At 61.7% G+C, this 56,239-nt stretch carries 65 protein-coding genes (2 of these 65 only partly in view); 17 read left to right on the top strand and 48 right to left on the bottom strand.

What is annotated here, in order from left to right; all coding sequences use genetic code 11:
• Positions 1–1,133 carry the 5' portion of an NAD(P)H-hydrate dehydratase gene (locus tag RA302_RS09545; RefSeq protein WP_172933408.1) on the bottom strand. 301 nt of this gene lie to the left of the window's left edge, so 1,133 of the gene's 1,434 nt are visible here — the first part of the coding sequence; it begins with the start codon at positions 1,131–1,133; its stop codon lies beyond the left edge, outside the window.
• A 38-nt stretch (positions 1,134–1,171) separates the two neighbouring features.
• Here RA302_RS09545 and RA302_RS09540 point away from each other — a divergent pair, with 38 nt between their 5' ends.
• Positions 1,172–1,543 (top strand): cupredoxin family copper-binding protein, encoded by a 372-nt coding sequence (locus tag RA302_RS09540; RefSeq protein ID WP_019747573.1) that lies wholly within the window; start codon positions 1,172–1,174, stop codon positions 1,541–1,543.
• A gap of 54 nt (positions 1,544–1,597) precedes the next feature.
• On the opposite strand, the gene glmS is transcribed toward RA302_RS09540, so the two are convergent.
• Entirely contained in the window at positions 1,598–3,460 is a 1,863-nt protein-coding gene (glmS, locus tag RA302_RS09535) for a glutamine--fructose-6-phosphate transaminase (isomerizing) (RefSeq protein WP_172933407.1), read from the bottom strand.
• 121 nt (positions 3,461–3,581) lie between these two features.
• On the opposite strand from glmS, the gene RA302_RS09530 reads away from it, so the two are divergent.
• The gene (locus tag RA302_RS09530) at positions 3,582–4,421 is read left to right on the top strand and encodes a dienelactone hydrolase family protein (protein ID WP_020969056.1); all 840 of its coding nucleotides are present in this window, start codon (positions 3,582–3,584) and stop codon (positions 4,419–4,421) included.
• Between the two features lie 6 nt (positions 4,422–4,427).
• Positions 4,428–4,649, top strand: coding sequence for a hypothetical protein (locus tag RA302_RS09525; RefSeq protein ID WP_021343574.1), 222 nt, complete (start codon positions 4,428–4,430; stop codon positions 4,647–4,649).
• 46 nt (positions 4,650–4,695) lie between these two features.
• Here the strand turns inward: RA302_RS09525 and RA302_RS09520 are convergent, their stop codons facing one another.
• From RA302_RS09520 to eccCa, 9 genes are all read right to left on the bottom strand, one after another.
• The gene (locus tag RA302_RS09520) at positions 4,696–5,664 is read right to left on the bottom strand and encodes a hypothetical protein (RefSeq protein ID WP_338480331.1); all 969 of its coding nucleotides are present in this window, start codon (positions 5,662–5,664) and stop codon (positions 4,696–4,698) included.
• A gap of 176 nt (positions 5,665–5,840) precedes the next feature.
• Positions 5,841–6,146 carry a hypothetical protein gene (locus RA302_RS09515; protein WP_084326043.1) on the bottom strand — a complete coding sequence of 102 codons (306 nt, stop codon included), beginning with the start codon at positions 6,144–6,146 and terminating at the stop codon, positions 5,841–5,843.
• Positions 6,147–6,256: 110 nt separating this feature from the next.
• Positions 6,257–7,594 carry a phosphoglucosamine mutase gene (gene glmM / locus RA302_RS09510; protein ID WP_338480328.1) on the bottom strand — a complete coding sequence of 446 codons (1,338 nt, stop codon included), beginning with the start codon at positions 7,592–7,594 and terminating at the stop codon, positions 6,257–6,259.
• Between the two features lie 154 nt (positions 7,595–7,748).
• Positions 7,749–8,261: a 30S ribosomal protein S9 gene (rpsI, locus tag RA302_RS09505; protein ID WP_019747567.1), complete on the bottom strand. Its 513-nt coding sequence runs from the start codon at positions 8,259–8,261 to the stop codon at positions 7,749–7,751.
• Positions 8,258–8,701, bottom strand: a complete 444-nt coding sequence (gene rplM, locus RA302_RS09500; protein WP_019747566.1) for a 50S ribosomal protein L13 — start codon at positions 8,699–8,701, stop codon at positions 8,258–8,260. Before rplM ends, rpsI begins: the two co-directional genes overlap by 4 nt.
• Before the next feature lie 289 nt (positions 8,702–8,990).
• The gene (locus RA302_RS09495; RefSeq protein ID WP_003940975.1) at positions 8,991–9,284 is read right to left on the bottom strand and encodes a WXG100 family type VII secretion target; all 294 of its coding nucleotides are present in this window, start codon (positions 9,282–9,284) and stop codon (positions 8,991–8,993) included.
• Between the two features lie 87 nt (positions 9,285–9,371).
• Complete coding sequence (locus tag RA302_RS09490; protein WP_003940986.1) at positions 9,372–9,677, bottom strand: WXG100 family type VII secretion target; 306 nt, start codon at positions 9,675–9,677, stop codon at positions 9,372–9,374.
• A 182-nt stretch (positions 9,678–9,859) separates the two neighbouring features.
• Complete coding sequence (locus RA302_RS09485; RefSeq protein ID WP_338480325.1) at positions 9,860–11,362, bottom strand: type VII secretion-associated protein; 1,503 nt, start codon at positions 11,360–11,362, stop codon at positions 9,860–9,862.
• Positions 11,359–15,378: a type VII secretion protein EccCa gene (eccCa, locus tag RA302_RS09480; protein WP_338481165.1), complete on the bottom strand. Its 4,020-nt coding sequence runs from the start codon at positions 15,376–15,378 to the stop codon at positions 11,359–11,361. The genes RA302_RS09485 and eccCa overlap by 4 nt, the downstream gene beginning before the upstream one ends.
• Positions 15,379–15,602: 224 nt before the next feature.
• Here eccCa and eccD point away from each other — a divergent pair, with 224 nt between their 5' ends.
• Together eccD and mycP are read left to right on the top strand one after the other, a co-directional pair.
• The gene (eccD, locus tag RA302_RS09475) at positions 15,603–17,069 is read left to right on the top strand and encodes a type VII secretion integral membrane protein EccD (protein WP_338480324.1); all 1,467 of its coding nucleotides are present in this window, start codon (positions 15,603–15,605) and stop codon (positions 17,067–17,069) included.
• A gap of 14 nt (positions 17,070–17,083) precedes the next feature.
• Positions 17,084–18,508, top strand: a complete 1,425-nt coding sequence (gene mycP, locus RA302_RS09470; protein ID WP_338480323.1) for a type VII secretion-associated serine protease mycosin — start codon at positions 17,084–17,086, stop codon at positions 18,506–18,508.
• A 14-nt stretch (positions 18,509–18,522) separates the two neighbouring features.
• Here the strand turns inward: mycP and eccB are convergent, their stop codons facing one another.
• Positions 18,523–19,989, bottom strand: coding sequence for a type VII secretion protein EccB (gene eccB / locus RA302_RS09465; protein ID WP_338480321.1), 1,467 nt, complete (start codon positions 19,987–19,989; stop codon positions 18,523–18,525).
• A gap of 97 nt (positions 19,990–20,086) precedes the next feature.
• Between eccB and eccE the strand changes: the two genes are divergently transcribed.
• Entirely contained in the window at positions 20,087–21,727 is a 1,641-nt protein-coding gene (gene eccE, locus RA302_RS09460) for a type VII secretion protein EccE (RefSeq protein ID WP_338480320.1), read from the top strand.
• 16 nt (positions 21,728–21,743) lie between these two features.
• Here the strand turns inward: eccE and RA302_RS09455 are convergent, their stop codons facing one another.
• Together RA302_RS09455 and RA302_RS09450 are read right to left on the bottom strand one after the other, a co-directional pair.
• Positions 21,744–22,301: an NAD(P)H-dependent oxidoreductase gene (locus RA302_RS09455; RefSeq protein WP_338480319.1), complete on the bottom strand. Its 558-nt coding sequence runs from the start codon at positions 22,299–22,301 to the stop codon at positions 21,744–21,746.
• Positions 22,302–22,323: 22 nt separating this feature from the next.
• Positions 22,324–22,902, bottom strand: coding sequence for a TetR/AcrR family transcriptional regulator (locus tag RA302_RS09450; RefSeq protein ID WP_021343562.1), 579 nt, complete (start codon positions 22,900–22,902; stop codon positions 22,324–22,326).
• A gap of 57 nt (positions 22,903–22,959) precedes the next feature.
• Between RA302_RS09450 and RA302_RS09445 the strand changes: the two genes are divergently transcribed.
• A complete protein-coding gene (locus RA302_RS09445) occupies positions 22,960–24,102 on the top strand; it encodes an acyl-CoA dehydrogenase family protein (RefSeq protein ID WP_020906899.1) in 1,143 nt (380 codons plus the stop codon).
• 57 nt (positions 24,103–24,159) lie between these two features.
• On the opposite strand, the gene truA is transcribed toward RA302_RS09445, so the two are convergent.
• The 32 genes from truA to rpsJ all read right to left on the bottom strand — a co-directional run bounded on the left by truA (position 24,160) and on the right by rpsJ (position 42,337).
• Positions 24,160–25,044 (bottom strand): tRNA pseudouridine(38-40) synthase TruA, encoded by an 885-nt coding sequence (truA, locus tag RA302_RS09440; RefSeq protein WP_020969044.1) that lies wholly within the window; start codon positions 25,042–25,044, stop codon positions 24,160–24,162.
• Positions 25,045–25,050: 6 nt separating this feature from the next.
• Positions 25,051–25,608: a 50S ribosomal protein L17 gene (gene rplQ, locus RA302_RS09435; protein ID WP_020906897.1), complete on the bottom strand. Its 558-nt coding sequence runs from the start codon at positions 25,606–25,608 to the stop codon at positions 25,051–25,053.
• A 29-nt stretch (positions 25,609–25,637) separates the two neighbouring features.
• On the bottom strand, positions 25,638–26,699 hold the full coding sequence (locus RA302_RS09430) for a DNA-directed RNA polymerase subunit alpha (protein WP_003941016.1): 1,062 nt from the start codon (positions 26,697–26,699) through the stop codon (positions 25,638–25,640).
• Between the two features lie 120 nt (positions 26,700–26,819).
• The gene (gene rpsD / locus RA302_RS09425) at positions 26,820–27,425 is read right to left on the bottom strand and encodes a 30S ribosomal protein S4 (protein ID WP_003940769.1); all 606 of its coding nucleotides are present in this window, start codon (positions 27,423–27,425) and stop codon (positions 26,820–26,822) included.
• 22 nt (positions 27,426–27,447) lie between these two features.
• Positions 27,448–27,861, bottom strand: a complete 414-nt coding sequence (gene rpsK, locus RA302_RS09420) for a 30S ribosomal protein S11 (protein ID WP_003940683.1) — start codon at positions 27,859–27,861, stop codon at positions 27,448–27,450.
• Complete coding sequence (gene rpsM / locus RA302_RS09415) at positions 27,861–28,235, bottom strand: 30S ribosomal protein S13 (RefSeq protein ID WP_003940834.1); 375 nt, start codon at positions 28,233–28,235, stop codon at positions 27,861–27,863. Before rpsM ends, rpsK begins: the two co-directional genes overlap by 1 nt.
• Before the next feature lie 250 nt (positions 28,236–28,485).
• Positions 28,486–28,599, bottom strand: a complete 114-nt coding sequence (gene rpmJ / locus RA302_RS09410; protein ID WP_003938068.1) for a 50S ribosomal protein L36 — start codon at positions 28,597–28,599, stop codon at positions 28,486–28,488.
• Positions 28,600–28,689: 90 nt separating this feature from the next.
• Complete coding sequence (gene infA, locus RA302_RS09405) at positions 28,690–28,911, bottom strand: translation initiation factor IF-1 (protein ID WP_003418601.1); 222 nt, start codon at positions 28,909–28,911, stop codon at positions 28,690–28,692.
• A 313-nt stretch (positions 28,912–29,224) separates the two neighbouring features.
• Entirely contained in the window at positions 29,225–30,022 is a 798-nt protein-coding gene (map, locus tag RA302_RS09400; RefSeq protein WP_003940806.1) for a type I methionyl aminopeptidase, read from the bottom strand.
• Positions 30,022–30,567, bottom strand: a complete 546-nt coding sequence (locus tag RA302_RS09395; protein ID WP_003940868.1) for an adenylate kinase — start codon at positions 30,565–30,567, stop codon at positions 30,022–30,024. Before RA302_RS09395 ends, map begins: the two co-directional genes overlap by 1 nt.
• Entirely contained in the window at positions 30,564–31,883 is a 1,320-nt protein-coding gene (gene secY, locus RA302_RS09390; RefSeq protein WP_020906895.1) for a preprotein translocase subunit SecY, read from the bottom strand. Before secY ends, RA302_RS09395 begins: the two co-directional genes overlap by 4 nt.
• A 257-nt stretch (positions 31,884–32,140) precedes the next feature.
• Entirely contained in the window at positions 32,141–32,584 is a 444-nt protein-coding gene (rplO, locus tag RA302_RS09385; protein WP_019747555.1) for a 50S ribosomal protein L15, read from the bottom strand.
• A 2-nt stretch (positions 32,585–32,586) separates the two neighbouring features.
• Complete coding sequence (rpmD, locus tag RA302_RS09380; protein ID WP_003940751.1) at positions 32,587–32,766, bottom strand: 50S ribosomal protein L30; 180 nt, start codon at positions 32,764–32,766, stop codon at positions 32,587–32,589.
• Entirely contained in the window at positions 32,766–33,437 is a 672-nt protein-coding gene (rpsE, locus tag RA302_RS09375) for a 30S ribosomal protein S5 (protein ID WP_003940718.1), read from the bottom strand. The genes rpmD and rpsE overlap by 1 nt, the downstream gene beginning before the upstream one ends.
• Positions 33,438–33,468: 31 nt before the next feature.
• The gene (gene rplR / locus RA302_RS09370; protein ID WP_003940996.1) at positions 33,469–33,876 is read right to left on the bottom strand and encodes a 50S ribosomal protein L18; all 408 of its coding nucleotides are present in this window, start codon (positions 33,874–33,876) and stop codon (positions 33,469–33,471) included.
• A 1-nt stretch (position 33,877) separates the two neighbouring features.
• Entirely contained in the window at positions 33,878–34,417 is a 540-nt protein-coding gene (rplF, locus tag RA302_RS09365; protein ID WP_003940970.1) for a 50S ribosomal protein L6, read from the bottom strand.
• A gap of 14 nt (positions 34,418–34,431) precedes the next feature.
• Positions 34,432–34,830, bottom strand: coding sequence for a 30S ribosomal protein S8 (gene rpsH, locus RA302_RS09360; RefSeq protein WP_003940873.1), 399 nt, complete (start codon positions 34,828–34,830; stop codon positions 34,432–34,434).
• A 452-nt stretch (positions 34,831–35,282) separates the two neighbouring features.
• Positions 35,283–35,468 carry a type Z 30S ribosomal protein S14 gene (locus tag RA302_RS09355; protein WP_003940698.1) on the bottom strand — a complete coding sequence of 62 codons (186 nt, stop codon included), beginning with the start codon at positions 35,466–35,468 and terminating at the stop codon, positions 35,283–35,285.
• Between the two features lie 4 nt (positions 35,469–35,472).
• Positions 35,473–36,039 (bottom strand): 50S ribosomal protein L5, encoded by a 567-nt coding sequence (rplE, locus tag RA302_RS09350; protein WP_003940924.1) that lies wholly within the window; start codon positions 36,037–36,039, stop codon positions 35,473–35,475.
• Between the two features lies 1 nt (position 36,040).
• A complete protein-coding gene (gene rplX / locus RA302_RS09345) occupies positions 36,041–36,358 on the bottom strand; it encodes a 50S ribosomal protein L24 (RefSeq protein WP_003941019.1) in 318 nt (105 codons plus the stop codon).
• Complete coding sequence (rplN, locus tag RA302_RS09340; protein ID WP_003940951.1) at positions 36,358–36,726, bottom strand: 50S ribosomal protein L14; 369 nt, start codon at positions 36,724–36,726, stop codon at positions 36,358–36,360. Before rplN ends, rplX begins: the two co-directional genes overlap by 1 nt.
• Positions 36,727–37,072: 346 nt before the next feature.
• Positions 37,073–37,354, bottom strand: coding sequence for a 30S ribosomal protein S17 (gene rpsQ / locus RA302_RS09335; RefSeq protein ID WP_003941020.1), 282 nt, complete (start codon positions 37,352–37,354; stop codon positions 37,073–37,075).
• Positions 37,351–37,587 (bottom strand): 50S ribosomal protein L29, encoded by a 237-nt coding sequence (gene rpmC / locus RA302_RS09330; protein ID WP_003940734.1) that lies wholly within the window; start codon positions 37,585–37,587, stop codon positions 37,351–37,353. The genes rpsQ and rpmC overlap by 4 nt, the downstream gene beginning before the upstream one ends.
• Positions 37,587–38,003, bottom strand: coding sequence for a 50S ribosomal protein L16 (rplP, locus tag RA302_RS09325; RefSeq protein ID WP_003940899.1), 417 nt, complete (start codon positions 38,001–38,003; stop codon positions 37,587–37,589). The genes rpmC and rplP overlap by 1 nt, the downstream gene beginning before the upstream one ends.
• A gap of 3 nt (positions 38,004–38,006) precedes the next feature.
• Positions 38,007–38,813 carry a 30S ribosomal protein S3 gene (gene rpsC, locus RA302_RS09320; protein ID WP_003941003.1) on the bottom strand — a complete coding sequence of 269 codons (807 nt, stop codon included), beginning with the start codon at positions 38,811–38,813 and terminating at the stop codon, positions 38,007–38,009.
• Positions 38,813–39,217, bottom strand: a complete 405-nt coding sequence (rplV, locus tag RA302_RS09315; RefSeq protein WP_003940717.1) for a 50S ribosomal protein L22 — start codon at positions 39,215–39,217, stop codon at positions 38,813–38,815. The genes rpsC and rplV overlap by 1 nt, the downstream gene beginning before the upstream one ends.
• Positions 39,214–39,495 carry a 30S ribosomal protein S19 gene (gene rpsS, locus RA302_RS09310; RefSeq protein WP_003940820.1) on the bottom strand — a complete coding sequence of 94 codons (282 nt, stop codon included), beginning with the start codon at positions 39,493–39,495 and terminating at the stop codon, positions 39,214–39,216. The genes rplV and rpsS overlap by 4 nt, the downstream gene beginning before the upstream one ends.
• A 13-nt stretch (positions 39,496–39,508) precedes the next feature.
• The gene (gene rplB, locus RA302_RS09305; protein ID WP_003940895.1) at positions 39,509–40,345 is read right to left on the bottom strand and encodes a 50S ribosomal protein L2; all 837 of its coding nucleotides are present in this window, start codon (positions 40,343–40,345) and stop codon (positions 39,509–39,511) included.
• Positions 40,346–40,384: 39 nt separating this feature from the next.
• A complete protein-coding gene (gene rplW / locus RA302_RS09300; RefSeq protein WP_003940990.1) occupies positions 40,385–40,690 on the bottom strand; it encodes a 50S ribosomal protein L23 in 306 nt (101 codons plus the stop codon).
• Positions 40,687–41,361: a 50S ribosomal protein L4 gene (gene rplD, locus RA302_RS09295; RefSeq protein WP_003940723.1), complete on the bottom strand. Its 675-nt coding sequence runs from the start codon at positions 41,359–41,361 to the stop codon at positions 40,687–40,689. Before rplD ends, rplW begins: the two co-directional genes overlap by 4 nt.
• Positions 41,358–42,014, bottom strand: coding sequence for a 50S ribosomal protein L3 (gene rplC, locus RA302_RS09290; protein WP_003940826.1), 657 nt, complete (start codon positions 42,012–42,014; stop codon positions 41,358–41,360). Before rplC ends, rplD begins: the two co-directional genes overlap by 4 nt.
• A gap of 17 nt (positions 42,015–42,031) precedes the next feature.
• Complete coding sequence (gene rpsJ, locus RA302_RS09285) at positions 42,032–42,337, bottom strand: 30S ribosomal protein S10 (protein WP_003938093.1); 306 nt, start codon at positions 42,335–42,337, stop codon at positions 42,032–42,034.
• A 575-nt stretch (positions 42,338–42,912) separates the two neighbouring features.
• Here rpsJ and RA302_RS09280 point away from each other — a divergent pair.
• The 5 genes from RA302_RS09280 to RA302_RS09260 all read left to right on the top strand — a co-directional run bounded on the left by RA302_RS09280 (position 42,913) and on the right by RA302_RS09260 (position 47,951).
• The gene (locus RA302_RS09280; protein WP_003940943.1) at positions 42,913–43,389 is read left to right on the top strand and encodes a hotdog fold domain-containing protein; all 477 of its coding nucleotides are present in this window, start codon (positions 42,913–42,915) and stop codon (positions 43,387–43,389) included.
• Between the two features lie 85 nt (positions 43,390–43,474).
• Positions 43,475–43,999, top strand: coding sequence for a chorismate mutase family protein (locus RA302_RS09275; RefSeq protein WP_019747551.1), 525 nt, complete (start codon positions 43,475–43,477; stop codon positions 43,997–43,999).
• Positions 43,996–46,080: an aminodeoxychorismate synthase component I gene (gene pabB, locus RA302_RS09270; RefSeq protein WP_338480300.1), complete on the top strand. Its 2,085-nt coding sequence runs from the start codon at positions 43,996–43,998 to the stop codon at positions 46,078–46,080. Before RA302_RS09275 ends, pabB begins: the two co-directional genes overlap by 4 nt.
• A gap of 8 nt (positions 46,081–46,088) precedes the next feature.
• A complete protein-coding gene (locus RA302_RS09265) occupies positions 46,089–46,967 on the top strand; it encodes a prephenate dehydrogenase dimerization domain-containing protein (RefSeq protein WP_338480299.1) in 879 nt (292 codons plus the stop codon).
• 6 nt (positions 46,968–46,973) lie between these two features.
• On the top strand, positions 46,974–47,951 hold the full coding sequence (locus RA302_RS09260; protein ID WP_020969038.1) for a diiron oxygenase: 978 nt from the start codon (positions 46,974–46,976) through the stop codon (positions 47,949–47,951).
• Between the two features lie 120 nt (positions 47,952–48,071).
• On the opposite strand, the gene RA302_RS09255 is transcribed toward RA302_RS09260, so the two are convergent.
• Complete coding sequence (locus tag RA302_RS09255; protein WP_020969037.1) at positions 48,072–48,929, bottom strand: glycosyltransferase family 2 protein; 858 nt, start codon at positions 48,927–48,929, stop codon at positions 48,072–48,074.
• Positions 48,930–49,333: 404 nt separating this feature from the next.
• Between RA302_RS09255 and RA302_RS09250 the strand changes: the two genes are divergently transcribed.
• The 5 genes from RA302_RS09250 to RA302_RS09230 all read left to right on the top strand — a co-directional run bounded on the left by RA302_RS09250 (position 49,334) and on the right by RA302_RS09230 (position 54,217).
• Positions 49,334–50,305, top strand: coding sequence for a daunorubicin resistance protein DrrA family ABC transporter ATP-binding protein (locus RA302_RS09250; RefSeq protein WP_020969036.1), 972 nt, complete (start codon positions 49,334–49,336; stop codon positions 50,303–50,305).
• Positions 50,302–51,165, top strand: a complete 864-nt coding sequence (locus RA302_RS09245) for an ABC transporter permease (RefSeq protein ID WP_020969035.1) — start codon at positions 50,302–50,304, stop codon at positions 51,163–51,165. The genes RA302_RS09250 and RA302_RS09245 overlap by 4 nt, the downstream gene beginning before the upstream one ends.
• On the top strand, positions 51,162–52,019 hold the full coding sequence (locus RA302_RS09240; RefSeq protein WP_020969034.1) for an ABC transporter permease: 858 nt from the start codon (positions 51,162–51,164) through the stop codon (positions 52,017–52,019). Before RA302_RS09245 ends, RA302_RS09240 begins: the two co-directional genes overlap by 4 nt.
• 194 nt (positions 52,020–52,213) lie before the next feature.
• The gene (locus RA302_RS09235; protein ID WP_020969033.1) at positions 52,214–53,227 is read left to right on the top strand and encodes an alpha/beta hydrolase family protein; all 1,014 of its coding nucleotides are present in this window, start codon (positions 52,214–52,216) and stop codon (positions 53,225–53,227) included.
• A gap of 66 nt (positions 53,228–53,293) precedes the next feature.
• The gene (locus RA302_RS09230) at positions 53,294–54,217 is read left to right on the top strand and encodes an alpha/beta fold hydrolase (RefSeq protein WP_020969032.1); all 924 of its coding nucleotides are present in this window, start codon (positions 53,294–53,296) and stop codon (positions 54,215–54,217) included.
• 157 nt (positions 54,218–54,374) lie between these two features.
• On the opposite strand, the gene RA302_RS09225 is transcribed toward RA302_RS09230, so the two are convergent.
• Positions 54,375–56,239, bottom strand: the end of a protein-coding gene (locus RA302_RS09225; protein ID WP_338480292.1) for a non-ribosomal peptide synthase/polyketide synthase. The gene runs 19,876 nt beyond the window's last position; the window shows 1,865 of its 21,741 coding nt (coding positions 19,877–21,741); the start codon falls outside the window, past its right edge — the gene reads right to left on this strand; it ends in the stop codon at positions 54,375–54,377.

Raw genomic sequence — 56,239 nt, 5'->3', positions numbered from 1 at the left:
TTCAGCAGAATCGTGACTCCGAGGCGTTCGGCGAGAGCACGCGTGGCCGCGATTCTGTCGTCGCCGAGTGGTGTGAATCGTGCGAACTCGCCGGCGTGGGGCGTCAGAAGAGTCGGCGCGGTCCGGGCTGCGACAAGTTCGGGACGCTGAGCGAGGAGGGTAAGGCCGTCCGCATCGACAACAACGGGTACATCGGTAGCCAGTACCGACGCCAGAAGCCGCGCGGCGTCGTCGTCGGTACCCATACCGGGTCCGACCACCCAGGCCTGAACCCGCCCGGCGGCTTGGAACGTCTCACTCGCAATCACCTCCGGGAACCGGGCGAGCACCTCGGCGGCGCCGTGCCCGGCATAGCGGACCAGGCCGGAGGTCGCGGTCACCGCGGCGCCGGTGCAGAGCACGCCCGCGCCGGGATACTGCTCACTTCCCGCAACGATGCCCACCACACCCTGCGAGTACTTGTCGTCCTCCGGGACTGGAACCGGCCACAGCGCACCGACCTCGGCCGGATCGAGCGAACCGAACGCCGGTTCGCCGACGCTCAATCCGATATCCACGAGTTCGACACGACCACACAGCGGAGCCGCGAGTACGTGCACCGGCTTGAGCGCACCGAATGTGACCGTCACATCAGCGGTCACCGACGGGCCGTCCACTGCGCCGGTGTTCGCGTCGACGCCGCTCGGAAGATCGACCGCCACGATCGGTGCCTCCACCTGGCCGACGAGCTCGGCTGCGTCAGGCCTCAGACCGCCGTGCCCGGAAATCCCGACGATGCCGTCGATCACCAGATCCGGCGACCCGACTTCGGCAGCGACTCGGCCACCGGCCTTCAGGAGAGCGTCGAGGCCCGACCGATGAGCGCGCGCCGGATCGAGCAACACGGCCCGAACACTCACACCTCGTTTGCGGAGCAACGCACCCGCCCACAGGGCATCACCGCCGTTGTCGCCGGTACCGACCAGAAGCGTCACCGACCGATGCGCGACCGATCCTGTACGGGAACGTAATTCGTCCGCGACGACTCGCGCGAGACCGTACGCCGCTCGACGCATCAGCACCCCGTCGGGCAGCTTGTCGAGCAACGGCGCCTCCGCTTCTCGCACCTGATCGACTGTGTAGTACCCACGCATGTCGGAACCCTTCAGTTGCCGTCGCTACCCTCGAAACCATGAAATCACGTCTTCGCCCGGCAATCGCGGGACTCGTCCTCGCTCTCGGTCTGGTCGGGTGCAGTTCCGGCACCGACTCCACACCATCTGCGGCCGAAACGACGGCGAGCGGACCCGTGGTGACCATCTCCGGGATGGCGTACTCCCCCGCTTCCATCACCGTGAACGTCGGCGACACCGTCACGTGGGTATTCGACGACAACGGAATGGCCCACGACGTCAACGGCCTCGGAGACGCCAAGGGCAAACTCCGCAGCCCACTCAAGAAATCGGGAACTTACACCTACACGTTCACCGAACCCGGAACCTACGACTACACCTGTACACCGCATCCCGAGATGCGCGGAACCGTCGTCGTCGAGACGCCGTAACGCACTCGGGCCCCACAGTCTTTCGACTGCGGGGCCCGAATTTCCCTACGAAAACTATTCGACCGTAACCGATTTCGCCAGGTTACGCGGCTTGTCGACGTCGTATCCGCGCGCCGCGGCAACCTCGGCCGCAAAGATCTGCAACGGAACCGTGGACAGCAACGGCTGCAGCAGAGTCGGTGACGGCGGAATCTCGATCAGGTGATCCGCGTGCGCCGCGGCGACGGTATCGCCTTCCTCCGCGATGACGATAGTCGTTGCCCCGCGCGCCTTGATCTCCTGAATGTTGGACACCAACTTCGAGTGCAGGACAGCGCGACCCTGCGGCGACGGCATGACGATGATGACCGGAAGGTCCTCCTCGATCAGCGCGATCGGGCCGTGCTTGAGCTCACCGGCGGCAAAGCCCTCGGCGTGCATGTACGCAAGCTCCTTGAGCTTGAGCGCACCCTCGAGCGCCACCGGGTAGCCGACGTGGCGCCCCAGGAACAGCACGGTCGACGCGTGCGCGAACTGGCGTGCCAACGCGCGCACCGGTTCTGCCGTCTCGAGCACCTTGCTGACCAATGCGGGCATAGCTTCGAGGTCGGCGTACTCGCGCGCAACCTCGTCCGGATACTTGGTGCCGCGAGCCTGCGCCAAAGCCAAACCGACGAGGTAGTTCGCGGTCACCTGCGCCAGGAAGGCCTTGGTCGACGCAACCGCGATTTCCGGTCCTGCCCGCGTGTAGAGAACGGCGTCGGCTTCGCGCGGGATCTGTGCACCGTTGGTGTTGCAGATCGCCAGGACGCGTGCCTTCTGGTCCTTGGCGTGCTTGACCGCTTCGAGTGTGTCCGCCGTCTCCCCCGACTGCGAGATCGCGACAACAAGCGTCGAGCGATCCAGAACCGGGTCGCGGTAACGGAATTCGCTGGCGAGTTCGACCTCGACAGGTAGACGCGTCCAATGCTCGATCGCGTACTTCGCCAACAGTCCGGAGTGGTAGGCACTACCGCAGGCGACGACAAACACCTTGTCGACGTCGCGCAGTTCCTGATCGGACAACCGCTGCTCGTCGAGGACGATCTTCCCGTTCTCGAAGTGGCCGAGGAGCGTGTCGGCGACAGCGGTCGGCTGCTCTTCGATCTCCTTGAGCATGAAGTAGTCGTGACCACCCTTTTCGGCGGCCGCGAGATCCCAGTCGATGCGGAACGGGCGCCCCTCTGCCTCGTTGCCCGCGAAGTCGGAGATCCGATAGCTGTCGGCAGTGATCACCACTGCCTGATCCTGTCCGAGTTCAACCGCATCGCGTGTGTGCTCGATGAACGCAGCGACGTCGGAGCCGAGGAACATCTCGCCCTCACCGACACCGACGACGAGCGGCGTCGAGCGGCGGGCGGCGACAATCGTGTCCGCGTGGTCGGCGTGCGTGAAGACGAGCGTGAACGCACCTTCCAACCGACGAACCACCGACAGCGCACTCTCGATGAAATCACCTGCCGTCGGCCCGTCGGAGTACGCCCGGGCTACCAGGTGAACTGCCACCTCGGAATCCGTGTCGCTCTGAAGCTCGACGCCTGCAGCCTCGAGCTCCGCACGCAGCGGGGCGAAATTCTCGATGATTCCGTTGTGAACGACAGCCAGCTTGCCCGACGCATCACGATGCGGATGCGCATTACGGTCGGTCGGTCGCCCATGCGTCGCCCACCGGGTATGACCCATACCCGACGTACCGACAAAGTGATCCGCGCCGTACTCGCCGAGCTCCGCCTCGAGGTTGGCCAACTTACCGGCCTTACGCTCGATCTCGACCCCACCGGTTCCGTCGAGAATCGCGATTCCCGACGAGTCGTACCCGCGATACTCCATTCGCCGTAAAGCCTCCACCACAACGCCCAGAGCTGGGCGGTGGCCGACGTATCCCACGATTCCGCACATGGTGACTCAGGGTACTTGGACATCGGCGGTGGGCGCATTTTGCGGTTCCACAGACATCCCCCAGCCGGTTGCAGCGTCGGCTCCGCATACACGAGGCGCTCATCGGATAACGTCTTCAACCGTGGCACCGAAACTGAAGACACTGACCCGTGAGCTGTCCAAGCGCGGCCCGCACCGAGTTCTCCGCGGCAACCTCGCCCTGGCCGGACAGCCGGGTGTCGTGTACACGCCGGAAACCGGTTTCAATCTCCCCGCCGTTGCCTTCGCGCACGGGTGGATGGTCGGGTCCCACAAGTACGAGCAGACACTCCAGCACCTCGCTTCCTGGGGAATTGTCGCAGCGGCGCCCGACAGCGAACGCGGTCCGGTCCCGTCCCATCTCGGCTTGGCTGCAGATCTTCGAGCGACGCTCGACATCTGCGTCGGCGTACGACTCGGCCCTGGCCAGATCAGCGTCCACCCCGATCGAGTCGCCTTTGCCGGTCACGGCATGGGCGCGGGCGCGGCGGTACTGGCCGCAGCGCAGCGCGGGGATGTCGGTGCGGTAGCCGCGCTGTTCCCGGCCCCGACAGCACCCAAGGCGGAGAACTACGCGTCGAAGATCACAGCGCCCGGATTGATCCTTGCCGGCCAAGACGACGTCGATTCCTTGACCAGCAATGCGCGCCCGCTGAGCGTGGAGTGGGGCGGCCCCGTCGTCGCACGCACCGTGAACGACGGCCAAGACGCCGGACTGATCGAAGGCCGCCGACTCCTCGGAGCCCTGGGCCTCGGTGGATCCGAGCGCAAGACACAGTCCGCCACACGGTGCCTGCTCACGGGCTTCCTGTTGTTCCATCTGACCGGCGACAAGAAGTACCAGGACTTTGCTGATCCTGATGTCGAGATTCCACACACGGCGCCGTTGCTCCCGGTTGAACCTCACTCCGACGCGCGGGCCAGCCAGCTGTTGCGTAAGTAGGAGTCCGTGCCCGCCCCCGACTCCGGCGGCGAGCACGGCTTCGTCGGCGTCGTCGTCGGCTCTGACGCGGATCGCAGATACGGGCCGGATCTGACCGACCCTTCCGTGTCGTTATCGGCAGACGTCGTTTCGGACGGCGGCTCCTGGCGCGATTCCTCGCTCGCCACTGCCGCTCTGCGCTCACGGAAGTCCTCGAGCGCTCTGCGCTCACGGAAGTCCTCGAGTTGAGAATCGAGAGTTCGACGGATCTCTTCGAAGGGCGCGTGAACGGACTTCACAGCGGACCAGCTCCGGCCAGCTCAGCGCCCGTCTCTCCGTCGGGGCCGGCGATCGACTCGTCCGGGACTGTGACAGGCGGCTCCGGGTCCGGCGCGGGCGAGACTTCGGCGGTGGTTTCAACCGGTATCTCGGGCTGGGGATTATCGGGCTGGGGAATTTCGGGTTGAAGTGTCGCGGGCTGGGACGCTTCTTGCGGGTATGTCTCCTGCATGACCGCCTCCTGACCGGCATCAAAAACTATTCTCGGCCAACCGTTTTCGTCCAACTCCACGGTGACAGACACAGAGTTCCCGTCAGCACCGGCGACATCGAGACTCACCCCACGACCGTCGGGCGCAATCGAGAAGCCCCACGTGTTGCCGCCGATCGAGAAAGAGATCGGCGCAGCCGCGGCAGCGGATTCGATTGTCTCGGCGACTGGCAAGGTCGACGGGAAGGCGTCTGTCACCCATTGAGTCGCGGCATCAAAAGCATCGCCTACCGCGCTCGCACACTGCGCGCACGCCCTGTCGAATTCGTCGCGGGCATCCAGATACGCCGACCGAAAAACAGTGTCCAACCATGGCGCCGCGCCACGACCGCTGGAAGCGACGTGAGCCAGCTGATCGATCTCCCCCGCACCCAGACCGCCGATGGTCGCCCGGTCGAGGCTGGCCACCTTGAAAGCTTTGTCTGCCAAAGCCGTTCGAACAGTCCGCGCAAGTTCGTCGGCTAGCGTGATCAACAGTGGCGCCGAATCCGCATCGGACCGAGCTTCGCGCCGCGCGGCGAAGACCTGATCGACGACCGCATCCACGCCGGAAACATTCCACACTGCGGGAAGATTCTCGGCCAGGACCGTCAGCATCGCGATCTCCGCGACCGAACTATCCACCGCCGCAGCCATGTCCGACATGTCTCGCGTCAGTGCCGCGATATCGATGCCCGCCTCTGCGCGATATGCATCCTCATAGGAGGTAAGCATCCGTTCTTCGAAACCCAACCGAGTGGCCAGGTCGTGAAATCGGCCGAAGAACTGCAGTCCGCTAGCGCCCGCTTCCAGAATTTCGTCGGGATGAGCATGTGAATCACGCAGTGCAAGAATATCTTCGAAAGAACACGGGCCGTTCGGTACTGCCTGGGCTGTAAGGCTGTTCGGTATCACGAGGCCGACCCGCCGGAGTCCCGCACCCGCCGCGCACCCTCACGATCCACCTCAGTGATTGCCTCAGCCGAAGAGGAAAGCCGGCGCGCCAACGTATCGAGAAGATCCGCACGGCCAGTCAAGCGAGAATTCAGGACCGCCAATGCCGACGCCAACGCGGCTCCGTGCTCGGCGTAGTCACGGCCCGAAGCGGCACCGCCCCCTCGCAAATGCTTGATCGGCTCGGCAGAATCGCGCAGACCCTGGGCCACCGACACCGCATGGCGTGCCAATTCATCTGTTCCAGCGCGGTCGACATCCACGAGCGCCCCCAAGTTTCAACGGAACCACTCGCACGTCGAGCGGCCTTTGACTCCTTGGACGCAGCAGGGCGCAATTACGTTCCCTCAAAACGCGAAGGCGCAATGAGGGGCTACACCGAACCGACGATCTCGGCCAACTCGTCAGCCAGCTTCTGCGCGAGCGGAAGTTCGGTGGCCTCGACCATGACGCGGACCAGTTGCTCTGTCCCGGACGGGCGCAGGAGCACTCGACCACCGTCACCGAGAACGCGCTCGGCGTCCGCGACTGCTGCAAGTACCGACGGCGACGCTGCGACTGCCGCCTTGTCCCCGACCTTCACGTTGATCAGCACTTGCGGGAGGGTGGTCATCGTTGCAGCCAGTACCGATGCCGACTTACGCGTACGAGCCATGCGTCCGAGCAGCCTGAGACCGGTGAGAATTCCGTCGCCCGTGGTGCCGAACGCCGGCAACACAACATGGCCTGACTGCTCGCCACCGAGGCTGTATCCGCCCGCGCGCAGTTCCTCCAAGACGTAGCGGTCGCCTACGGCAGCAGTCACGATGTTGATGCCTGCCTCGCGCATCGCGATGTGCAAACCGAGATTGCTCATGACAGTCGCGACGAGAGTGTTCTCGACCAACTCCCCGGCCTCGTTCATCGCGATCGCCAGAACAGCCATGATCGCGTCACCATCGACCACCGCGCCGGTCTCGTCGACGGCCAAGCAGCGGTCGGCGTCGCCGTCGTGCGCGAGGCCTAGGTCCGCCCCGTGATCGACTACCGCTTTCTGAAGATTCTCCAGGTGCGTCGATCCGCAGCCGTCGTTGATGTTGAGGCCGTCGGGATCTGCGCTGATCGCGATGACACGAGCGCCCGCTGCTGCGTAGGCAACCGGTGCGAGCGCGGAAGCAGCGCCGTTGGCGCAGTCGACGACAACGGTAAGTCCAGCGAGCGGCTCGCTCGCCGCGCTCGCCAGATGTGCAAGGTACAGCTGAGCGGCATCGTCGACCGCACGGACTCGGCCTATCCCGGCACCTGTCGGAAGGACCGGCGGTGCAGTGCCGTCGAGTGCGTCCTCGATCCCCACCTCGACAGCGTCATCCAGCTTGTGCCCACCGGCCGCGAAAATCTTGATTCCGTTGTCCGGCATGGGATTATGCGATGCAGAAATCATGACACCGAGACTGGCGTCGAGCTTTGCCGTCAAGTATGCAACTGCCGGAGTCGGGAGGATACCCACGTCGAGCACGTCGACGCCTGCGGAACTCAACCCGGCCGTCACCGCGGCTTGAAGCATCTCACCGCTGGCGCGAGGATCGCGGCCGATCACGGCGGTCGGACGGGCATCCGAGGTGCCGGCTGTCAGTACGCTCGCCGCGGCAACTGCCAATCTCAATGCAAGATCTGCAGTCAGATCCGAATTGGCAAGCCCACGAACACCGTCAGTACCGAACAACCGACCCATAGAACGACTCCTGAATCCTGTGAACCTCGAGAATGAAACTCGAGAATGGAATTTCTCCGAGAAACACAAGAGCGAGCGTCCGGTAACGATGGACGCCCGCTCTTGTGGTGAACAGGTGCCGAAGCAGACCCGTCGGGTCAACCTCGGCAAAGCATCAGCGCTTGGAGTACTGCGATGCCTTACGGGCCTTCTTCAGGCCGTACTTCTTACGCTCGACCGCGCGGGCGTCACGCGTCAGGAAGCCTGCACGCTTGAGGGCCGGACGATCATCAGGGGTTACCTCGATGAGTGCGCGCGCGATAGCCAGACGCAGTGCGCCTGCCTGACCGGACGGGCCGCCACCGTGCAGCAGTGCAATGATGTCGAAAGACTCGGGACGCTCGACGAGCACCAGCGGAGCCTTGATCAGCTGCTGGTGAACCTTGTTGGGGAAGTAATCCTCCAACGTACGGCCGTTGAGCTTGAACTGACCGGTACCGGGAGTCATCCGGACGCGAACGACAGCCTCCTTGCGGCGACCGACGGTCTGGACCGGGCGATCGAGGACGATCGGTGCGAGCGTAGCTGCAGCAACCTCTTCGACGACCTCGACTGCGTCAGCGGCGACAAGCTCTTCCACTGCTTCGATGTTCTCTTCGGACACGTTCTGCTCTTCCGGCGATGTCACTGTGCGACCTGCTTGATCTCGAACGGCACCGGCTGCTGCGCGGTGTGGGGGTGATTCGGGCCCGCGTAGACCTTGAGCTTGCTGCTCATTGCGCGGCCGAGCTTCGTCTTGGGGAGCATGCCGACAATGGCCTTCTCGACGAGACGATCGGGAGTCCTGTCGAGGACCTCACCGACAGTGCGGGACTTCAGGCCACCCGGGAATCCGGAGTGGTGGTAAACGTTCTTGCCCTGCAGCTTGTTGCCGCTGATGGCAACCTTCTCAGCGTTGATGATGACAACGAAGTCACCACCGTCGATGTGCGGCGCGTAGGTGGGCTTGTGCTTGCCACGCAGCAAGTTCGCTGCCTGAACGGCAAGACGGCCGAGCACCACGTCAGTGGCGTCGATGACGTGCCACGAGTGGGTCACATCTCCGGCCTTCGGGGTGTACGTAGACACAGATCTTCCTCGTCTTAATTCATTCCACTGCTGACCATGTGCGTATCGCGTAAACGATCCTCGGCGGCCAGTTGAGACCCGAGAACCGCCGGTCTCCACGCATTTCTGCCGGAGCCCTACGGCACGCCACCGATAGACGATACCGGTCTACCCGCTGCCAGGTCAAAGCGCAGCCATCTCCGCCGACAATGCCCTCGTCCGGAACCAGCAGGTAAGCGATCGACATGCGACTGCCCCGGCAACCTGACGGTACCGGGGCAGTCGGGGTGTCGTCACGACATGAATGTTGTCAGCGACCGAACCCGTTTGCGGCGATCCGGTCAGCTTCCTGCATCTTCTCCGAGCCGCTCGCCGTCGCTCCGGCGATCTGCGCGAGAACCATGTTCAGTTCTTCGGAAGCCTGGGCCCAGCGGCGCTGTGCGTCGTTCCAGGCTTCGGAACCTGCCCCTTCCCAGCCTGCTTGCAGCTTGTCTACGACAACCTTGATGTCGCCCTGCTTGTCGTTGATCGCTTTGGCCTGCTGTTTCATCTGATCGGACAGCATTGCGAGGCCGCCGAAGTCGTACTTGATCCTGTCGGACATAACTGCTCCCGGTTCGGTGTGACTGGAGAGAACTTTGTGAGAACTACTGGCTGAGGACTGCTTGATCGAACGGTGAAGAGCTGACGGTCAGGACATGTTCACCGTCGCGCCGCGAAGCGAGCTGACGTTGTCGTCTTCTGTCGAGTCGAAGGTTCCCGCAGCCTGTTTGATCTGCTCGCAGATGTCGGTCAGAGCAGTGTCCAGCTTCAGGGCCGCGCTGTTGTATCGCTCCATGATTCCTGCGTATTCGACCTGCGCCGCACCGTTCCACGAATTGTGCGAAGCGTCGGCCTCCGACCGAACAGCGTTGACCAGTCCCCTGATGTCACCGAGATGTCCGTCGATGGTCCCCGCCGAATCGATCAATTCAGCGGTAGTTGCGGTAAAGCCCATGTCGTCCCCCTGGATTCGGTGAGTACCGTTCGGTATCGGCGACCACCCACGACGGCTTGTCCGTCGGATGTGCACCGGGGTCGAGCGGAACTCCCTGATGTGCGCTACACATACTTTGACGCGACCTCCGTGCCAACGGTTCCGGCCCGATCGAAGAATGTTTGCAGAACCGACCGATCCGGTCAGGGCGTGAATTCGAGTGACTGCCACATCCGCAGGCAGTCCGCTTCGAGACTGTCCCACTCACCGACCAGATACTGGCAGCCGATACTCACTTGCCGACCGTTGTCGACGTACACGCGCCAACGCACCTCGGAGAAATCGTCCGGAAACTCGACGTACACCACTGCCTGTTTTCCTGCGGCATCGTCGATCACAGAAAACTCTCCGAACCGCAATGGGTCCTCGAACGCCGAAAACTGCTGACGCAAAGCGGCTTCGACGGAATCGAATCCAGCACCTTCCGCAAGACTTTTCTCGATGACCACGATCTTGCGATCAGCGCCGGAACTGGGTATCAAATCGGTGCGCCCGCTCGAGGTCCCTCGTGACAGAAGCTTCCAATCGGAAGGCAGCTCTGCTGCAACGCTCCCCACCTCCACACGCGTGAGTTCCGGCGTGACACCGGACTCGATCGACGGAATCGAAGTCTTCGGCGCAGGCTTTTCCTGCTCTTTCGACGCCTCCACGATCTCGGCTTTGCCTTCCGTCGTAGCTGCAACCGAGTCCGCCAACCGAGAATCGCCTCGATCGCGAGTCGACACCACGACCGTTGCCGCGACAGCAGCGACGACGGCGAGCACCGCAAGCGCCGCCGCGAACCGTCGACGGCCTCCGTGCCACCCGCCGACTCGACGGGGCGAGGAGGCAGTCGAGTCCACGGAAGGAACCGACATCGCGCCATCCGGATCGCCTACCCACCCGGCGCCAAAAGCTGAATTGTCGACGATTCGACCGGAACTGTCCCGCGCAGTTGTCTGGCGAACGAGCGTCCGAGGATCCACCAGAGACGACGCCACCCGACTCTCGTCCAGAATTCGAATGCTCGCATGGCCGTGGGCATTCGTCGACCCACGTTCGAGCGAAGCCGCAACGGCATGGGAGCGCGGCCCGACCAACACCACAGCGTCCCGAACCGACAAGTCCCCGATTCCGGAAAACAACCCCGCAACGTCTGCGATCGCCGAGCTTTGTGCCCCGTCGATTCGGAGTTCACCGTCGACCTCAACGACAACAGAAGCGACCACCATTCCGCCACGCAGTTCGAGGACGACACACCGTGATCGCCAGGCTGTACGAGCCGACCTCGCCGCCGCGACCGACGTCGGAACGAGGACGACGTCGTGCGCCACTCGCCGTGCGGCATCGAGCAATCGCCGCCTGCGTGGGGCACCCCAGTCCGAGGGATGACTGAGATAGAGAATGTCTGCATCGACGATTCCGCACCCGTCCATCGCACTGGAGATCAGCCTGGCCAGCTCCAGGACGGTGGGGACAATCCGACCATCTACGTCGACATAATCGTCGTCGACGTAATCGATCGCATTTTCACCGGTCGTACCGGGACCCGACGCCGGTTCGCGTCTGAGGTCTGCACTGCAACAGAATTCGCGTTGACCCGAGACGACCCAGATATTGGATGCACCCCAATGTAGCGAGACCGACACCAAGGACGGAACGGTCACAGCGGTGGCATCCACGGAACTTGGACAAGTTGGGTTTGCGACCGAGAAACGTAGACCCCACGACCTTCCGGCAATGCCGACGCGCGGACGGTGCCGACGAGATTTCCCTCGTCGCGACTTCCGCTCATGATCAATCCGGCCGGTGCCATGTCGCGAATTCTCGCAATGACCGGCTCGTAGAGTGCTCTGGCCGCGCCACCGGAACGGCGGGCAATCACCAGGTGCAAACCGATGTCCTTGGAATGCGGAATGTACTCGAGCAACGGCGCCACCGGATTACCACTCGGTGTGGCCACCAGGTCGTAGTCGTCGATCAGTACATAAATCTCCGGCCCACTCCACCACGACCTTTCCCGCAATTGCTGCTGTGTTGTTTCGGCGTTCGGCATTCTGGCGGCGACGATCCGAGCCAAGTCGACGATCAACTCACCGAAGGTCGTGGACGACGCCGAGTAACCGCCGAGGTGATTCCCTTCGACCACTCCCAGCAGGGAATGCCGATAGTCACCGATAATCAACTTGGCCTGCGCCGGTGTGTTCGACGCGATGATCCCTTCCACTATTCCGCGCAAAAGAGATGTCTTGCCACACGCGGTGTCGCCGAATATCAAGAGGTGCGGGTGTTCCCGGAAGTCCATGTACACCGGGGAGAGGTCGGTCTCACCGAGCCCGATCGGCACGGTGAGGCACCGACCGTCGGCCGCACTCGGTGAGGGCCACCGGGTCCCGACAGCTTCGAGAAGTTCTGCCCGCGAGTACGAATCCGGAAGCATCCGCACGGTGGGCGCCGGGCGCGAATTCGACATGGCTGCAATATGTTCGACCGTCGACGCCACAGACCCACCGGAATTCTCACTACCTGGCGAACCGCCGATTCGAGGTAGTCCGGTGAGAAGGTGAAGCCCGTCGCGCGTGATGCCACGACCCGGTCGACCTTCCGGCACCAGGCTGGCTTTCTGGCGACCCGCATCCGAATCTCCCGGATCACCCAATCGAAGTTCGATGCGAGTACCCAGTTGGTCCTTGAGTGCCGGCCGGATCTCGGCCCACCTCGACGTCGTGACGATCACGTGCACACCGAAGGACAAACCTTGACCGGCGAGCATGTTGATCTGAGGCTCGAGTGATTCGAAATCCGAACGAACGCTGGGCCAACCATCGACGACGAGGAAGACGTCACCGTACGGGTCATCTCGGAGTCCCGCCGCCACGCCTTCCCCGGCGGGATCAGCTGTTCGCATTCTTCGGAAATCGGCCATGGAGTCGATGCCGAGGTCACGAAACAGCCGCTCCCGTTTCGCGACCACACCGAGCACCTCGGCAACCGTGCGGCGGACGCGGTCGGAATCCAAGCGGTTTGCCACCGATCCGACGTGCGGCAGATCTTTCAATCCGAGGAGCGTTCCACCGCCGAAGTCGAGGCAGTAGAACTGAATCTGTTCCGGCGTGTGCGTCATGCTCAGAGACAAGATCAACGTGCGCAAGGCCGTCGACTTTCCCGACTGCGGGCCGCCGACGATCGCGAGGTTGCCCGTTGATCCGTTCAGATCGGCGACGAGAAGATCGCGGCGCTGATCGAACGGCCTGTCGACTACGCCGAAGGGTGCGCTCAGATTTCCGCGAGGTTGATCACCGGCCGCCCACCGCGGCAACAACTGGTCAAGCGTCGGGGATGCCTCGAGCGGCGGTAACCACACCTCGTGCGCTCGTGGACCGTGAGAGCGCATGCGGTCGACGAGGACTCCCATGAGAGTACGTGCATCGTCACCGATTTCACCCATGTCGATGACATCGGGCTCGACGGGAACGACAACAGCCTCTGGCCCGACCACGGGCGTCGCGGTAAACGGCAGCGGCGCGAGTTCGACGGGGGAATCTACCGAGAATCGAGTGGGCACTATCCGCTCGCCCTCGTACGGGCCTGACACGTATGCACCTTGGAAGCGAACGATCTCCGCAGAATCGGACTTCAGGTATCCCGCACCGGGTGTGCCCGGCAGGTGATAAGCATCGGGAACGCCGAGAACGGAACGGGACTCGTTCGCCGAGAACGTTTTCAAACCGACGCGATACGAAAGATGGCTGTCGAGACCCCGAAGCTTTCCTTCGTCGAGCCGCTGACTGGCCAGCAGCAGGTGAATGTGAAGTGACCTGCCCAATCGCCCGATGGCCACGAACAATTCGGCAAATTCCGGCTGTTGACTGAGCAGTTCGGAAAACTCGTCGACAACGACGAAGAGTGCAGGCAACGGATCGAGTGCAGCGCCGGCCAGCCTCGCCTTCTCGTAATCGGACACGTTTGCGAAGTTTCCTGCCGCACGCAGCAGTTCTTGTCGACGATTCATTTCGCCGGCGAGCGCGTCCTTCATACGATCGACCATCGCCAATTCCTCGGCAAGGTTGGTGATGATCGCAGCAACGTGCGGCGCCTCCTCCAGGCCGAGAAAGGTTGCACCACCTTTGAAGTCGATCAGGACGAGGTTCAGTGCGTTGGGTGAGTGCGTCGCGATCAGGCCGAGTACCAAGGTTCGCAGGAACTCCGACTTACCAGAACCGGTGGCTCCGATACACAGCCCGTGCGGACCCATACCGTTCTCGGCCGACTCCTTCAGATCCAGTTCGACAGGGTTTCCATCTTGTCCGACACCGATCGGCACGCGGAGTCGGTCGCGCCCCTGACGTGGCAGCCAGCCATGCTCAGGATTGAACCTCGCAACATTTCCTATCCCCAACATCTGGCTCCAGGTCCGAAGGGATCGGTCGTCGTCAGTTGCGTCCACGGCGTTCTGCGATGCCGCACGGAACGGTGCGATGCGACGTCCGAACGACTGCGCCAGGCTCGTCGTCGCGGCGTCAGGCGTCGCAAAGTTCTCGACTCCTGCGCTGCTCACCGCGCCGATCTGATCGCTACCGACGACCAGTCGCAAACCACGCGCCGCCGCCAGCCGCGGGCAGAACCCGCACAGGTCGAGGACGGTCACCGAGTCGAGCCCGGATTCGGACAACAGGCCGGTGTCACCTTCGAGCAAGCCACCGTCTACGACCAACACGAGATGCGGAACGCCCGCACTCGCCGGAGTGTTGCGAGCAAATCGAGCACGCATCGAAAGCGTTTCCCCGAGGGAACTTTCGAACTCGAGATACGAACCGAACACCATGCGTGAAGTGCCGGCGCCGTCCTGAGACTCCGGGTGTTGTACGTGTGGGAGCCACTTGACCCACTCCCACTCGGCTTCGGTATCGGGACCGCACACCACTGCAACTTGGACGGTGTCCGGACCGTGAAAAGTGCACAGCTGCATCAACATCGAGCGGACGAGCGCTCGAGCGGAATCCCTCTGCCCCTCAATGGACATCGCAGCAAATCCGCGAAGCGAGACGGCGGTCGGCAGGTCTTTTACAACCGAATGCGCACGGACGAATCGCCGAAGTGAGACAGCAGCGACGGGTTCGAGATCCTCGACCGGCCCCGTCTCCGGAGATACAAGCCTGGTGGCCAATCGCTGTGTACCCAGACCGACCCGAACGTGGCAGTAGTCCGAGTCGGTGATCTGACCTTCCCACATCCGCACAGTCCCGGCCAGTGTCCAAAGCTGCGACGGCTCGGGATTGCTCCACTCGAGAGCAGCACGCTGCGCACCAGACGTCGCAGCAACATCGCTGCGCATCTGATCCAGGTACCGCAGGTAGTCCTTGCGGTCCTCGTTCGCTTCGGACGCTCGTGCCCCACCGCTACGACCGCCCCCGGCGAGCATCCCGAGCATCGACACCATCATCATGACCGGAAACAGCAGAGACATCGGATTGCGCGCCATGCCGGAAGAGAACATCAGCGCCACCATGCCGATCATGGCAACCACCATGATCACCGGAAGTAGTTTGGTCAGTAGGTTTCCCGGCGTGACGCGAGGAATCTCCGGTGGGGCCTGAAGCGTCACCTCGCCGCCCGGTGTACGCGGCGATTCACGGCGCGCTCGACGCGCAAATCTGACAGTGCTCAATTCACCCACCCCCATCGGTGCTGCAGCTGTTGCCGCCACGCGCCTCGTCCGACTACCGCCGGCCCGCCCCCCAAGGCGTAGTCACGCAATTGCAAGAGAGTAGATCACAACACCGACACTCGGGTCGGTGCCACCTGTTGTCTGCGCTGTCGCCGACACAGGCGCACAGTTCATGTCGTATTGTTCGGGTGAACTGGGGTGACGTGACAGGGGAATCGCGTCATGGGAGGGGACAGATCTTGACCAGCACCACTGAAACCAGCGCTGCGCACACCGCAAACGGACGACGCGCGACCCATTCTGCCGAACTGTGCAGGTTGACGGTACTTTCAGCCCATTCGCAGGTGGATCTTGCGGTGCCTCTTCGTGTTCCACTCGCGGTGGTCATTCCGGGCATTGTGGACACAATTGTCAACCACAGCAATTTCAACGAGTTCGACCACAGCGCCGAACAATTCGAGCCCGTCGACTGGACTCTGTCGAAAGTCGGCAGGGCACCGCTGGCACCGACGCTGTCGCTGCACGAGCATGGAATCCGCGATGGGGAATTGCTCGTACTCGAGGCCGCGGACACCGCTGCCCCGCCCCCACTCTTCGACGACATCATGTACACCGTCGCGGCGACGGATGCAGACATCTACCGACGGTGGACTCCGATCACCGCGCGCATTGTCGGCTCGTCCGCCGCCCTCGTCGCTGCGCTCGTCGCGGCCCTCGCCCTGGTCCTCGGCGATGCAGGTCTGATCGGCGCTGTCTGCGGTGGAGTGACGTCTTTGGTGCTCACCGTCGCCGCCGTCGTGGCAGCGCGGGTGTACGGAGACACTGCAAGCTCCATCACGCTCGGATGCACAGCGGTGCCACTGGCGTTCGTCTCCGGCGCACTCTGCGTACCCGGCACTGTTCTTTCTGCTCATCTCCTTCTCGGTTCGGCATTCGCAGCCGCGGTGACTCTGATCTGCCTCCGCTTGTGCGGTGCCGGATTAGCCGTCTTCACCGCACTTCTCGTCGTCCTCCTTGCTGCGGTGGGCACCTTCGCCGTCGCGACGACGCTTCCCGAGGCGCGCACCGCAACCGTCAGCAGCGCGGTGATTGCCGCAGCATTGATCGTTCTCACGTTCACCGCTCGACTGTCGATGCTGTTCGCGCGATTACCACTTCCCCCGGTTCCGGCGCCGAGTAATCCCCTCGACGACGATCGCGACGGACTGCCCGAGCCCGAACTGCCCGGGCTGACCGAGTTGACTGAAAGGGCAGGGCGGGCTCGTAGCTACCTGACCGGACTGATCGTGGCCACGTCAGTGGTCGCGCTCACTGCCGCAGTCGCGCTCGCGTGGTCCTGGCCCGGTCAGGGAATCGTCTGGCCGAACCTTGCTCTCGCATTCGCGACGGCCGTCGTGCTGATGTTTCGCGGGCGCACCTACGCGGGCGCACATCAGGCGGTCCCACTCATCTCGGCAGGCATCTCGGTGGTTCTCGCTCTCCTGGGCGGCATGGCATGGACCCATCGCGACCATGCATTGGTCGTCTTCGCCATCACGATGACTGTTCTCCTCCTGTCACTGATTCTGGGAATCCTCGCCCCCCAGAACACATTCAGCCCCGTGATGCGACGCGCGGCCGAACTGTTGGACCTCGCTGCGATTGCAGCAATCGTTCCGCTGATCTGCTGGGTCAGTGGGCTCTTCGCGCTCATGCGCGGTCTCTGAGCGATCGGATCTCGATGGTGATTCGACGCGCGACGAACATCTGTGCCGCACTCGTGATCGTTGTCTTCACAGTTCTCGCCGGGGCGGATGGCGCATCGAGTGCGGTTCCTTCCCCCATCGATCCTGCAATGCTGCCGGAGGACGGTCCACCCACACCTCCCCAACCCACCGAACAACGAACCCTGTGCGTCCCCGCCGTAGCGGGTGGTGACGGCGCGGATATTCCACGTTCTCAACAGGATCTGGGATTCGATTCGGTGTGGTCGATCACCCGAGGGGCAGGGCAGCGAATTGCTGTCATCGACACCGGCGTCAGCAGACATCCCCGGCTACCGGCCCTCGAAGGCGGCGGTGACTATGTCGGGACCTCCGACGGCACCGACGATTGTGACTCACACGGAACAGTCGTCGCCGGTCTCATCGCCGCCGAGCAGGTCGACGGTTCCGGATTTTCCGGAGCTGCGCCGGACGCACAGATCATCTCGATCAGGCAGTCCAGTGCCGCTTTCTCGGTGGCCGGCCAACGCGAAGACCCTGCCGTAGCCGAGAATTCGTCTGGCTACGGAAACGTCGACACCATGGCATTGGCCGTACGCCACGCTGCTGACTTGGGTGCAAGCGTTATCAACATCTCCGAGGTCGCTTGCAAGCCTGCCGGCGACGGGATCAACGACCAACGACTGGGCGCTGCAATCGAATACGCCACGATCGCGAAGAACGCCGTAGTCGTCGCTGCTGCAGGGAACGTCGGATCCGGAGGTTGCAAGAACCAGAATCCACCGCCGGATCCCCTCGATCCCCAAGCTGATCCATGGAACTCGGTTACGACTATTGCCAGTCCTGCCTGGTACGACGACTATGTCCTCACCGTCGGGTCGGTCGACCCCAATGGCACCGCCAGCTCCTTCAGCCTCGGCGGTCCATGGGTCGACGTTGCGGCGCCCGGCACCGGAATCATCTCACTTCACCCGACGTCGCCTGGTCTGACGAACGGAGTCCACGGTTCCGACGGCGCCGTACAGTCGTTCAACGGGACCAGTTTCGCTGCGCCCTATGTCGCGGCAACCGCCGCGCTGGTCCGGTCGGTTCACCCGGAACTGACTGCACTTCAGGTCATGCAACGTATCGAAGCCACCGCCCACGCTCCGGCGCAGGGTTGGAATCCCTACGTCGGTCACGGCGTCATCGATCCACTCGCCGCGGTAACGGGCGAATTGGCACCGGGGGAACGCGTCAAGGCCAATCATCAGTCGGTAACGATCGATCCCCTACCCACGCCGCCGGCCCCCGACAACCGATCTCGCGACGCGGCACTCGTCGGAGCCGGAACGGTCGGCACCCTAGCCCTACTGACGCTGTTGGCGTCGATGCCCATTCGTCGAGTAATTCGTCGAGTAATTCGTCGGAGACTTCCCGAACGACGGGACGTCGATCTCTGAACCGTCAACGGTGTTCAGTTCACTGGAGCGGCCGGCGTTGAATCGGGGGCGACTCCGTCGTGAGCTATCAGTGCATTGCTCTTCTCGAGCGCCGGACCTGATGCAAGTAGATCGAGTATCTGCCAAGGCGCGCGATCGGGCGTTCGCGTCAATCCGAGCGCGCGAGCGGAGGTTTCGTCCGGTACTCCGTATTTCACACCGGTATCCGCTACGTAGAACACTCCGTCGTGTCTGGTGCTGTTCGTCTCGATTCCAGTCGCTTGAACAAAACCGCCGAAGCCCTGTTCGACGTGGACGCTGTCGAGATTGTCGCCCGATCCGTCCGCCTGCGCCAAGGACACCAACTTGCCACCCTCCGGGGTCGGAACCTGCAATCCAGCGACGAGTTTCAATGTTGCAGAACTACTTTCGCCGCCGTCGACTGCAGGTGAGGGAGCCCATTCCAGACATCCGACAGGTGCGCCATGATCATCGACGATCTCCGGAACCACCTGCGGCAACGAGTCGACGGCCAGTTCCCTCACCGAGGGGATACGACTGATGGCATCAGGGGTGACGCTCGCGATCCCGGTGGCGCCCTGCGAATCCGAGAAGTAGATCAGTTGGGCGAGCGCCGCACCGACCTTCTGGATACCGTTCTCGAGCACCACGTAGTACTGCAGGTCCGCGCCCACCGAAACCTGAACGACGGAGCCGACAGTCTTGTTCTGTAGCGGGAACCGGGGCGCTGATCCCAGTTCGCGGATTCGCAGAGCCTCGATGCGCGGAACTTCGGGGATCGAATTGAGAAATCCGGCACTGATCGGTCGCGCCTGTGCTCCCTCCAGCCCCAAAGCCCGCATGATCGCCGGATTGTCCACATCGATTTCCGCTCGCTTCCCGTCGTATACGAGAAAGTGATCGGAACCCGACTTCACCAGGAATGCACGGTCCCTCGTCAGATATGTCGTGTTTTCACCGACATTGGACGAGCCGACCAGGACCGAAGTCGTCAACGATTTTCTCCCGTCGGATCCGACGGAATCGCATACCGTCCACAAGGCGTTGCTCGGGTCGGCTGATTCCGGCAGCGCGGACGGTGCGCCGGGAATGCCGACGAGCGCGCCCCTCGGTTTCGCCTCGACCTCAGACGCCTTGACTATTGCCGGTTTTACTGGCGAACCCAGAATCAGTCGGGCGGAGGCCAAGTTCAGCACAGGGCGAAAAGTACCCTCCATGGCGACGAACATTGCGCCAGATTCCTTTGCAACAACGATTTCTGCATCGCCGATCTTGTCCTGTGGCCGAAACAGAGCAAGGACCGCGCAACCCGCCAATCCCAGTGCAGCGAGGACTATTCCGACGGTGAAGGCGCGGGACTGTGACCGCATCGGATCGTGAAGCATCCGCACGTCTCGTCTGACCAGCGCATGTTCCATCCGCCTGACCAAGAATCGGTACCCATTGACCTGCCAGCGCGTGGTAGGTGTTGCAGCCATCATTCCCCCCGTGCCTTACATCCCCTTGCGAAGACACAGTACAGTTTGGCTGGGGCGGAAATTTTCGGGTAGTTCGCAGGTCAGGTATCGGGGAGGAACCGTGGACCGATCGCGGTTGAAGCATTGGCCGTCGTCACACAGGATTTCGACGCGCGAATTCGTGTCGGCACAGATTCTCGGAATCAGTGCAGGCGGAATCGCGATGGCCAGTGGGCTGGATTGGCTCTGGGCGCTGGCAATCGGTTGTGTGGTTGCCGGATCAATGCTCCTCCATGTGGGCGGTTGGTCGGTAATGTCCTGGATTGTCAAGTACTTTCGCTATTTGCGCCGCAAGGACGTCGACGGCAGCATGATCGTCAGTTTTCACACTCCCTCCGAACAGTCGATCGGGCTCCGAGTGGACGGATCTTCACTCGTCGCTGTCGTCGAGATCGCTCCCCCACGCGACTACCTGACCAGGATCGGGCGTCATTCATTCGACGCTTCCCACCTTCTGCCCACAGCAGCCCTGGTCAATTGTCTGTATCAGCACGACATCTCACTCACCGGCATCGACATTGTCAGTCATGGATACCGCGCCGCATCAGGAACGCCGGCCACCGAAGTCTACGAACGTCTCATCGGGCCACTACCAGCCACCGCCACCAGAAGTGTTTGGCTTGCACTACGTTTCGACGCTTTGGAGGGTCGTGCAGCAGTCGAACGCCGAGGCGGGGGCGAACAGGGCGCGGGCCGCGCGCTCGCTGTTGCCGCCAATCGTGTCATCCGGGTGCTCGATTCGGCGGGATGCAAGGCGCGGATCCTGACCGCACCGGAGATCGCGTCGTCCACTGTCCAGGTCGCAAGAGGAGTCGCCAGCCACGAGGTCACCGAAACGTGGCGAAGTACCCCCTTGCCTGGTGTGTCCAACGTCGGATACGGAATCGAACCCCGTTTCATCACCACCTCGACCCTGACCCGAGTATGGGCAGTGGCAACGGTCGGGACGTCCGTGACAATTCGGTTGCGCCCCACGGGCGAACGCGGAGAGGCGAAGGTCAGTGCGACATGTCGCTTCACCACGCGCAATCCACCTGAGAACGCACCGCTGGCCGGTTTGGTCTCGCTACGTGGGCGCCAGCGCGACGGATTGCTGACCAACCTGCCAACCGCATTGGCCGCGCTGGACCGCATCACGCCGCACATTCGCATGGACGGGGGCACACTCGACTCACTCGCTCTACCTCTTGCCGGGTGTGGCCAGCTCATCGGCTCGGACCGAAACGGGCACGGTGTCGCGGCCAGAATTTCGGGGCCGGGCGTCAACACCGTTTTTGTCGCCGGCGAACTCTATCTGGCTCAGCAATTGATCTTTCGAGCCATCGCGACCGGCGCACTGGTACTCATCCACACCGATCGACCGGAAGCATGGACCGCGCTCACCGACTCCATGGGAGTGCCTGACCGACTCCGCGTGTCCGGGCAGGGTGGTGGGCTCGAGGGCGCTTTCAACACTGTCGTGTTCGACGGAGTCGAGGGGTTACCGCCGCGTGCCGGCGTGACCGCGATCTACGTGTACGGACATCCACGCCAATGGCCTCGGATCGACCCTGAAATCTCGATAGTCCAGCCATTCGCACTCGGTGACAAGATCACAGTCGAAACCGGCCGCACGCGCGTCGAACTGACTCTGGTAACCATTGCTTCCGAGACCTCGTTCATCGGCCGTCCTCGAGCCGGCGACGCTCACCAGATGGCGTGATCGCGTATGTCCAAGATCAGCCAGGATAGGGATCACTCGCACGCTGCATCCGCAATCCGCTCCCCCACCAATGCAATTCACGAATCATCTTCTCGCTCGCATCGATCGCGATCGAATCGACGCCGTACGGCTCGTGTCCGAATTGTTTGCGTACCCGGTGAATGGTCACGCTTTGACGCACCGAGACCATGTGCAGCTCCGCCACTACTTGCCTCAGTTGTTCGACGGCCCGAACACCACCTGAAATCCCGCCGTAGGACACGAATCCGATCGGCTTGGCACGCCACTCGTGTTTCACGGAATCGAATGCGGTCTTGAGGGCAGCCGGGTACCCGTGGTTGTATTCGGAGGTCACAGCAACAACAGCGTCGGCTCGTCCGATTCGCTGGCGGAAAACGTCCGTGGCAGGTGAATCCGAGAAATCCTGGGGCAACGACAGCTCTCTGAGGTCGATCACCGATACGTTCCACGACGGGTTCGCGGTTGCGCGCTCGACAAACCAATCCGCCACTGCTCGTCCTATTCGCCCCTCGCGGACCGAACCTACGATGACTTCGACCTTCAAAGGTGCCATGAACGTCGATGCTAGCGACTCGTCACGCAGTGATCCCGTCCGTGATGAGTGCGGCCAGTTCCCGATACGCGCTGGCATCGTCCAACCCGGTAGCCCGATAGACCGCGCGTTGCTGGATCCGAACCATTGTCGCTGCGGCCGCATCAGCGACAAATGACGCGTGTACCCGCCGGAATGCGCCCGAATCCACTCCCTCGACGATGAGCGCTCGCACACGATCCGCGGCGATCGACGTGTTCTTCTCGTAAACCTGACTCGCCGACACCGATTCAGCCAGGTCTTCCATGAATTGACGGGACGCCGCGGTCAGTTGATCACCGACTGCTTCGAGATACACCGCGACTCGACGAGTCGGTGCCGCTTCGGCAGCGACGGCACTCTCCACCGCATCGGTCGCCGCACGGAAGAAGTGCACCGTCACAGCCCGCACCAGATCCTCTTTGCCGGCCGCCACGGTGTACAAGGTGCTCTTGGAGCAGTGCAGACGAGCTGAGATCTCGTCGAGCGTGAGGTGGGCGAAACCCTCGCTCAAGAACAGTTCGACCAATTGATCGAACAACTCGGCCCTGCGCGCAGTCGTCTTGTGAACCAGCCTTGCCATACGCAAGACAGTACTGCAGTATCGTTCTCAGTACTACTACCTAGTTAGGAGCCGACCGTGCCCGTCGAACGCCTGATGCCCAGCCAAGAAGCTCGCGATCTCATCGAACTGACGCGTGATGTCGCGGACAAGGTACTCGCGCCCAAGGTCAACGAATACGAGAAGGCCGAGAAGTATCCCGAAGGCGTGTTCCCCGCACTCGGACAGGCAGGCCTGCTGAGCCTTCCGTATCCCGAGGAATTCGGTGGCGGCGATCAGCCGTACGAGGTGTACCTCCAAGTCCTCGAAGAGATCGCCTCGCGCTGGGCAGCGGTTGCAGTGGCGGTGAGCGTGCACAGCCTCTCGTGCTTCCCACTGTTCACCTTCGGCACCGACGAACAAAAGGCCCGCTGGCTGCCGGACATGCTGGGCGGCAACACCATCGGCGCATACAGCCTTTCCGAAGCGCAGGCCGGATCCGACGCCGCCGCATTGTCGTGCAAGGCGACGGCCACCGACGGTGGCTACCGCATCAACGGCTCGAAGGCCTGGATCACCAACGGCGGCAAGGCAGACTTCTACAACCTCTTCGCCCGCACCAGTGACGACGGCTCTCGCGGCATCTCCTGCCTCCTGGTGGACAAGGACACCGAAGGCCTCAGCTTCGGCAAGCCCGAGGAGAAGATGGGACTGCGCGCGGTCCCCACTGCATCCGCGAATTACGACGACGCCTTCGTCCCTGACGAGCGGTTGATCGGTCAGCGCGGCCAGGGATTGCCGATCGCCTTCAGCGCGCTCGACTCCGGCCGACTCGGAATCGCTGCTGTTGCCGTCGGAATCGCTCAGGGCGCACTCGACGACGCGGTCGCCTACGCGAAGGAGCGCAAGGCATTCGGCAAGCGGATCATCGATCACCAGGGCCTCGGATTCGTCCTCGCGGACATGGCGGCCGCAGTTGACTCCGCTCGAGCCACTTACCTCGATGCAGCCCGCCGCCGCGACGCCGGAGTTCCGTATTCGCGCAACGCCAGCGTCGCCAAGCTCGTTGCCACCGACGCAGCAATGAAGGTCACCACCGACGCCGTTCAAGTATTCGGTGGGTATGGCTACACCCAGGACTTCCCCGTCGAGCGCTACATGCGCGAGGCCAAGATCACGCAGATCTTCGAGGGCACCAATCAGATTCAGCGTCTGGTCATCGCGCGCCAATTGGCGGGATAGTCGTCTACATGAAATGCCCTCCCACGCAGAGTGGGAGGGCATTTTGTATCAAGGCGGTCAGTCGCCGCAGCACCCGCCCGAAGACGGAATCTCGCGGGTTTCACGGGTAATCGCGTTGCGGGCAGCCAGTTCCGAGTAGTCGGGGTAGTCCACGCGAACCAACGAAAGTCCGTGCGCCGGCGCAACGAGGATCGAACTCGACCGCGACGTTTCGTCGAGCAAACCTGCCACCCAGTCGGCGGTGCGGCGTCCCTCACCGACCGAGAGGACTGCCCCGACAAGACTCCGGACCATCGACCAGCAGAACGCATCGGCATTCACGTACGCCGTGAACACCGTGCCCTCCTGCGCCCAGTCGAAGCGTTGCAGCTCCCGCACCGTCGTAGCGCCTTCTCGACGCTTGCAGAATGCCGCGAAGTTGTGCAGGCCCAGAAGCCGATTCGACGCTTCTTGCATCGCTGTGAGATCGAGTGGTTTGGGGTACGACACCGTATCGCGCGCGCGTAGGGGTTCCACTCCGAATGCCGCGTTGGTCACCCGGTACTCGTAGTAGCGTCGCATCGCCGAGAAGCGCGCATCGAAGTCACCCGGAACCACCGAGATCTGTTTGACCCGAACGTCCTTGGGCAGGAAGCGTGCAAGTCTGCGCACGAGTCGCGACGGATCGTCGGGGAGCAACTCGCTCGGGACGTCGACGTGCGCTACCTGCCCCGTGGCGTGAACGCCGGCGTCCGTGCGACCGGCAACAGTCAGCTGAACCGGTTGCCGTAGTACCGTTCCCAACTTGTCTTCGATCTCACCGCACACGGTGCGCAGATCGGTTTGACGGGCCCAGCCCGAGAAGTCGGTGCCGTCGTAGGAGATGTCCAGCCGCAATCGAACGAGCCCGCCGTCCCCGATGGGGGCGGCGGGCTCGTTCGATTCAGCGTGTGCCGAAACCAAGGGAGACTAGTCCTTCTTGGCCTCTTCGGCCTCGGGAGCGTCGGCCGCAGTTGCGGTCTCGTCCTCGATAGCCTCGACGACTGCGTCAGCGTTCTCGACCTCAGCCTCGGTCGCGTCGGCCTCTACGGCCTCGACGACGTTCTCTGCGGCGGGAGCTTCCTGCGAGGACTTGACGCGACGAGCGCGGTCAGCCTCGGAGGTGACGGTCTTTTCCTTGACGAGCTCGATGATTGCCATCGGAGCGTTGTCGCCCTTGCGGGGGATCGTCTTGATGATGCGGGTGTATCCACCGTTACGGTCCGCGTAGAACGGGCCGATCTCGGCGAACAGGGTGTGAACGACATCCTTGTTGCGGATGACCTTCAGCACCTCACGACGGTGAGCCAGCGTGCCGGCCTTCGCGTGCGTGACGAGCTTCTCGGCGTAGGGGCGCAGTGCCTTGGCCTTGGACTCGGTGGTGGTGATGCGACCGTGCTCGAAGAGCGCGGTAGCCAGATTGGCGAAAATCGCCTTCTGGTGGGAAGCCGACCCGCCGAAGCGGGCACCCTTCTTGGGCTTGGGCATGATGATCTCCTAGTAAAGGACCTGAGCTGCTACAGCTGTTCGGTCTCGGCGTAGTCCTCGGTACCTTCGGCATCGCCGAAGGAACCGGCATCAGTGTCACTCCACGTTCCGGTGGCGGCGTCGTAGCCGGCAACGGTGGTGGGATCGAAGGATGCGGGGCTGTCCTTGAGGGACAGGCCGAGCGAATGCAGCTTGACCTTGACCTCGTCGATGGACTTCTGTCCGAAGTTGCGGATGTCGAGCAGATCGGACTCGGTACGGCCGACAAGCTCACCGACGGTGTGAACACCTTCGCGCTTGAGGCAGTTGTAGGAGCGGACCGTGAGGTCCAGATCCTCGATGGGGAGTCCGAAGGAAGCGATGTGATCGGCCTCGGCGGGCGAGGGTCCGATCTCGATTCCTTCTGCTTCGACGTTCAGCTCACGGGCCAGGCCGAAGAGCTCAACCAGGGTCTTGCCCGCCGAAGCGAGCGCGTCCCGTGCGGTGATGGAGTTCTTCGTTTCCACGTCGAGAACGAGCCGATCGAAGTCGGTGCGCTGTTCGACGCGAGTGGCCTCCACCTTGTAGGTGACCTTGAGCACCGGCGAGTAGATCGAGTCGACCGGGATACGGCCGATCTCTGCGCCGGACGCCTTGTTCTGGACGGCGGGGACGTAGCCACGACCGCGCTCGACAACGAGCTCGATCTCCAGCTTTCCCTTGTCGTTCAGGGTGGCGATGTGCAGATCAGGGTTGTTCACGGTGACGCCTGCCGGGGGCACGATGTCGCCTGCAGTAACAGCGCCGGGGCCCTGCTTGCGGACGTACATGGTGACCGGCTCGTCCTCTTCGGAGTTCACGACGAGGCCCTTGAGGTTCAGGATGATGTCGGTGACATCTTCCTTCACTCCCGGGACGGTGGTGAACTCGTGGAGAACGCCGTCGATACGGATGCTGGTGACAGCAGCGCCGGGGATCGACGAGAGCAGCGTGCGGCGCAGCGAATTGCCGAGCGTGTACCCGAAACCTGGCTCCAGGGGCTCGATGACGAACTTCGAGCGGTTATCAGCGATGACCTCTTCGGTCAGCGTGGGTCGCTGAGAAATGAGCATTGGTATTTCCTCCTGTACGGACGTCCACTATTTGACGCCCACGATGGGAAAGGGCCTGCGGCCCTGTGAGTGGTTGAGGAGTCCGGAGACTCCTCAACCACTCACGGGGTGCGAAGCGCCTTACTTCGAGTAGTACTCGACGATGAGCTGTTCCTGCAGAGCGATGTCGATCTGCGCGCGCTCGGGAAGCTGGTGAACCAGGATCCGCAGACGCGAGCCGACAACCTGCAGCCACCCGGGAACCGGGCGATCGCCGACGGTCTCACGCGCAACCTGGAACGGAAGCGTGGAGAGCGACTTCTCCTTGACATCGATGATGTCGTACTGCGAGACGCGGTAGCTCGGGATGTCGACCTTCTTGTTGTTCACGAGAAGGTGACCGTGCGTGACCAGCTGACGTGCCTGACGGCGCGTGCGAGCGAGGCCTGCGCGGTACACGACGTTGTCGAGACGCGACTCGAGGATGCGAAGCAGGTTCTCGCCGGTCTTGCCGGGGCGGTTGTTCGCCTCCTTGTAGTACAGGCGGAACTGCTTCTCCATGACGCCGTAGGTGAAGCGAGCCTTCTGCTTCTCCTGCAGCTGGAGCAGGTACTCGCTCTCCTTGATACGCGCGCGGCCGTGCTGTCCGGGCGGGTACGGGCGACGCTCGAATGCCTGGTCGCCTCCAACGAGGTCGACGCGCAGACGACGCGACTTGCGGGTGATGGGTCCGGTATAACGTGCCATTTTCTTCTACCTATCCTTCCCGCTATACCCGACGCCGCTTGGGCGGACGGCAGCCGTTGTGCGGCTGGGGGGTTACATCGGAAATGGTGCCGACCTCGAGGCCAGCAGCCTGGAGGGAACGGATTGCGGTCTCGCGACCGGATCCCGGTCCCTTGACGAAGACGTCAACCTTCTTGACACCGTGCTCCTGCGCCTTACGGGCAGCGCTCTCAGCAGCAAGCTGAGCGGCGAAGGGAGTCGACTTACGCGAACCCTTGAAGCCGACGTGTCCCGAAGACGCCCAGGAAATAACATTTCCGGCGGGGTCCGTGATGGACACGATGGTGTTGTTGAAGGTGCTCTTGATGTGAGCGGCGCCGTGCGGGATGTTCTTCTTATCCCTGCGACGCGTCTTCTGGGTCTTCTTCGGACCGGTGCTACGTGACTTCGGGGGCATTACTTCGCCTTCTTCTTGCCGGCAATGGTGCGCTTCGGACCCTTACGGGTACGGGCGTTGGTCTTGGTGCGCTGACCACGCACGGGCAGACCACGACGGTGGCGCAGGCCCTGGTAGCAGCCGATCTCGATCTTGCGACGGATGTCGGCCTGAACCTCGCGGCGAAGGTCACCCTCGACCTTGAGCGACTCCTCGATGTACTCGCGGAGCTTTGCCAGGTCCTCGTCCGAGAGGTCCTTGCTCCGGAGATCCGGGCTGACGCCGGTGGCGTCAAGGATTTCCTTGGAGCGGGTACGGCCGATGCCGTAGATGTATGTCAGTGCGATCTCCATACGCTTTTCGCGAGGAAGATCAACACCAGAGAGACGTGCCATGGTGGCATTTCCTTATCGGTGTGCGGAGGTCTGCTCCCAGCCCTTCCCCTGTGCCTCTTGCCGAGTACCGACGCCCGAAGGCGCAGATGATCTCATCAACTAACTCAGTGGGGCCCCGGCCTCCGTGCCGGGGGTGAACCATTGTCCGACCTTGGCGATCGGTGAACGATCGCGTGGGGTCTCGTCAACAATGGCTGGTACTGGGAGGTCTTCTTTGCTTGTTGCCAAGCAGATCTTCGAAAAGCTAGATCTAGCCCTGACGCTGCTTGTGACGCAGGTTCTCGCAGATCACCATGACTCGACCGTTACGGCGAATCACTTTGCACTTCTCGCAGATCTTCTTGACGCTCGGCTGAACCTTCACGTCTTCTGATCTCCTGTTTTGTCGCAGCCCGCCGCGATGAACCGCGGCAGACATACTTCTCCCTGACCCAGGTCAGGTCCGGGAAGTTCGTTACTTGTAGCGGTAAACGATGCGTCCGCGCGACAAATCGTAGGGCGATAGCTCCACGACAACGCGATCTTCCGGGAGGATGCGAATGTAGTGCTGACGCATCTTTCCGCTGATGTGGGCGAGGACCTTGTGGCCATTCTCGAGCTCAATGCGGAACATCGCATTGGGCAGCGGCTCGACTACTCGTCCTTCGACCTCGATGGCCCCGTCTTTCTTAGCCATATCCTCCGCGATCCGTTTGGTTTGGCATGCTTCGTGCATCGGCTTCCGTTACATTGGCACGCAATGGAAAGATCGTCGGCACCTCGGGGGCCCGATCCCGGAGCGATCCGGGCGTAGGCACACGAACTATCGACGCGCATAGCGCACCGCCTAGCCATGTTACGCGATGTAAACGACCAGGCCAAATGCGCCTCCGGTCAGGGTGACGACGCACACCGCTCCCCCATCGAAAAAGTCCCAGCCTCGACATGAGGCTGGGACTTCTCGAACGTGAATCATGCTCGCTGCCAACACTTGTCAGCAACGGCGTCAACTACTCCGGCCGGAGTGTCAGAATCCGCGGACCGTCCTCGGTCACAGCGACAGTGTGTTCCCAGTGCGCCGCACGGGACCCGTCGGTCGTCACAACGGTCCAGTCATCGTCGAGAATCACCGTGTCGGTGGTGCCGAGCGTCAGCATCGGCTCGATCGCGAGGCACGATCCGACAACCAGTTCAGGACCCTTACCCGGGGCACCTTCATTGGCGAGGAACGGATCCATGTGCATTTCCCGACCGATTCCGTGTCCACCGTATCCGTCGACGATGCCGTAGGAACGACCGTGCAACTTCTCGGCGGCATGAGTACCGACCTCGATCGCGTGCGAAACATCCGTCAGACGGTTACCGGCGATCATCGCCGCGATCCCGGCTTCCATCGAAAGCCGAGTAGCTTCGCTGAGTTCCTGATCGGCGACGCTGATCTCACCGACTCCGAACGTCCAGGCAGAGTCACCGTGCCAACCGTCGAGGATCGCGCCACAGTCGATGGAAACGAGGTCGCCTTCAGCCAGGATGTCCTGAGCTGAGGGGATCCCGTGAACGACGCGATCGTTGACCGAAGAGCAGATCGAACCGGTGAAGCCGTGGTACCCGAGGAACGAGGGCACGGCGCCGGCGTCACGAATGACCGATTCTGCGACCGCGTTCAATTCCAAAGTGCTGACACCGGGCTTTGCCGCAGCGCGCACCGCCACCAGGGCCGAACCCACGATCGCACCGGCGGCAGCCATCGCGTCGAGTTCGCCCGCGGAGCGGAACGGAACAACCTTGCGTTTACGCCCGAAGACCATTACTTACCCAACGCTGCCAGTGCGCGTGCGTTGACCTCTTCGACCTCGCCGATCGCGTCGACGGAGACGATGCTGTCCTTGTAGTAATCGAACAGCGGTGACGTCTCGTCGCGGTAGACCCGGAGTCGGTTGCGAATGACGTCCTCGGTGTCGTCTGCACGACCACGGGCGAGCATACGCTCGACCACGATGTCCTCGTCGACGACGAAGGAGAGGACACCGTCGAGCTTGGTGTCGAGATCCTTCAAGATTCCCTCGAGTGCCTGAGCCTGTTCGACCGAGCGCGGAAATCCGTCGAGAAGGAAACCGTTTGCTGCGTCCGGTTCTGCGACGCGAGCCTTCACCATGTCGTTGGTGATCGAGCTCGGTACGAGTTCGCCGGCGTCGATGTACTTCTTTGCTTCCACACCGAGAGCGGTGGCCTGACCGATGTTCGCGCGGAAGAGATCACCCGTGGAGATATGGGGAACGCCGAACTTCTCGGACAAGATAGCGGCCTGGGTGCCCTTGCCGGCACCGGGAGGACCAAGGAGGACAAGTCTCACTTGAGGAACCCTTCATAGTTACGCTGCATTAGCTGACTCTCGATCTGCTTCACGGTGTCCAGGCCGACGCTGACCATGATCAGCACCGCGGTGCCACCGAACGGCAGGTTCTGCGCGCCGCCGCCATTCCCGATGTCGAGGAACAGGTTGGGCAGAACAGCAATGGTGCCGAGGTAAATCGCACCCGGAAGGGTGATGCGACTCAGCACGTAGTTGAGGTAGTCCGCGGTCGGCTGACCTGGTCGGATACCGGGGATGAAGCCGCCGAACTTCTTCATCTCGTCGGCGCGCTCTTCGGGATTGAAGGTGATGGCGACGTAGAAGTACGTGAAGAAGACGATCAGGCCGAAGTAGATCGCGATGTACACCGGGTTGGCCGGGTTCACCAGGTAGGTGTTGATGAGGCGCTGCCACCAACTGGGGTCGACCGCTGTACTGGCCGAAGTCAGCTGTGCGATCAAGTTCGGGAGGTACAGCAGTGAAGACGCGAAGATCACCGGGATGACGCCGGCCTGGTTCACCTTCAGAGGCAGGTACGTCGAGGATCCGCCGTACATCTTGCGTCCGACCATCCGCTTTGCGTACTGAACCGGGATCCGGCGCTGACCCTGCTCGACGAAGACGACACCGGCGATGATCAACAGCGCTGCGAGGCAGACGAAGGCGAAGACCAGTGGACCGCGGCTGTCGAGAATCGACTTGCCCTCGCTCGGGATACGCGATGCGATACCGGCGAAGATGAGGAGCGACATACCGTTACCCACGCCACGTTCGGTGATGACCTCGCCGAACCACATGACCATGGCAGCACCGGCAGTCATGACCAGCACGATGATGGCAAGACCGAAGATCGACTTGTCGGCGATGATGTCGTCACAGCCCTGGAGCAACTGTCCGCGTGCCGCAAGAGCGACGATGCCGGTCGACTGCAGGATTGCCAGAGCGATGGACAGGTAACGCGTGTACTGCGTCATCTTGGCCTGACCGGACTGGCCTTCTTTTCGAAGTTCCTCGAACTTCGGGATCACCACGGTCAGCAGCTGCACGATGATGCTTGCCGTGATGTACGGCATAATGCCGATCGCAAAGATCGACATCTGCAGCAGCGCGCCACCGGAGAACAGGTTGATCAGCGAGTAGATACCTGCTGAGTCACCGGAGTTCGCGATATCGATGCACTGACGCACGCGGCCGTAGTCGACACCTGGGGACGGAATGAGAGCGCCGACCCGATACAGAGCCACCAAGCCGAGGGTGAAGAGGATCTTCCGCCTCAGGTCTGGGGTCCTGAGGGCCGAGACGAAGGCGGAAAGCAAAGATCCTCCTGGCACGACGGTAGGGAGACAGATCGTTTGACCTGTCGAACTTTTGAACTCTAACAGTGAGCATTTGGGAACTAAGCGGGCAGACCACGAAAACCGGGTAAGCCGAAGATACATTTGCCACTCGGTGACCAGAATACTGGCCCATCCGAGGCATGCACGACCAATCTGTGACAAGACCTGGTAGACGCCGATGGCCGCAGCGCAGCAAACGCTGCGCTGCGGCCATCGGACTAGCTACGCGTGATTACTCACAGCTCGGTGGCGGAACCACCGGCAGCAGCAATCTTTTCCTTGGCGGAACCGGTGAACTTGTCGACGGTCACCTGAACGGCAACTGTCAGTTCGCCGTCGCCCAGAACCTTGACGAGCTGGTTCTTGCGGACTGCGCCCTTGGCAACGAGATCCTCGACCGTGATTGCTCCACCTTCGGGGAACAGACGGGCGATGTCGCCGACATTGACGACCTGGTACTCGGTGCGGAACGGGTTCGTGAAGCCCTTGAGCTTGGGCAGACGCATGTGAAGCGGCATCTGTCCACCCTCGAAGCCCACGCGCACGGTGTTACGTGCCTTGGTGCCCTTGGTACCGCGACCTGCGGTCTTACCACGCTTGCCGCCCTCACCGCGTCCAACACGAATCTTGTTGGACTTGGATCCCGGAGCGGGGCGCAGGTGGTGCAGTTTGATGGTCATGGTTAGACCTCCTCAACTGTTACGAGGTGGCGCACCACGTTGATCAGACCGCGGTTCTGTGCGTTGTCCTCACGAACAACGGTCTGACGGATGCCCTTGAGACCTAGCGTGCGCAGAGAATCCTTCTGGTTCTGCTTGGTCCCGATGATGCTCTTGATCTGAGTGACCTTGAGATCTGCCATTACTTCACACTCCCAGCAGCCTGTGCGCGAGCGCGAAGCATGCCGGCGGGTGCAACCTCTTCGAGGGTGAGGCCGCGGCGAGCCGCAACTTCCTCGGGACGCTGCAGACCCTTGAGCGCAGCAACGGTCGCATGCACGACGTTGATGGCGTTGTCGCTACCGAGCGACTTCGACAGGATGTCCGCGATACCAGCGCACTCCAGCACGGCGCGCACAGCGCCACCGGCGATAACACCGGTACCGGGGCTTGCCGGGCGAAGCATGACGATGCCGGCAGCAGCCTCACCCTGAACGGGGTGAGTGATGGTGTTGGCGATCATCGGGACGCGGAAGAAGCTCTTGCGAGCCTCCTCGACACCCTTCTGGATGGCCGCGGGAACTTCCTTGGCCTTTCCGTAGCCGACGCCGACCAGTCCGTTGCCGTCTCCGACGATCACCAGAGCGGTGAAGCTGAAGCGACGACCACCCTTGACGACCTTGGAAACGCGGTTGATCGTGACAACGCGCTCGATGAACTGTGACTTCTCCGCAGCGTTTCCGCCACGGCCACCGTCGCGACGGTCACGGCCGCCACCACGGTTGTCCCCACGAGCGTTGCTGTTGTCACCGCTGTTGGGGCCATTCTGTCCGGCGGGTCCGCTTCCGCCGTCACGCCTTTGACGTCCCGGCATCAGGCTGTCCTTCCGTTGAAAATGTTGGTCATCAGAACTTCAACCCGCCTTCGCGAGCCGCGTCTGCCAGGGCCGCGATGCGACCGTGGTAGCCGTGTCCGCCGTGGTCGAAGACAACTGCTTCCACGCCGGCAGCCTTGGCGCGCTCGGCGATCAGCTGACCGACCTTCGCGCTCGCAGCCTTCTTGTCGCCTTCTGCCACGCGCACGTCTGCTTCGATGGTCGACGCGGAGGCCAGGGTGTGGCCGGCCAGGTCGTCCACGAGCTGGACGTGGATGTGGCGCGAGGACCGGTTGACGACCAAGCGGGGACGCTCGGGCGTGCCGGAGACCTTCTTGCGGAGACGGAAGTGACGACGCGTCTTCGAGAGACGACGCTTGGTGGACGCATCCTTGCCCAGCGGAATCCGCTTGGCTTTCTGGTTTGCAGTCTGGCTCATATCACTTACCCGTCTTTCCGACCTTGCGGCGGATCTGCTCACCCTCGTAACGCACGCCCTTACCCTTGTACGGGTCCGGACGACGGAGACGACGGATGTTGGCCGAGATCTGCCCGACCTTCTGCTTGTCGATGCCGGACACCGAGAACCGGGTGGGCGACTCGACGACGAAGGTGATGCCTTCAGGAGCCTCGATCGGCACCGGGTGGCTGAAGCCGAGCGCGAACTCGAGGTCCTTGCCCTTCAGTGCCACACGGTAACCAACACCGTGGATCTCCATCTTCTTCGTGTAGCCCTCGGTGACACCGGTGATGATGTTCGCAACCAGGGTCCGCGACAGACCGTGCAGCGCGCGGCTACGACGCTCGTCGTCGGGGCGCGTGACGCTCAGCGAGCCGTCCTCTGCCTTTTCGATTGCGATGGGCTCGGAGATGGTCAGCGCGAGGGTGCCCTTGGGACCCTTGACGGTGACATCCTGGCCGCTGATCGTGACGTCAACGCCCGCGGGGACGGTGACCGGAATCTTTCCAATACGCGACATTGTGGTGGCCTCCCTTACCAGACGTAGGCGAGGACTTCCCCGCCTACTCCTTGATTGGCCGCCTGGCGATCGGTGAGCAGACCGGACGACGTGGAGATGATGGCCACGCCGAGGCCTCCGAGGACCTTGGGCAGGTTGGTGGACTTCGCGTAAACCCGGAGACCGGGCTTGGAAACGCGACGCACGCCGGCGAGGCTACGCTCGCGGCTGGGACCGTACTTCAGATCGACGATGAGGGTCTTGCCGACCTCTGCGTCTTCGGTACGGAAATCGGAGATGTAGCCCTCGCGCTTGAGGATCTCGGCGATGTTCGCCTTGATCTTCGAGTGGGGAAGCTTCACCTCATCGTGGTACGCCGTGTTGGCGTTGCGCAGACGCGTCAAGAAGTCTGCGATGGGGTCAGTCATGGTCATAGGTCGACCTCGACACCTTTCTCGCTGTGGTTCCCATGCAACACCGGACGAATCCGATCGTGGGCCTCCAGCAATTCGGCTGGGCCGTCCGACTTGTGTCAGACGGCGTAAGTTACCGCACCGAGCTGAACGCATGCGTCAGCCACGGCAACCGCTCTAGTGTAGGGAACTTTGGCGCAGGTGTCCACCGGGATGCCACGTCGGCTCCCCCACCGCCACCCGAAGGTCGCTGATCGGGAAGGTATCGACGCACCCCGAAATCTGAACTGCTCGTTCGTCACCGAAGAACGACATCGACGAACGATGATCGCTTTCAACCAGAGTCGCAGCGCGACAGTTCTTTTCAGGATCGGCGCGATACACAACTCGATGGAAACCACGAATGGACGTGGGTTCCAAAGGAACCCACGTCCATTCACATGCGTGGTGTGACGAAGCCCGAGGGCCTCAGATCACCAAGAGCTCTTGCGAACTCCGGGAAGCTCGCCGGCGTGAGCCATCTCGCGAACGCAGATACGGCACAAGCCGAACTTGCGGAACACCGAGTGCGGGCGACCGCACCGCTGGCAGCGGGTGTAGGCGCGAACCGCGAACTTGGGCTTCTTGTTGGCCTTGTTGACCAATGCCTTCTTAGCCATGCGCTCAGTTCTCCTTGAACGGGAAGCCGAGGTGCTTGAGCAGTGCACGGCCTTCTTCGTTGTTGGTTGCGGTGGTCACGACGGTGATGTCCATACCGCGGGGGCGATCGATCTTGTCCACGTCGATCTCGTGGAACATCGACTGCTCGTTGAGGCCGAACGTGTAGTTGCCGTTGCCGTCGAACTGGTTGCCCGAGAGACCGCGGAAGTCGCGGATACGGGGCAGAGCGACAGACACGAGGCGGTCCAGGAACTCCCACATGCGGTCACCACGGAGGGTGACGCGTGCGCCGATGGGCATACCTTCGCGGAGCTTGAACTGCGCGATGGACTTACGTGCCTTGCGGATCTCGGGCTTCTGGCCCGTGATCAGCGACAGGTCATGGACAGCGCCGTTGATCAGCTTGGCGTCACGGGCAGCGTCGCCGACGCCCATGTTGACGACAACCTTGACCACGCCGGGGATCTGCATGACGTTCGAGTAGTCGAACTCGCTGTTGAGCGCGTCCTTGATCTCAGCGCGGTAGCGTGCCTTGAGGCGCGGCTGGACCTTGTTTTCGGTGGAGGTCATGTCAGATGTCCTTCCCGTTCTTCCGGGAAATCCGAACGCGCTTGCCGGACTCTTCGTCGGTGCGGTAGCCCACGCGGGTGGGGTTTCCGTCCGAGTCGACGACTGCAACGTTGGAAACGTGGATCGGGGCTTCCTGCGTGACGATGCCGCCGGAGGATGCTCCGCGCTCGTTCGCGGAAACCGCGGTGTGCTTCTTGATTCGGTTCACGCCTTCGACGAGGACCTTGTCGGTCGCGGGGTAGGCCTGAATGACCTTGCCCTTCGCGCCCTTGTCCTTGCCGGCGATGACCAGAACGGTGTCACCCTTGTGCACCTTCATCACAGCACCTCCGGGGCAAGCGAAACGATCTTCATGAACTTCTTCTCGCGCAGCTCACGGCCGACGGGTCCGAAGATGCGGGTTCCACGGGGATCACTGTCAGCCTTGATGAGCACTGCAGCGTTCTCGTCGAACTTGATGTAGGAACCGTCCGGACGACGGCGCTCCTTGGTCGTGCGAACGATGACGGCCTTGACGACCTCACCCTTCTTGATGTTTCCACCGGGGATTGCGTCCTTGACGGTGGCGACGATGACGTCACCGATCCCGGCGTAGCGACGTGACGAACCGCCGAGAACGCGGATGCAAAGGATTTCCTTGGCACCCGTGTTATCAGCGACGCGAACTCGCGACTCCTGCTGAATCACTTGATCTCCCTAGACCTGGAATTTCGTGCGCAACGGATTACCGACCCGGTGCGCGCGGTCATTGTTGCCACCTGCGTCGTGTCTGAGCTGCAGTCCCACCGACTGACGTCGGGAGACGATCACTGCAAGCACCGTTCGAGCTGCGCACGTGAAGACACACCTCTGCCACAGGCAACCGTTCTATTGTAGGGAAGGGTTCACCGAATACCAAATCAGCCGTACTCGACGCAACTCGAACTCTTCGCCCGGAAAGCCCCGAAAGCCCCCGGAAAGCCGAATGGCCCACTCCCCCAAGGGGAAGCGGGCCATTCGGTGATACTCGATCAGCTCGAGGATTCGATCAGGCTTACTTGGCCTTTTCGAGGACCTCGACCAGACGCCAGTGCTTCGTCGCGGACAGCGGACGGGTTTCCATCAGCTGAACGCGGTCGCCGACGCCGGCAACGCCGTTCTCGTCGTGCGCCTTCACCTTGGTCGTACGGCGGATGATCTTGCCGTAGAGCTTGTGCTTGACGCGGTCTTCGAGCTCGACCACGATCGTCTTTTCCATCTTGTCGGACACGACGTATCCGACACGGACCTTACGGCTCGCGCGCTCTTCTGTGCTCACTGCTTTTTCCTCACTCATGCCGCGTCACCTGCATCCGGACCCACAGCGAGTCCGAGCTCACGCTCACGCAGGACGGTGTAGATGCGCGCGATCTCGTGACGAACGGTGCGCAGTCGTCGGTTGTTGTCCATCTGGCCGGTAGCCATCTGGAAACGAAGGTTGAAAAGCTCTTCCTTCGACTCACGGAGCCGGGTGACCAGCTCGTCTTCACTGAGCTCGCGGAGCTCTGCTGCTGGGGTTCCAGTAGCCATCAGAACTGCTCCTCTCTGGTCACGATCCGGCACTTGCACGGGAGCTTGTGCATCGCGCGGCGCAGGGCCTCACGAGCAATCTCCTCGTTGGGGTATGTCATCTCGAACAGAACGCGTCCGGGCTTGACGTTGGCAATCCACCACTCGGGCGAACCCTTACCGGAACCCATTCGGGTTTCGGCCGGCTTCTTCGTGAGGGGGCGATCCGGGAAGATGTTGATCCAGATCTTGCCGCCACGCTTGATGTGCCGAGTCATGGCGATACGAGCGGACTCGATCTGCCGGTTGGTGATGTAGGCAGGCTCGAGAGCCTGGATGCCGTAGTCACCGAAGGTCACCTGGGTACCGCCCTTGGCGGCACCCGAACGGCTCGGGTGGTGCTGCTTGCGGTGCTTGACCCGCCGTGGGATCAACATGCGTCAGCCCTCCTGATTCTGTTCAGTTGCGGGAGCATCGGCGGTTGCGGTCGCTGCGCGGCCGGCCTCGGTGCTGGTCGCAGTGGTACCGGTGGCACCGGAACGACGCGGACGGCTCGGACGCTCACGACGCGGGCGATCCCCGGCCGGTGCGGCCGTGTTGGCGGCGAGCTCACGCTTGCCACCGACGATGTCGCCCTTGTAGATCCAGACCTTGACGCCGATGCGACCGAAGGTGGTCTTGGCCTCGTAGAGGCCGTAGTCGATGTCCGCACGAAGCGTGTGCAGCGGCACACGGCCTTCGCGGTAGAACTCCGACCGGGACATCTCGGCGCCGCCGAGACGACCGGAGCACTGAACGCGGATTCCCTTGACGTTGGGCTGACGCATGGCCGACTGGATGGCCTTGCGCATTGCACGACGGAAGGCAACGCGGTTCGAGAGCTGCTCGGCCACACCCTGTGCGACGAGCTGTGCTTCAGCTTCTGCGTTCTTGACCTCGAGGATGTTCAGCTGAACCTGCTTGCCGGTCAGCTTCTCGAGCTCGGAGCGGATGCGATCGGCTTCGGCGCCGCGGCGGCCGATGACGATGCCCGGACGTGCAGTGTGGATGTCCACGCGAACACGGTCACGGGTGCGCTCGATTTCGACCTTCGCGATTCCTGCGCGCTCCATGCCGGTGGCGAGGAGCTTACGGATCGCGACGTCTTCCTTGACGTACTCCGCGTACTGCTTGTCTGCGTACCAGCGAGACTTCCAGTCGGTGGTGATGCCGAGACGGAAGCCGTGCGGGTTGATTTTCTGGCCCACTACTGAGCACTTCCCTTCCGGCGATTACGGGTCGATGTTCCGGTCTTCGGCAGGCTCTCCACGATCACGGTGATGTGACTGGTGCGCTTGCGAATACGGAACGCACGTCCCTGTGCACGCGGCTGGAACCGCTTGAGGGTCGCGCCCTCGTCCACGAACGCCGTAGCAACGACAAGCGTGCTGGGGTCGAGGTCGAGGTTGTTCTCGGCGTTGGCTGCTGCGGAGGCGATCACCTTGGCGACCGGCTCGCTCGCTGCCTGCGGCGCGAACTTCAGGATGTTCAGGGCGTCTTCAACCGAGCGCCCGCGGACCAGGTCCACAACTCGACGTGCCTTCATCGGCGTAACGCGAACGTGCTTCGCTACAGCCTTGGCAGTCGGGTTGGCGGTTTCGGTGTTGCTCATCGCCTCTTCGCCTTCCGATCATCCTTGATGTGACCCTTGAACGTGCGGGTCGGTGCAAACTCTCCGAGCTTGTGTCCGACCATGGAGTCGGAAACGAACACGGGGACGTGCTTGCGGCCGTCGTGAACTGCAAACGTGTGGCCGATGAAGTCCGGGATGATTGTCGAACGACGGGACCAGGTCTTGATGACCTGCTTGGTTCCCTTTTCGTTCTGTACATCCACCTTCGCGAGGAGGTGGTCATCGACGAACGGGCCCTTCTTAAGGCTGCGTGGCATCCTTCACTCCCTCCTAGCGCTTGTTCTTGCCGGTGCGGCGGCGACGGACGATCATCTTGTCGCTTGCCTTGTTCTTGCGGGTACGGCCTTCAGGCTTACCCCACGGGCTGACCGGGTGGCGTCCACCTGAGGTCTTGCCCTCGCCGCCACCGTGCGGGTGGTCGACCGGGTTCATCACGACACCACGAACGGTCGGGCGCTTGCCCTTCCAACGCATACGGCCGGCCTTGCCCCAGTTGATGTTCGACTGCTCGGCGTTGCCGACCTCGCCGACGGATGCGCGGCAGCGCACGTCGACGCGACGGATTTCACCGGAAGGCATACGCAGCGTGGCGTAGCTGCCTTCCTTACCGAGGAGCTGGATGCTGGCGCCTGCGGAACGAGCCATCTTGGCTCCGCCGCCGGGACGCAGTTCCACACCGTGGATGGTGGTACCAGTCGGGATGTTGCGCAGCGGCAGGTTGTTGCCCGGCTTGATGTCGGCGCCTGCACCGGACTCGACCGGTGAACCCTGCACCAGGCCCTTGGGGGCGATGATGTAGCGCTTCTCACCGTCTGCGTAATGCAGGAGTGCGATGTTTGCTGTGCGGTTGGGGTCGTACTCGATGTGAGCGACCTTTGCCGGGATGCCGTCCTTGTCGTTGCGACGGAAATCGATCAGTCGGTATGCACGCTTGTGTCCGCCACCCTTGTGACGGGTGGTGATACGACCGTGTGCGTTACGTCCACCGCGACCGTGCAGCGGGCGAACCAGCGACTTCTCGGGGGTTGACCGAGTGATCTCGGCGAAGTCCGAGACGCTCGAGCCACGACGGCCCGGTGTTGTCGGCTTGTACTTACGGATTGCCATGAGTCTTCTCGTCCTCTATGTCTCGTCAAGTCCCGGCGCTTACGCGACCGGTCCTCCGAAGATCTCGATGGGCTTGCTGTCAGCGGACAGGGTCACGAGCGCGCGCTTGGTGTCCTTGCGCTTGCCGTAACCGAATCGGGTCCGCTTACGCTTGCCCTGACGGTTGGCGGTGTTGACGCTGGTCACCTTGACGCCGAAGACCTTCTCGACGGCAATCTTGATCTGCGTCTTGTTCGAGTCCGGGTGCACCAGGAAGGTGTAGGTGCCTTCCTCGATCAGTCCGTAGGACTTCTCGGAGATGACCGGAGCGAGCAGGATGTCGCGGGGGTCAGCGATGGTGCTCACTTGGCGTCCTCCTTGTTCTGAGCGCTCTCTGCGGGCCCGTGGATGAACGCGTTGAGTGCCTCGACGCTGAACACGACATCGTCTGCATTGAGCACGTCGTAGGTGTTGAGCTGGTCGGGTGCAATGGGATGCACGCCTTCCAGGTTCTGCACGCTCTTCCAAGCGGCTACATCCTGGCGACCCACGACGAGCAGCAGCTTCTTGCGATCCGAAATCTCGCCGAGGAACGCGATTGCGCCCTTGGTCGAAGGCGTCTGCCCTGCAACCAGTTCGGTGATGACGTGGATGCGCTCGTTGCGTGCGCGGTCAGAGAGGGCTCCGCGAAGAGCGGCTGCCTTCATCTTCTTGGGGGTGCGCTGGCTGTAGTCACGCGGCTGCGGGCCGTGAACGGTTCCGCCGCCGACGAACTGCGGTGCGCGAGTCGAGCCCTGGCGTGCGCGGCCGGTGCCCTTCTGGCGGTACGGCTTCTTGCCACCGCCGCGGACGTCGCCGCGGGTCTTGGTGGAGTGGGTTCCCTGACGAGCAGCTGCGAGCTGCGCGACGACAACCTGATGGAGAAGCGCGATGTTGGCCGGAGCGTCGAAGATCTCAGCGGGGAGATCGACGGTGCCGTTGGTCTTGCCGCCGGCGACCTTGACGTCCAGGGTCAACTTGGTCTCGGTGCTGGTCATGCCCGTGCACCACCCTTCACTGCACTCTTGACGATCACGAGGCCGCCCTTGCGGCCGGGGATCGCACCCTTGATCAGCAGCAGGCCGTTCTCGGCATCCACCTTGTGGACCGAGAGGTTCTGCGTCGTGATGCGGTCGCTACCCATGCGTCCGGACATGCGCATGCCCTTGAACACGCGGCCGGGGGTTGCACAGCCACCGATGGAGCCCGGGCGGCGGTGAACAGCCTGGGTACCGTGCGACGCGCCCTGTCCCTTGAAGCCGTGACGCTTCATGGTTCCGGCGAAGCCCTTGCCCTTGCTGGTTCCGGTGACGTCGACGTATGCGCCGTCCTCGAAGACCTCGGCGGTGAGCTCCTGGCCGACCTCGTAGTCGGAGGTGTCCGCAACGCGGAGCTCCACTACGTGGCGACGCGGGGTCACACCAGCCTTGGTGAACTGGCCGGAAGTCGGCTTGTTCACCTTGCGCGGGTCGATGGCGCCGAACGCGAGCTGAACGGCGCTGTAGCCATCACGCTCTTCGGTACGGATCTGGGTTACGACGTTCGGCCCAGCCTTCACGACGGTGACCGGGACAACCCGGTTGTTCTCGTCGAAGACCTGGGTCATGCCGAGCTTGGTGCCCAGGATTCCCTTGATCTTGGTATCAGTCATTGTTTTTGTCTCCGCCGTCACTGAATGTTCACGTCGACACTGGCCGGAAGGTCGATGCGCATGAGCGCGTCAACCGTCTTCGGCGTCGGGTCGAGAATGTCGATCAGCCGCTTGTGAGTACGCATCTCGAAGTGCTCGCGCGAGTCCTTGTACTTGTGCGGCGAGCGGATGACGCAATATACGTTCTTCTCGGTCGGCAACGGCACAGGTCCAACGACGCGGGCACCCGTACGGGTTACCGTCTCGACGATCTTGCGCGCTGACGCGTCGATCGCCTCGTGGTCGTAGGCCTTGAGCCTGATGCGGATCTTTTGTCCCGCCACGCTTAGTGTCCTTTTCTTGCCGCGTTTCGTAGCCCGCCTGGTCAGGCTCGAGCTACCTCGTCTGCACAGTCCTTGCCTGGACGATGACACGACGAACACTGAAGCGATCGGGACCAAGTCCGAAAGTTCGGAAGACCGTGTTAGCGGTAAACCGAGCATCGGATCAGATCAGGATCTGCTGCCGCTGTTCGTTTGTCATTGTTCTCCGGTACACGCGGTCGGGCGTGTCGCCTTCTCACTCATCCTGCGCCGGACAATCTTTCGATCATCTGGCGCGTGATGCGTACCGGACGTGTTCGATGTCGAACACAAAGTAGGTACTGCTTCCGTCCTGCATTACTTCTCGTCTTGCATGTCTTGCATGGTCACAGTCGTTGACCCGATTACCCTGCCGGGATCTGCGATCGATCGTCTGTGACGTCTTACCCTTACCCGATCACGGCCGCAAACGACCGCGTCCCGGACAAGGCAACCCGACCAGTATGCCGTACCTGGCCCGATTCCTCAACTCCCCCGAACCAGCCTTTCCGAGTGAGCTGCGCGACAACAACCTTACTCAGAAGTAAGATAGTCCGATGACTACTTCCAGCCCCACCTATCGCGGATGGCAGAAATTGCCGGACAACGCCCTCGGACATGCGGTTTTCTCGGCGGCGATGTCCATTCGCGTGCCCTACTTCGCCTCCGTTCTCCCCCGGGTGACCAAGTTGGAACCGGGCCTGTGCGAGGTCCGCTCCCCCAAATGGTGGGGCGTCCACAACCATCTCGGCACTTTTCACGCGATCGCAGCATGCAATCTCGCGGAGGTCGCAATGGGCATGCTGAGCGAAGCGACGGTTCCGAACTCGCACCGCTGGATCCCCAAGTCCATGAAGGTCGACTACCTCGCCAAGGCCGAGACCGGCCTGCGGGCGGTCGCCCGACTCGAGACTTTGCCGGACTTCGCGGCGATCGAGAGTGGCACGGAACTTCTCGTTCCCATCTCGATCTTCGACCGGGGCGGCAAGGAAGTAGTCCACGCCGAAATCACCACCTGGGTCTCCCCCAAGTAGGCACTCACGAACCCGCCTGCATCGCAACCTGATTCGCCCGCCAAACAGGTTTCGCAGAATTAGGCACCACCGCAGGTTTCGGCGAATGACGATCGTGGAACACCTCCCCGAACGGCGATGGTCGGTCGGGGTGCCGGTGTCCGGAGGTGGGTTGCGTTCCGGGCACCACATTGTCGACCTCGCGTCACGCCGAGCACCGGGAGGCCTCGTGGAAGAGTTCTTGACCACAACGAGTTCCGAAGCAGGCACGCAGACCTCGTCGTATCCGGACGAGGCCGAGGGATTGGACAGCTTCCGGCGCGACCTCGACGCCATCGACGCTCTACTTCTCGAGACGGTGCGGCAGCGGCTGGAACTCTGCCTACGCATCGGCGAGTGGAAGCGCTCCCGCGAGGTTCCGATGATGCAACCCGGCCGCGTCCGCCTCGTGCAGGAGCGGGCGCGTGAATTCGCCCGTAGACACGACCTCTCCCCCGACTTCTTCAATGCCCTGTACGAACTGATGATTGCCGAGACCTGTCGACTCGAAGACCTGGTGATCAACGCACCTGTTGAGGAGGAGGACACTGTTCGGGAATCCGTCGGACCGAGATCAGGATCATCGACATGAGTTCCCGCACCCTTCTGGTGGACAATTACGACTCGTTCACCTACAACCTGTTCACCCTGTTGACCGAGGTCAACGGGGTTGTGCCGACCGTGGTCCGCAACGACGCGGATTGGGATTCCCTCGATCTCGCGTCGTACGACAACGTGGTCATCTCCCCAGGTCCCGGCCGGCCGGATCGCGACCGTGATTTCGGAATCAGCCGCCGTTTCATCGAAGAAGCGCCTCTCCCACTTCTCGGTGTCTGTCTCGGCCACCAGGGCCTGTGCGAGTTGTTCGGCGCGGACGTGGTCGTTGCGCCCGTACCGATGCACGGCCGAATTTCGCTGATCGATCACGACGGCTCGGGCATCTTTGCCGGACTTCCGTCGCCGTTCCGAGCTGTTCGCTACCACTCGTTGACCGTCGAGAATCTGCCGAACGCCTTCGTTCGTGCCGCGTGGACGTCCGACGGACTGCTCATGGGTGTCCGGCACCGGACCAAGCCGATGTGGGGCGTTCAGTTCCATCCGGAGTCCATCAGTACCGAGTTCGGCATAGATTTGCTCGCGAACTTCCGCGATCTGTCCGTCGGACGCACTCTGGATTCGGTGATCCGACCCGAACCTGCTCCGCAAACACCCGACCTGCGGCCGGCGATCAACTACGACGTCGACGACGTGATTCTCGATTTTGCAGTGGACCCGTCGGCGGCCTATGCAGCACTGTTCGCCGACGGCCCGAACGCGTTCTGGCTGGACCGCGCGGCAACCGCAGAGCCGAGTGCGCGCTTTTCGATTCTCGGCGATTCGTCGGGGCCGCTGGCCGAGTTCATCACGTACGACGTGCAAGCCGAGGTACTGACTGTCAGCCGAAAAGGCTTGTCCGACGAGCACATTCGAGTTCCTTTCTTCGATTACTTGGACGCACAACTCTCGACACGCTTCGTGCCCTCGCATCCGGAACTCGACTTCAACCTCGGCTACGTGGGCTACCTCGGCTACGAACTGAAAGCACAGACCGGAGGAAGGGCAGTCCATCCGGCACCCACTCCTGATGCCGCTCTGGTGTTTGCCGATCGCGCCGTCGTCATCGATCACACCGCGGGCCGCACTCACGTTTTGAGATTGCGCGAGAAAGTCCGGGACGCCGGCTATGACGATTGGCTCGAATCGACCGTCGACACCTTGGCGCGGATCGGCGCGGACCTTCCGGAACGCACCCCGGTTCCGCTGATCAGCGACACCGTCTGGACGCAGGCTCGCCTTCGGCATGATCGCGATCAGTACCTGTCGTTGATCGGAACGGCCCTCTCGGAGATCCGGGCAGGTGAGTCCTACGAGGTGTGTCTGACCAACATGGCGAGCGTCGACGAGACGATCGATGCACAGCAGGCGTTCGAGTATCTGCGCTCGATCAATCCGACGCCGTACAGCGCACTTCTCGACTTCACCGGTATCTCGGTGGTCTCGGCCTCGCCTGAGCGGTTCCTTCGTGTCGACTCGGCCGGCAACGTCGAGTCCAAGCCGATCAAAGGGACCCGCCCGCGCGGCGTCACCCGAGCGCGTGATGCTGCCCTACGGCAGGACCTGCTCGACAGCGAGAAGGACCGCGCCGAGAACCTGATGATCGTGGACCTCACCCGCAACGACCTCACCAAGGTCTGCGTTCCGGGAAGTGTCCACGTTCCGAGGCTGTTCGCGATCGAGTCGTACTCGTCCGTTCACCAAATGGTGTCGACGGTGCGCGGACATCTGAGTCCGGGGTCGTCGGCGGTGGACTGTGTGCGTGCCGCGTTCCCCGGTGGATCGATGACCGGCGCCCCGAAGGTACGGACGATGGAGATCATCGACCGTCTCGAATCCGGCCCACGTGGGGTCTACTCGGGATCGATCGGGTACTTCGCGCTTGGTGGCGCCGCGGACCTCTCGATCGTGATCCGGTCGCTGGTCTGCACCGAGAGCGGCGTGACCTTCGGAATCGGCGGTGCCATCACAGCGTTGTCCGATCCGGAAGAAGAATTCGACGAGACCACAGTCAAGGCGTCCACGCTGCTCCGTGCGCTCGATGCGGTGTCCTCGCGGGTCCTCGAGTACGGCGGGTAGATCCAGCCATGACGGCGGCATCAGGCACCGCGACGGTTGTCGGCGGCCTGGGTGCCGTCGGATCCATGTTCGTCGAACTGCTTCGCGCCGGGGGGTCGACGGTCACCGTCGTCGACCCAACAGGCAGCGATCCTGACGGAGATGTAGTCGTCGGAGACATCACGAAACCCAGTGACCGGGTCCTCGCACACGTGGAGTCCTCGAGCGTCATCGTGCTCGCGGTTCCCGAACAGGTCGCTCTAGCCGCACTACCGAGCCTTCGAACATCCGGTGCTCTCGTTGTGGACACACTGTCGGTCAAATCGCGGATGGACGCAGCAATCGCCGACGCCGGCCGAGAAGGGGAGTTCCTCGGACTCAACCCCATGTTCCGTCCGTCGCTCGGACCGCGCGGTCGGGCCGTCATCGCAGTGCCGTACGTCGACGGTCCGCAGTCCGCCAGATTCCTCGACGTCGTGCGCTCGTGGGGAGCGTCGGTCGCGGTGATGGACGCCGATCGTCACGACCGGTTGGCCGCGGCTACCCAGGTTCTGACACACGCGTCGGTGCTGGCTTTCGGCGTTGCCCTGGCCGAACTCGGAGTTTCTGCGGACGAACTCCTCGCGGTCGCCCCTCCCCCGCATCGGACCTTGCTCGCGCTCCTGGCGCGGATAGCCGGCGGCGAACCGGAGGTGTACTGGGACGTACAAGCGGGCAATCCGCATGCAGGTGCGACACGAAAAGCACTGTTCGATGCCACCTCACAGGTGGACACGGCGGCCGAGACGCTCGGCGACTTCACGACGCTGATGAAAACCGCCGAGGCAGCGCTCGACGATCACTCCGGCGAATTGAACGCGGAGTGCCAGAGCTTGTTCGATCGCATTGCCGAAGGGCACAGAGAGTAGGGAACGATGAGACCTGGAGTGAGTCCGCCCAGCCTCCCGGAGTACGACGCCTCGGATCCGGTCGAGAGTGCAATCGTCAGTCGGCTTGCGAGCAATTGGGCGCGCCGGGCAACCGTGAAGAAGGCGGAGCCGGAACTGGACGATCTCTTCGATTCGTCGTTGTCCGACTACCCCGAAGCACTTCTCCCGTTCGCGGAGCATCCGACCTACCTGGCATTGAGTCCCGAGCAGAAGCAACGCCTGCAAGCCTGGGCATGGATCGCGTTCAACAAGAACGTCATGGACATCGAGAAGTACGTCGTCAATCCCGGCTTCGACGTTCTCGCCGAAGACCGACTCGGCGTCGGACTCGGAGATTGGGCTGCAGTGGCCGTCAATCAGGCGATGGTCGACGAGCAATATCACACGCTCATGCACTTCAATGCCAGTTCAGCGACCCGTCGAGGCAGGGGCTGGGCGCTTCCGTCGAAGGCACTGCCAGACGTCCTGACGGTCCGCACGCGGGCGCAAGCCCTCGACGCAGCCGAGGGGCCTCGCAAGATCGCCCTGACACAGTTGGCGTTCATGACCGTCGCCGAGGTGTCGATCACCGCATACCTCGACCTGATCTCGGACGATCCGGGCGTGCAGTCGATCAACCGCGCGACGATTCGGTTGCACGCTCGCGACGAGTACTGCCATGCCTCGATTGCCGGGGAACTGGCCGTGTCGGTCTGGGATTCCCTGGATCGTGGAGATCGCAGCTATCTATTGGAAGGCTTCGAGGGCGCCATGCGCGCTTTCAGTGGAACCGACTTCGGCGCTTGGCGAGCAATCATGGAGATCGAAGCCATACCCCGAGGGCAGAAGATGCTCGACGACGTCGAATCGGGACGGCGCAACGAGCAGTTCGTGCAGGACTACAGTGGAATATCGTCCTTGCTCCATAAGTTGCAAGTTACGTCAGAAGTATCAATCGCTGGAGAAAAATACCTTCCCAGTTAATCCTGTGCAATAAATGAGAATTTCCCCAACAAACCCGATCCAGTAATATTCCGCAATTATCGGGCACTCCCGATTATTCAGCTAGACAAGAGCTTGAGCAAATAAATACGGACGGATCACTCAAGAAAAGACGGGAAGATCCCGCGCACGCTGCCTCCGACCCAGAAACCGGGAAGAGAGTTGTCCGGAATTCTTGTCATACATTCGATAAAGAGGCCACAAGATTGCATGCAGGACACTGTCCGCTGCAATCAAGAATGTTAACTTCCAATTCGACACACCATGATGCTCGAGGGTTTTCTTTGATGCTCGATTATATCGCGCATACACTCGCGGCGAACTAACTCCACGTCTACCCGAAACTTTTGCGGCCATGCTCGAGATCTGCCCCACAGTGCAACGAACATGCGCCATGCAGAGGGATAGATCGATATCCTCGTGAATGTCGGTTCGATCGCTGACCGCACCCCTGACGGCCAACCAAGCCGACTGACGCATCGCCATGTTGCTGCCTGGAACTGCAACAACGGGCCGAACCGCGCCCTGGACCCCGCGGCCGAGTCGCCAATTCGTCCATCGGCGCTGAAGGCCGGCGATCGGAGATTCATAAAGATAAGTCAGGCCAGTTACGCCCGAGAAATCGTCGCGACATTCGAAGAATTCGTGAACTGCAGCTGCCCAGCCTTCCCCCACGATCGTATCTGCGTCGATACGTCCGATAATTTCGCCACTAGCTGCGTCAAACCCTTTGTTTCTCGCATGCACCACACCGGGGCGGGATTCGTTGAGAAGCCGAACCTTGGGACAACCACTTTGATACTTCTTGATCAACTCGGAAGTGTTGTCCGAGGAATTATTGTCAACGACGATGATTTCGTCGACATACTCACCTTGAGCAATGAGCGCTTCGATGCACGTTTCGATGTATTCAGATTCATTAAAAGCCGGAACAACCACCGACAACGTCGCGTTCGCCATTTCCCAACGGTATCGCGAATCTCTCCACAAGACATTGAGCAACGGACCCAGGGAACCAACCGGAAGGAATCGGAGGACTTTCGTCACCGGTCAAATCAAAGACCTTCGGTCCGTGCAACTGAATACCCACCTGCGTAGATGCGCTAAGAATCCATTTGGTCATTCGTTCAATTAGAGGAGATCTTTACGTTACAAAGAGTATTTGTGATTCTTGCCACAAGGTGAAATCGAAGGTGAGAGTTGCTGGCAGGAGCCACATACCCCCTCTCACGCGTCCGATTGCCCGAGTGTCGGTTTGACCCTCCGGTAACATCTGAGCGGAGATCACGGATAGAAGACAGAAGGCATCTGTGCGCCCGTCGGGAGCGCGTGCCCGTTCCGACAATGCAGACAGCGGAGTGTTGATGCCCTTTTCCACGGACGCAGCGGTACTAGTGGAGGACGTACACAAGTCCTTCAAGAACGTGCACGCGCTGCGAGGGATCAACTTCACCGCACCACGTGGGACGGTGCTCGGCATCTTGGGTCCCAACGGCGCAGGCAAGACAACGACGGTGAAGGTCCTCTCCACGCTCATTCGCCCCACCAGCGGACGCGCGATGGTGGCTGGCTACGACGTCGTGCGCAATGCTCCAGAGGTTCGACGCTCCATCATGATGACCGGGCAGTTCGCCGCCCTGGACGATTCACTCACCGGCCGCGAGAACATCGAACTGTTCGGCAGGTTGATGGGGCTCGACCGAATGTCCGCGAAGGTGCGCGCTGCCGACCTGCTCTCTCAATTCGACCTCGTCGAAGCAGGATCCCGAGTAGTCCGGAACTACTCCGGCGGTATGCGCCGACGAATCGATATTGCGTGTGGCCTGGTTGTCCGCCCCGAGGTCGTTTTCCTCGACGAGCCGACCACCGGCTTGGATCCGCGCAGTCGGCAGAGCGTCTGGTCGCTGGTTCAATCACTGAAGGAGCAGGGAATCACCGTGCTCCTGACAACTCAGTACCTCGAAGAAGCAGATTTACTGAGCGACAACATCATCGTCATCGACAAAGGCGCGGTCATTGCCGAGGGGACTGCTGACCAATTGAAGGCTCGAACCGGCGCAAGCTTCTGCGAGATCGTGCCCGCAGATCTCAAACAGCTGCCTCACGCGGTCCATGCACTCGGCAATCTGGTCCCCCGCGACTTCAGATTCGATCTGGCACAAGAGAGCGGGCGGATCGCGATCCCCGCACCTGTCGGCGCAGGAACGCTCTCTGAAGCACTGCGTCGTCTGGACCACGCACGGATTCCGCTTGCAGACATTGCACTTCGTCGCCCGTCACTCGATGATGTCTTCCTTTCACTCACAGGTGAACAGCACGTGAGTGAGACGCCGTGACGACAACTACAAAATTCGGGGTCGATCAAGTGACTGTCCGCGAGGACACTCGCAGCAAGATTGCAGTCCCCGAGGCATTAAGCGTTGGAAAGCACCGCCGACCACATCCGTCAGCGATCAATCAGTGGTGGGTGCTGACGGCACGCACCGTCAAATCCATGGTGAAGCGCTACGAACTACTGATCGCGGTAGTCGCGCCATTGATCTTCACGATCGGTTTCTACCTTCCGTTGAAGTTCGTCATGCAACTTCAGGGCATCAACTATGCCCAGTTTCTGATGCCGATCATCGTGCTGCAAGCCATGGCCTTCACGTCGATCTCCGCCGCTCAGATGTCCTCGACCGAGTCGATCACCGGCTTCAGTAACCGCATGAAAACCATGCCAGTAGTCGGCCCCGTGCCGCTGTTGTCTCGTCAATCGAGTGGCTTCGTCCGTTCGACAGTCTCACTCGCCGCGGCATTGACCTTCGGCCACTTGATCGGTTTCCGATTCTCAGCAGGCATGGGTCAGGCAGTTCTGTTTTGTGCGATCGCCCTCGCGTTCAGCACTTGCCTGTCCTTCGCCGGTGATGCAATCGGTTCACTGTCGAAAAGTCCACAAGCCACCAGTCAGGCGCTGACACTCCCCCAATTGATTCTGGGGATGTTGTCCTGCGGTTTCGCGCCCGAGACTGGCTTTCCCGAATGGATTCGGCCGTTCGTGCGCAATCAACCGGTATCGCAGTTCTCCTTCGCCATGCGTGATCTTGCGCAGGGCGGAGTCACCTGGGGCGTCCTGTTTCCCGTCGTTGCGTGGACGATCGGGTTGATCGTCTTCTTCGCGCCACTTGCGTTCTGGGCAAGTATGAGGCGGTCATGAGCGAACCGACAGATCGTTTCATGGCGGCCGTCCGCCCCGCCGAGGGGTTTAACTTTCCTTACCCGGACAAAGCGCTCCCTGAAAGCTCTTTCAAGGCCCTGGTCGTGCACAGCGGGATTCAGGCCAAACGTTTGTTGCTCACGTGGCTGCGCGATCCATCAACCACCATTCAAGCTCTTGTGTACCCAGCGTTCATGCTGTTGATGTTCCGAGTCGTCCTGGGCAATTCGATTACAGCAGCGACGGGCCAATCAAGCATCTTCGGAACGGTCCCGCTGATCATCCTCGTTGGCGCCATGTTCGGCTCGATTGCGAGCGCAGTCGGACTCAAAGGCGAACGAGCATCTGGACTCTTGAGCCGGTTCTGGACTCTCCCTGCGCATCGTGCCTCCGGTCTGGTCGGACGCATGATCGCCGAAGCAGTGCGAGTTCTCGTCACCTCCATCGTCATCCTTGGTGTCGGCTATCTGTTGGGATTCCGATTCAACCAGGGTCCCCTGGCTGCGGTGGCACTCTTGGTATTGCCGATCGTTTTCGGCATCGGCTTCGCGATGATGGTCACGGCGCTGGCAACAGTGGCAGACAATCTCCCGCTTGTAGAGATCGTGTCGATCTCCTGCACGCTGTTGATGTTCTTCAACTCCGGCTTTGTTCCGGTGATGGCTTATCCGAAGTGGCTGCAACCAGTTGTTGCCGAGCAACCAATGTCCGTGGCAATCGATGCGATGAAAGGCCTCTCCTTGGGGGGGCCCGTCGCCGAGCCCCTGCTCAAGACATTGGCCTGGTCGTTCGGGATGGTCGTGGTGTTCGTGTATCCAGCGATACTCGGATACCGACGCGCCGCTTCGGATTGATAACCATCTCGGTATTGCCTGGTGGATCCGTACGCGCGGTAACGTCTACGGCTGACCATCCGAATTACAAGTAGCTCAGACTCACGAAACACGATTGCCGAGCAGTTCCGGCAGCACAGTTGAACCAACCGAAAGGCGTTGTCTTGACTCGAAAATTTCGGTCCCCCTGGAGGCGCACCGTCGCAGGTGCACTGATGGCGGCGAGCGTCGTCCTTGTTTCCAGCAGCATGGGCATCGCCGGTGCCACACCCATTGCACACCAAGGCGGGGGGGATGCAGCACAGGACGATTCGGACGGTTCGTACATCGAATCTGTCGAGCGAGTCAATGATCGTCAAATCGTTGTGAATGTCTACGCAGCATCAATGGACAAGTCGGTCCCCATTCAGGTGATTTTGCCTGCAGACAACTCGCAGCCGCGCCCCATTCTTTACCTTCTCAACGGTGCTGACGGAGGAGAAGGCACAGCAACATGGGACCGCCAAACTGATGTGGTCGACTTCTTCGCAGATAAGAACGTCAATGTTGCGATTCCGGCCAAGGGTCTGATGTCGTACTACACCGACTGGGAGAAGGAAGATTCCGTACTCGGAAAGAACATGTGGAGCACCTTCCTAGGCAAGGAGCTTCCTCCACTGCTGAACAAGGAACTCGGCAGCAACGGTGACCAGTCGATTGCAGCGATCTCGATGTCTGCGACCTCTGTTCTGAATCTTGCGATCGAGTATCCCGGGTTCTACAAGTCAGTTGCATCCTATTCGGGTTGTGCACAGACGAGTGACCCGATGGGGCAGGCCTTCGTGCGGGCGACCACTGAATGGATCGGCGGAGTTGGCGACATTCAGAACATGTGGGGCCCATTCGACGGTCCGGGCTGGGTCGAACACGACCCGGTAGTCAACGCCGAAAAGTTGCGTGGCACTCCCCTGTACATCAGCACGGGTAGTGGCTTGCCCGGCTTTCCGAATGATACTCCGGAGAACCCTCGCATCCAGGATGGCCGAGCCGCGATGTTCGACCAGATTGTTGTGGGAGGACCAATCGAATTCGCGACTAGCATCTGCACCGGAAACCTCGCTCGACGACTTGCCGACCTGAATATTCCGGCAACTGTGGACTTCCGGCCGGTGGGTACGCATTCGTGGGGTTACTGGCAAGACGACTTGCACAAGTCATGGCCGTTCATCGCCCAGTCCCTCGGGGTCTGATCCCGAGACGCGGATTCTGTAAGCAAGTAGCAAAGCGAGCAACCAGATTCAGCACGCAAGGAAAGAATGAACCGATTCGCTCTGGCAACGCTGGCGTCTTTGTCGGCCTGTGTGGTGCTGGCCGGAATGCCAACAGCAGCATCAGCAGACCCGGCGGAACCCGCGCCCGGATTGTCCAGCATGGGTCCTTCCCCTGCCGGCGCCAACGACTGGGATTGCAAGCCAAGTCTCGAACATCCCCGTCCGGTGGTACTCGTACACGGGACCGGGATGAGCATGACCGACACCTGGGATGTTATGGCGCCTCAGCTTGCTGATTTGGGCTACTGCGTCTTTGCGCTGAATTATGGCGGTGTGCGCGAAATTCTGAATCCCAATGCTGTGCATTGGGGAATCACAGACATTGCAAGCTCCGCTGAGGAGCTTGCAATGTTCGTTGACTCGGTGAAATTTCACACCGGTACGACACAGGTGGACATCGTCGGTCATTCCCAGGGCGGCGTCGTTGCTCGCCAGTATCTTAAGTTCAACGGCGGAGCAACTCGTGAAGATCCGTCGAATAACAAAGTGCACTCGCTCATCAGTCTCGGCGCGACCAACCACGGAACTACATTCGGTGGTCTTCAAGCGAATGCACGATCACTGTCGGCGATGGGCCTCCCTGGCGATCTACTCGTCCAAGCGATTTGGGGGCCTGCTGGCGTCCAACAACTCAGCGGCACACCATTCTTGACAGCACTCAACGCGGAATCCGAGACGCAACCCGGAATCGAGTACACCGTCATCGCTTCGGCTCACGACGAAATCTCGACGCCACCCGAGGCAACTTTCCTTAGTCCAAGTGATGGCGCCGTGGTCCATAATGTCTGGACTCAAGATAACTGTGCCGGGAACACCGCGTCCCACGGACAGTTGGTCAGAGACCCTCACACTCTTGATCTCGTCAAGTCAGCGCTTGACCCGGAGTACCGGTCGCTCCCTTGCGAATAGGCACGTCAAACAAGCAACAGCAGGATTGAAGCAGGCTGGCGGCGCGGAGAAATCCAGCGCCGCCAGCCTATTTTTGTATCTTCATGTACGTCCGTGGGTCTGGCTCGACGGCACGACGCCTAGCCAGGCCCGCGGATCGACGGCCACCGAGATAGCGTCAGGAATTCAGCGAGGCGGCAATCATCGGGCCGATCTCCTCCAGCCCCTCTGGCGTCATCATCGAAACATGGTTCACGCTTGCCTGACGAACATCGATTTCACCGTCGATCAGTGAACGCCACGGTTCGACCCCATCGGCCTCAGTTTCATTGGATCCCACGAACAGCACTGGCCCCGTGCACGTGTCCGGTTCGTACTCACGTGTCAGCGCCGCGGTTCGCGCGATGCTGGAGAACAACCGCCTGATATCGCTGGCATTAAGCCCGATAGCTCCGCCATTCACTGCAGTGAGGACATCACTGGCACAGTCGATCGATAGGTTCTCAAGGTCTTCGTCATCCGGAATGACGACGCCCAAGCCAGCAACTTCGTGTCTGACCATCGCCGCAAATGCTTCATCATCCAAGCTCAAGGGCGAGCCGTCCAAGATCACCAAGGCACTCACCTTCTCGCCGAGGGCTTCGAGCCTTGCCGCGATTCCATGCGCGACAACTCCACCGAACGACCAACCCAGAAGTCTGTACGGCCCCTGTTGTTGCACTGATCGGATCTCGGACACGTATCGATCTATGTAGTCGGTCAGTGCGGTCGCGGAAAAGTCCTCCTCGGTCAACGCTGGTGTCTGCAACCCGTAGAGCGGCACTGATCTGTCGACGAACGCGGCGAGAGGTGCGTACGGCCAGGCCAGCCCGACCATTGGGTGCACGCAGAACAGTGGAAGCTCAGATCCGCGTGCACGCAAGGGCAACGTGACAGCGAGTGCCGCATCAAGATCCAGTTCAAATCCAACGTGCATACCGGTAACCAACTTGTCGGACATCTCCGACACAGTCGAACTGGTGAATAGCATGCGTAGCGGAACCTCAGCCGAAATCGCTTGGCCCAACTTCGCTGCCAACTGCGTGGCGATCAGGGAGTTTCCGCCCAATTCGAAGAAATCGTCATCGAGACCGACCCGATCGATACCGAGCAATTCTTCGAACACAGAAGCAACCAGACGCTCGACCTCCGTCACCGGAGCCCTGAACACCGCGGCCTCGAACACCGGCTCCGGCAACAACTTCCGATCCAACTTCCCCGAAGCATTGAGCGGAAACGCATCCAACACCATGATCTGCGACGGCACCATATACGACGGCAACACCGCACCCAACGAATCCACCAGTGCCGCAGTATCAACCACCGCACCCGACGCCGGCACCACATACCCCACCAACTGATCACCGGTCACCGTCGACACCACAGCCACCGACGACACAGACACCGACACATCAGCCACCAACGCCGACTCGATCTCCCCCAACTCGATCCGCTGACCACGGAACTTCACCTGAAAATCGGTACGACCGATGTACTCGAGCTCACCCGACACACCCCACCGCACCAAGTCCCCCGTGCGATACATCCGCGAACCCACCCCACCGAACGGATTCGCCACGAACCGATCCGCCGACAAATCCGGACGAGAAACATACCCACGAGCCAACTGCACACCCGACAAATACAACTCACCCGCAACACCCACCGGCACCGGACGCAACCGCGAATCCAACACGAAAACCTGCGAATTCCACTGCGGCACACCAATAGAGACCACACCACCATCGACGGCGCCCGTCACATCCGCGAACGTGATCGACACCGCAGCCTCGGTCGGACCATACAAGTTGTGAACCCGCGCACCCGACACCACACCGAAATCACGCACCGCCTGCGCCGGCAACGCCTCACCGATGACGAACACATCACGCAACGAACCCAACAACTCCGCAGACACAGCACCCGCGAACACCGACAACATCGTCGGCACGAAGTCCGTCACCGTCACACCCTGATCAGCGATCACCGACGCCAAATACCCCG

The organism is Rhodococcus sp. DN22 (genome assembly GCF_036669995.1).
Classification (GTDB): domain Bacteria; phylum Actinomycetota; class Actinomycetes; order Mycobacteriales; family Mycobacteriaceae; genus Rhodococcus_F; species Rhodococcus_F erythropolis.
The sequence above is the reverse complement of the archived record's forward strand: the minus strand, read 5'-3'. Positions and strand labels throughout refer to the sequence as shown.

Excerpts from the sequence above, each read along its gene's own strand:
- eccCa (WP_338481165.1), bottom strand. The coding sequence starts at position 15,378 with ATGGGGGTGGGTGAATTGAGCACTGTCAGATTTGCGCGTCGAGCGCGC.
- rplO (WP_019747555.1), bottom strand. The coding sequence starts at position 32,584 with ATGACCATCAAACTGCACCACCTGCGCCCCGCTCCGGGATCCAAGTCC.
- rpsK (WP_003940683.1), bottom strand. The coding sequence starts at position 27,861 with ATGCCCCCGAAGTCACGTAGCACCGGTCCGAAGAAGACCCAGAAGACG.
- rplR (WP_003940996.1), bottom strand. The coding sequence starts at position 33,876 with ATGAGCCAGACTGCAAACCAGAAAGCCAAGCGGATTCCGCTGGGCAAG.
- rpsE (WP_003940718.1), bottom strand. The coding sequence starts at position 33,437 with ATGCCGGGACGTCAAAGGCGTGACGGCGGAAGCGGACCCGCCGGACAG.
- RA302_RS09520 (WP_338480331.1), bottom strand. The coding sequence starts at position 5,664 with ATGCTTACCTCCTATGAGGATGCATATCGCGCAGAGGCGGGCATCGAT.
- rpsD (WP_003940769.1), bottom strand. The coding sequence starts at position 27,425 with ATGGCACGTTATACCGGACCCATCACCCGCAAGTCGCGTCGTCTGCGC.
- rplV (WP_003940717.1), bottom strand. The coding sequence starts at position 39,217 with ATGAGCAACACCGAAACCGCCAACCCGACTGCCAAGGCTGTAGCGAAG.
- RA302_RS09450 (WP_021343562.1), bottom strand. The coding sequence starts at position 22,902 with ATGGCAAGGCTGGTTCACAAGACGACTGCGCGCAGGGCCGAGTTGTTC.
- rplX (WP_003941019.1), bottom strand. The coding sequence starts at position 36,358 with ATGAAGGTGCACAAGGGTGACACCGTTCTGGTCATCGCCGGCAAGGAC.
- rpsM (WP_003940834.1), bottom strand. The coding sequence starts at position 28,235 with ATGGCACGTCTCTCTGGTGTTGATCTTCCTCGCGAAAAGCGTATGGAG.
- RA302_RS09280 (WP_003940943.1), top strand. The coding sequence starts at position 42,913 with ATGACTACTTCCAGCCCCACCTATCGCGGATGGCAGAAATTGCCGGAC.
- infA (WP_003418601.1), bottom strand. The coding sequence starts at position 28,911 with ATGGCTAAGAAAGACGGGGCCATCGAGGTCGAAGGACGAGTAGTCGAG.
- rplC (WP_003940826.1), bottom strand. The coding sequence starts at position 42,014 with ATGACTGATACCAAGATCAAGGGAATCCTGGGCACCAAGCTCGGCATG.
- rplE (WP_003940924.1), bottom strand. The coding sequence starts at position 36,039 with ATGACCTCCACCGAAAACAAGGTCCAGCCGCGCCTCAAGGCACGCTAC.
- rplB (WP_003940895.1), bottom strand. The coding sequence starts at position 40,345 with ATGGCAATCCGTAAGTACAAGCCGACAACACCGGGCCGTCGTGGCTCG.
- RA302_RS09430 (WP_003941016.1), bottom strand. The coding sequence starts at position 26,699 with ATGCTCATTTCTCAGCGACCCACGCTGACCGAAGAGGTCATCGCTGAT.
- RA302_RS09275 (WP_019747551.1), top strand. The coding sequence starts at position 43,475 with ATGACGATCGTGGAACACCTCCCCGAACGGCGATGGTCGGTCGGGGTG.
- rplQ (WP_020906897.1), bottom strand. The coding sequence starts at position 25,608 with ATGCCCAAGCCCAAGAAGGGTGCCCGCTTCGGCGGGTCGGCTTCCCAC.
- rplD (WP_003940723.1), bottom strand. The coding sequence starts at position 41,361 with ATGACCAGCACCGAGACCAAGTTGACCCTGGACGTCAAGGTCGCCGGC.
- glmS (WP_172933407.1), bottom strand. The coding sequence starts at position 3,460 with ATGTGCGGAATCGTGGGATACGTCGGCCACCGCCCAGCTCTGGGCGTT.
- RA302_RS09230 (WP_020969032.1), top strand. The coding sequence starts at position 53,294 with ATGAACCGATTCGCTCTGGCAACGCTGGCGTCTTTGTCGGCCTGTGTG.
- pabB (WP_338480300.1), top strand. The coding sequence starts at position 43,996 with ATGAGTTCCCGCACCCTTCTGGTGGACAATTACGACTCGTTCACCTAC.
- mycP (WP_338480323.1), top strand. The coding sequence starts at position 17,084 with ATGGTGATTCGACGCGCGACGAACATCTGTGCCGCACTCGTGATCGTT.
- RA302_RS09265 (WP_338480299.1), top strand. The coding sequence starts at position 46,089 with ATGACGGCGGCATCAGGCACCGCGACGGTTGTCGGCGGCCTGGGTGCC.
- RA302_RS09455 (WP_338480319.1), bottom strand. The coding sequence starts at position 22,301 with ATGGCACCTTTGAAGGTCGAAGTCATCGTAGGTTCGGTCCGCGAGGGG.
- RA302_RS09495 (WP_003940975.1), bottom strand. The coding sequence starts at position 9,284 with ATGTCCGACAGGATCAAGTACGACTTCGGCGGCCTCGCAATGCTGTCC.
- RA302_RS09355 (WP_003940698.1), bottom strand. The coding sequence starts at position 35,468 with ATGGCTAAGAAGGCATTGGTCAACAAGGCCAACAAGAAGCCCAAGTTC.
- RA302_RS09255 (WP_020969037.1), bottom strand. The coding sequence starts at position 48,929 with ATGGCGAACGCGACGTTGTCGGTGGTTGTTCCGGCTTTTAATGAATCT.
- RA302_RS09235 (WP_020969033.1), top strand. The coding sequence starts at position 52,214 with ATGGCGGCGAGCGTCGTCCTTGTTTCCAGCAGCATGGGCATCGCCGGT.
- map (WP_003940806.1), bottom strand. The coding sequence starts at position 30,022 with ATGGTCTTCGGGCGTAAACGCAAGGTTGTTCCGTTCCGCTCCGCGGGC.
- rpsH (WP_003940873.1), bottom strand. The coding sequence starts at position 34,830 with ATGACCATGACTGACCCCATCGCAGACTTCTTGACGCGTCTGCGCAAC.
- RA302_RS09490 (WP_003940986.1), bottom strand. The coding sequence starts at position 9,677 with ATGGGCTTTACCGCAACTACCGCTGAATTGATCGATTCGGCGGGGACC.
- rplP (WP_003940899.1), bottom strand. The coding sequence starts at position 38,003 with ATGTTGATCCCACGGCGGGTCAAGCACCGCAAGCAGCACCACCCGAGC.
- RA302_RS09540 (WP_019747573.1), top strand. The coding sequence starts at position 1,172 with ATGAAATCACGTCTTCGCCCGGCAATCGCGGGACTCGTCCTCGCTCTC.
- rpsQ (WP_003941020.1), bottom strand. The coding sequence starts at position 37,354 with ATGAGTGAGGAAAAAGCAGTGAGCACAGAAGAGCGCGCGAGCCGTAAG.
- eccB (WP_338480321.1), bottom strand. The coding sequence starts at position 19,989 with ATGATGGCTGCAACACCTACCACGCGCTGGCAGGTCAATGGGTACCGA.
- RA302_RS09240 (WP_020969034.1), top strand. The coding sequence starts at position 51,162 with ATGAGCGAACCGACAGATCGTTTCATGGCGGCCGTCCGCCCCGCCGAG.
- rpmC (WP_003940734.1), bottom strand. The coding sequence starts at position 37,587 with ATGGCTACTGGAACCCCAGCAGCAGAGCTCCGCGAGCTCAGTGAAGAC.
- rplF (WP_003940970.1), bottom strand. The coding sequence starts at position 34,417 with ATGTCGCGTATTGGAAAGATTCCGGTCACCGTCCCCGCGGGCGTTGAC.
- RA302_RS09260 (WP_020969038.1), top strand. The coding sequence starts at position 46,974 with ATGAGACCTGGAGTGAGTCCGCCCAGCCTCCCGGAGTACGACGCCTCG.
- RA302_RS09250 (WP_020969036.1), top strand. The coding sequence starts at position 49,334 with ATGCCCTTTTCCACGGACGCAGCGGTACTAGTGGAGGACGTACACAAG.
- rpsS (WP_003940820.1), bottom strand. The coding sequence starts at position 39,495 with ATGCCACGCAGCCTTAAGAAGGGCCCGTTCGTCGATGACCACCTCCTC.
- rpmD (WP_003940751.1), bottom strand. The coding sequence starts at position 32,766 with ATGGCAGATCTCAAGGTCACTCAGATCAAGAGCATCATCGGGACCAAG.
- glmM (WP_338480328.1), bottom strand. The coding sequence starts at position 7,594 with ATGGGTCGGTTGTTCGGTACTGACGGTGTTCGTGGGCTTGCCAATTCG.